The sequence below is a fragment of the Streptomyces sp. JNUCC 63 genome, assembly GCF_054366325.1.
On sequence record NZ_CM135963.1, the window covers coordinates 2,176,614 to 2,234,284 of the forward strand.

Here is a 57,671-nt window from a genome sequence, read left to right on the forward strand (position 1 = left end):
CGACAACCGCCGTTCGCTGCTCGGAGTGACCCCGTCCTCGCACCTGGCGGAGTACATCCCCATGTCGAACCAGATGCAGCATCACATGGACGCGCTGGCCGACCTGATGCAGCGCCGCACGCCGACCTCGGACGTCACGCCCGAGCAACTGCGCGACCGCAGCTGGTGGCGCGGCCCCACGGTGTACGTGATCGTCGACGACTACGACCTGGTCTCCACGTCGAGCGGGAACCCTCTGGCCGGCCTGACGGAGATGCTGCCCTTTGCCCGGGACGTCGGTGTCCGTTTCGTCATCGCCCGCTCCACGGCGGGCGCGAGCCGCGCAGGCTACGAGGCCTTCATGCAGCGCATCAAGGAACTCGGCGCCCAGGGCGTGGTCCTCGCGGGCGACCCTGGTGAGGGAGACCTGCTCGGCGGCGTACGACCGCGTCCGATGCCTGCGGGCCGGGGCGTGTTCGTGTCACGGCGGCAGGGGCGGCCTTTGGTGCAGGTGGGGCTGGTGGACGACTGAGACGTGACCGGCCGGGACTCCGGCGCCTTGCCGGCGGCCGTGCCCGGCTCGCAGGCAAGGCGCCGTCCGTCGTGCATCCGGTGCGTTCGTGTCGCTGTCTCTGTGACGGTGACGTGAAACGACAGCGGGGTGGACGCCTCCCGTGCGCGCCCACCCCGGGGTACCTGCGAGCCGTCGTTCCTAGAGGAAGTAGCTGGCGGCCTGCTTGTCGCCCTCCCTGTAGTCACCGCCGGCCGTGCGCACGACGTTGCTGATGCCGGTCAGAGCGGTGTGGATGTCGTTGGCGTCCTTGTCCCACCTCCGCAGCTTCTCGTCGAAGCCGCTCTGGGCGTCGCCCTCCCAGTACTGCAGGCTCTTCACGACCATCTGCTTGAGCTCGTCCAGATCCTGCCCGAGCGTCTTCGCCTCGTTGCTGATCGTGGTCGCCGCCATCTCGAGCGCGCTGTAAGTAACGCTCATTCCTTCGGCGTTGTTGACCATGTCTGTCTGCCTCGTCTCGCTCGTATGTGTCTGATGGGTGCCGGCTGCCCGGCCGATTCCCTGGAGCCGCCCGTCTCAGTACGAGCTGAAGGGGGAGGTCGCGGGGGCGCCGTCGCGGACGTCGATCTTGTTCACCGACGCGCGCACGGCGTCTTCCTTGGAGTCCTTGATGTTGCGCGTCTTCGTCATCGACTCGATGACCTCGGTGAGAGTCCGGCCGATGCCCACCAGGGACTCGTTGATCTCGCGCTGCTTACTGTCGAACGCGGACCGGCCGATGCCCTGCCACTGCCCCTCGAGGCCGTCGATGACCTGCTGCAGCCCGTGTACACGCTTCCGGATGCCCTCGAACTTCGTGAACATGTCGTTCTGCAGCTTGACTACTGGGTCGTCTACGAGTTTCTGCTTGTCAGCCATGACCTGCAGGCCCTTCCTCTGTCTGTTGTCCGGTCCAACTGTGTCGGCTCACCAGCCGGGTGGCGGTGAGCACGCGTGCGATGCCTTCCGGCACGGTCTCTGTCGAGCCCTGTCCGACGGGCTTGCGAAGCCCGCGGCTCGGGCTGGTCGGCGTCCTCATCCGGCGCGGCGCGCCCGCATGACGGCGAAGCCTCCGCCGCCGATCACGACGGCTGCCGCGGCGGCGCCCAGCGCGATCCAGAGTGTGTTCTTGTCGTTCGGCGACTCCGCGCCTGATCCTGCCGCCGAGGTCTCGCCGCCTGAAGTGTTCTTGGCGGGTTGTGACGAGGCTGATGCAGGGGTGGACGGCTTGCTCTCCTGTGCAGCCTTTTCGCCGTCCTCCGCCACGAGGGGGTTGACGTTCGCGGGACCGGCGTCGTAGTTGGCGTTTTCCAGGACCTTGCGGGGGCGGACAGCCCCGTAGCCTGCGTACTTGCTGGGATTGTCCTTCGGCCACGTACGGCCTGCCGTGTCGATGAGGGACCGCAGGACCTGGTGCGCTGTCCAGTCGGGGTGCGCCGACCAAACCAGTGCCGCCGAGGCGGTCATGAGTGCGGAGGCCGCTGTACTACGGCCTCCATCCTTGCAGTACTGCCGGAACGTCGCATCGCACCACCGCGGCAGGTCGGCTCCGGGAGCAGCCAGGTCGACGTAATTGCCGTACTGAGAGGTCGAAGAGACCTTCCAGGTGTTGTCGCTGGCGGCCACGCCGACCACATGCGGATAAGCGGCGGGGTACTGGGGCTTGTTGCCTTCCTTCGCGTTGTCCCCAGTGCCCGCGATCATCAGGACACCCTTCTTGACCGCGTAGTCGAACGCTGCGTCGCCGACGATCTGGGTGCCGATCACGTACTGATTGCCGATGGTGAAGTCGATGATGTTCGCGCCACTGTCAACGGCGGCCTTCACAGCGGTGGCCAACGGGTAATTGGGGTCCGGGAGTTCGTCATGCCTGATGGCCGGAACACGGATTGGAATGATCTTCGCGCCGGGAGCGAGGCCCTTCAGCCCACCGCCCTTGCCCGTACCCGCGATGAGCTCAGCGGCCGTGGTGCCCTGGCCTGTCGTGTCATTCGTGTCGGTCACGCTGCCCTTGGCGAGTCCGTCCTTGACCAGGGCATCGACTCCTTGGAGGACCTGTCCGCGCAGCGAGGGCGTGTCGGGGTTCACCCCCGTACCGATGACCGCGACCTTGACGCCCTCTCCCGTACTGGCCTTCCACATCTTCTCGGCCTGCATCGGCCCCAAGTACCACTGCTGTGACTGGACGTCGTACGCAGCTGCACTCGGGGCGAATCCCAGACCCGCAGCGGTCAGGGCTCCGACGACCGCGCCGACAGCACACGCGCGCCGCCCGTAACGTGTCCTGAGGAGCGCGGCCCGCTCGACTCGTCGGCTGGTCCCTGACTTCATGGGTTGTGTCCTCGCTCGCGCTCAGTTGACGACCGGCGGCACATCGCGCCGCGGTTTGATGGGCAGATGCGTCTCTTCGTCCTCGACCAGGTAGTCGGGACGCTTCGACCGCTCGGTGCCGCGCCGATCTCCGGGCTTTCCCTGGTTGCCGGGTCCGCGAACCAGGCCGACGCCTCCTCGTGTCATGCCGTTCCGCTCGGCACGGACGGCGGAATTGCGTGCGGCCGGCCTGCCCGTGACGGCCTCGGGCCCTGCCACGCCGCCGCGGGAGTTGGCCGTGCTCGCAGTGGGCCGCCCCGTCGGCTCAGGTACGCCGAAGGCACCACGCTGTCCCGGCCGACCCGCAACAGTCCGCGAGTTGGCCGCTCCCTCGGCCCCGACGACCGTGCCTCGAGGAATCCTCGCTCCGCCTTTCGCCGGCGTCCCGGCAGCAGACGTGGGTCGGCCCCCCACCACGCCGTTCGCGCGTCCTGCACCAGTGGTCGGGCCGATGTCGGCTCGTGGCGCCGCCGGGCCGCCGACCCGCGGGGTCCCACCAGTGACGCCTCCGCCCGGCCAGGACGGTTTTCCCCCGGACGTGGGACCCTTGGCGATCGGCTGGCCGGTCGATACGGCACGGCCCGTCTGGTTCATGGGCCCTCGGCCCTGCGCGGACGCGGGCGTCCTGATTCCCCCGGCTCCGCCTACGCCCTTACCCGGCATGCCGTTGGGAAGGGGGGTCCCGTAGCCGGAGCCGAAGGTACTGACCGGGCCTCCGCCAGAGGTGCCCGTGACGGGCAGGGTGCGGTCGGTCACAGGTGTGGTCGAGGGCGGGGGCAGCGTGCCGACGCTGTCGATGTTCGTCCTCGTATTCGTTCCGACGGGCACATCGGGGTGCGATGTGCTCCCCGGGACATGCGGGGTGGGTGCCGTGGTGTCGACCGGGCCGTGTCCAACGGCGTGGTCGACCGGAGCGCTCGGGGCGTGGTGGCCCGGCACCACATGCGGTCCGGTACCCGTGGCCACGCCCGGTGCCGAGTGCCCGGAAGGGTGGGAGGCCGCCGGCGTGGGCGGAGGAATCCCGACATCGGGCATGTCCTTGAACTCGGGAGCTTTGCTCTGCCAGTCCTTCAGCTGCTCCGTCGACACCGAGTAGTACGACGACAACCTGTTCATCTGGTTGATCGCCTCTTGGCGGTGCTTCTCCGCCTGGACGGCCGCCGTGTAGGCGTCGTTACTGCCGACCTGTTCAGCCTTGGGAAAGTCCCCGGGCGACTGCCGGTCCGTGCGCCGGTCGCGCGGAGGCATGGCTTTGCGTACGGACGCCAGGCCCACGGCAGCGGCCGTGACCTGATCGCCTGCCCCGCCGGCGAAGTCGCTCAGCGCGTGCGTGTTCATGACGAGCGAACGGCCCCACGTGCGGAAGGCGTCGCCGGATTCTCCGACCCAGTGGACGTTCTCGATGTGGCCGCTGAGTTCCGTTGCGGCAGCCTTGATGGCGTCACGCGCTTCCCACAGGGCCTTGCCGGAGGACTCCAGGTCCTCCGGCTTCGTCTGCTCCACCAGGTCGAGCATCTGGTTGAGGTCGTAGTTCTCGAAGCTCGTACGGCCGTGCATGGCCTTCCCGTACGGGGTGGCCTCGACCGCCGAACGCATAGGGCTGACCAAGAGGTCGCTGAAGAGACCACTGCCCCGAGGCCGTTCCTCAAGGCCACGGGCGAAGTCCGTGAACGAGTTCTGCTGAGAAATGCGGTCCAGGTCTGCCTTGTGCTGGTTGTCGGCCATCGTCATGCCTTCAAGTTGGTGCCGTCGCCGTCGCGCTCGCCGCTCTTCGTGGGCTGAAGCGCCCTGATCTCCGCCTGAATCTCCCAGAAACGCCGACGCTGCTCCTCTTCGAGGTTGCCGAAGCCCCGATGCGCGCCCTGAACCGCGATGCCGATCGCCTCGATCTGCAGATGCAGGGTCTTGGAGAGGCTGGTGAGCTTGTCATGGACGGCGTGGTACTGCTCGTACAAGGCGTGCGCCTCGGAGAAGACGCCACCACCGCTGCTCAACGACGCACGGTTGATGATCTGCGCGCTCACCCGCTTCGGGTTGCCGGCCGACGACTCCAGGTCACGCAGAACCGCGTCCACTCGCTTCATGAACGTGGTCAGTGCCTCACCGCCGGCCTCCAGGTTCGCCGCCCTGGCAGCCGACACGCCCCCCACCATGTCCGCCGGTAGCACGGCGCACCTCCCCGTTTCCCCGTATACGCATCGGCCGAGGCCGACCGGTCGCTCTCCGTACGATCGCAAAGCAGGCCGCGCCTCACAACGCGTGCGCCACTCTAGTCAACCGGCACATCGCGACCAACCGTGATTTGCGTCAACTCACTTTCAACGCCCCAAGAGACGCAGTGGTTTGAGTAGTTTTGCCGACGCGCTGTGAAGCGTCCCACACCTCGTCAGATCGCGGGAGTGTGCCACTGCCCATACTCAACGCATGTGCAACAAACGGGTGGAGACACCGCTGCAGTCGTCACCGAGCTTGTGCACGTAAGGATGACGCTCGGGCGGCAACGTGCCTGTCACCTCCCACCGTTGGGTGACCCGGATGCTCGGGAGTGACGACTCCCCCGTCCTTGGAACCTTCACGTCCGACATTGATCGCAGACGGGATTCGGCCCGAGTACGCGGTCCGCCTCGACGCGAGCCACCCCGGCCGCCATCGCCGCCGGGACGAAGCTGATGACGGTGATCGTCGTCATGCCTCGCCGTCCAGCCGCCCGCGTCGCCGCCGCGCGTCCCGCACCGCCACAGCCGTTCCGCTCAGGCCCGCCGCGAGGACCAGGCCGCCGACCGTCACGTATGTGCCCAGGCGCTGGTCGCGTTCGTCGGGGGTCTCGCCGAAGTGCAGGGGGGTTACCGAGGGGGCCTCGGCGCTGATGACGCCTTCCCGGGCCTCGGGGGACTCCACGGGGCGGGCGGGGTCCACGTCCGTCAGGGCCCTGACCGGGTCGACCACGCCCCAGCCGACCAGGCGGTCGTGACCGGCGACCGAGCGTTCCGCGGTCTGTTCGATCTGGGCGACGATCTGCCGGGCCGTCCACTGGGGATACTTGGCCTTCAACAGGGCCGCCACCCCGGCGACGTACGGGGCGGAGAAGCTGGTGCCGTTGCCGGAGCAGTGGCCGCCGCCGGGGACCGTGGAGATCATGTCGACACCGGGGGCCGCGACCCCGACGAACCCGCCCGACTGGGAGAAGGAGGCGCGTTCGTTGTTGCGGTCGGAGGACGCCACCGCGAGGACGCCCTCGAACGACGCCGGGTAGGTGACCTTGACGTTGCCGCCCAGGCCGTCGTTGCCGGCGGAGGCCACCACCACGACCCCCTGGCCGAGGGCGTAGTCGACGGCCTGCTTCAGGCGGAGGTCGGGCTCGACGGCGTTGGCCGTGTCCTGGGAGATGTTGATGACGCCGGCACCCGCGCCCACCGCGTCGCGGATCGCCTGGGCGAGCGTGGCGGCCGTTCCGTCGCCCTCCGCGTTGTTCTGTTTCATCGGGATGATCACGGCGTCCGGTGCCAGGCCCACGAAGCCCGTGTTCCTGGCGGGGCGGGCCGCGATGATCCCGGCCACGCGTGTGCCATGGCCGACGGTGTCGGTGGTTCCCCGGTTGTCGCCGCGGTCGATCTTCTCGCCCTTGGCGTTCTTGGCGGGGAGGTAGTTCCTGCCCTTGGACGCGTCGACGGCGGACTTCAGTTGCGGGTTCTTGACGTCGACTCCCGTGTCGATCACGGCGACTTGGACACCCTTGCCCGTGGACTGCGCCCACAATTCGTCCAGGTTGACCCTCTGCAGCGCCCAAGGGCGGCCCTGGTACGGCTTCGACGGGAACGTGCACTGGCTGTCGTCGGCCCAGGCGACAGCGGTCGGCAGGGCAAGTACGTGGGTCGTCGCCGTGAGCGCGATGGCCGCGGTCAGGGCCGCCGTTCGGGTCGCGGTCCCCGTACGGTTCCGGCGACCGGAGGTGATTGCCTTCAGCATGACGTCTCCTCCGCGGCTACGAGCCCTGCGGCTGCCGCGCCGCGGCCTCCGACAGGCGCGGGCCGGTCGGCAGGAACGTCGACCACTCCGCGGGGACGGGGGTCGGCTTGACCCGTTCGTAGCCGAGCCGGGTCTGGGCGATCTTCGCCTCGTTGAGCGCGGCCTTGCGCTGCTGGGCGGAGGTGCCGATGCCCTTGTCGTCGGTGGCGCTGTCGCTGTTGGACTGCAGGGCGTAGCGCAGGCCCGTGTCGGTCACCAGGAAGACGCCGCCCGCCTGTGTCTCCGTGCCCTGGAACTGGCGGAAGAGCAGGCCCGAGCCGGGGGTGACGTACGCGCTGGAGGAGCCGGTGGGCAGTTGCGCGGGGAAGTCGGTGCTCACCCATGTGGACAGAGTCGTCCTGCCCTGGTCGTCGACGGAGCGCAGGACCGCGCAGACGGTGTTGCGGCCGGAAGTCGTGCGGCCCCCGTCGTTCACTGTTCTCGGTTTGTACGTCGGCCAGTTCTTGTCCCCGGCGAACGCCGTGCTGTCGGTCACCGCGCCGGGGCTGACCTGCTGGGCCTCGCCCGCCTGGCCGACGGCGACCAGGTCACGGCTGTTGAGCAGCAGCGTGGCGGTGAACTCGGAGACGCGGGCCACGCGGCCGGGCAGCACCACGTAGTACTGCATCCGCTGACCGTCGTACGCCTTGATGACCATGCCGACCTTGTCGTACCGGTCGTACTGCTGCAACCCACTGAACGCACCCGCTGTCGCGCCCGGCGGGCCGTCAATCTTCGGGATCGCGATCGGGTCACCCTTGTGAAGGGTCGCGAGCCATTCCTGGGAGACGCGCTGCGGGACACGGCCCTGGGTGTCGAGGGCCTTGAGCAGTTCCTTGTCGGTCGGGTCGGGCAGTTGGTACGCGGAACCGCCCGCGTCGACGACGTACTGGGTCTTCCCGTCGGGCCCGACGACGTACATCAGGTCACCGCCCGAGAGCTTCCCGCTCCCCTCCGTCCTGGACCACTCCTTCTCGGCGAAGACGAACGCCGCCTTCTGGATGGCCCGGCCGCCGTCGCCGGGGCGCTCGCAGACCATCCAGCGCTTGGGTGACTCGGCCTCGCCGGATGTGGGCAGCCGGTCAGGCGCGTAAGGGATGCCGATCGTGGTGCCGTGCGGGGGCTTGCCGCTGTCGAGGACCTTCTCATCGACGGTGATGACGCTGTCCTTGCCCGGATCCAGCAGGAGCTTTGCGGAGGCCATGTTCAGGACCGGGTGCAGCTGGGTCCGTCTGCCCGTCTTCAGCACCACGTAGCGCGTGGTCGACTGGCTGGCGACGATGACGTGTTCCTCGGGCTTGTCCCAGCCCTTGGGCGCCGTCGGGCTGAACAGGCCGATGCCTCCGAACACCGCGAGGACCACCACGCCGACGACGACACCGGGCACTACCGCGCCCAGCGGCTTGGGGGCGCCTTCCTCCGAACCCGACGGCGAGGGCCGGAGGAAGGACGCGAGCATGCGGCGCTTCGCGAAGGTGTAGGCGTTGAGTTCGTCCCGCCGTGATGCCATCTGTTTCCGCTCTCTCCCCGTGCGGAGTCGTGAAGGACTCGTGGGGGCTCGGTGCGCGCACCGGCCCCGGTTCCTCGACTGCCCTCTGGTGCCTCAACTGTCAGCACCGGCACCTACTATGCCTGTTGCGTGGCACTGGCCGCGGCATGGGTAGGGTGCTGAGGCCGTGAGGCGGCCGTGCACGAGTGCTTTCAGGAGAGTTCGGGGGGTTTGGAGTAGTGGCTTCCACAGCACGAACCCGATCGCGATCGCAATCGCGGGCGCGATCCGATGACGTCGGGCAGTCGAGTGCCCGCGATTCCCGCTCCGCCGACCCGTCCGATGCGCCGGCCCGTGGCTCCTTCACCCCTCGACCGAGGTCTCGTTCGGGAGGCGGGGGCTCGTTCGCGCTGCAGCGGCTCGTACTGCTGGAGTTGGCCGTCGCGCTGCTGTTCTGCGGATGGCTGGTGGGGCCGTTCGCGCTCGTGCCCGCGAGCGTCGTCGCCGCCGCCCTCCTGGCACTGGCCTTCGTACGCCGCCGCGGACGCACCTTGACGGAGTGGCTGGGTACCCTGCTCGCGCTGCGGGCTCGCAAGCGGCGGGCCGCGAACACTCCGGTGCCGCCGGGCGTCGAGTCCGGCTTCGCCCCCGCCGTCGAGTGCGAGCCGACCCTGCGTACCTGCTCCTACGGCGGCCGGGACCGACGCCCCGTCGGGATGGTCGGGGACGGGACCTTCCTCAGTGCCGTCGTGCAGGTGGAGGCCGATGTCACGGCGTTGCGGGCCGAGCGGGGGCGGCAGCCGCTGCCGGTCGGGCTGGTTCGGGACGCGCTGGAAGTGGACGGGATACGGCTGGAGTCGGCGCAGATCGTGCTGCACACGCAGCCCGCGCCGGCGCTGCACCTGCCGCAGCACTCGGTGGCCGTGACCAACTACGCGCCGCTGCAGGAGCAGACCGGTGCGCCGGCGGTGCGCATCACGTGGATCGCGCTGAAGCTCGACCCGGAGCTGTGCCGGGAGGCGGTGGAAGCGCGGGGCGGGGGGCTCGTGGGGACGCAGAAGTGCCTTGCGCGGGTTGCCGATCACCTTGCCAGCCGGCTGACGGGGGCCGGGTTCCGTACGACCCTGCTCAACGAGGAGGAGCTGACCGCCGCCATCGCCACGTCCGCGTGTGCCAACCCGCTGGTGACCGCGGAGGCCGGACGGAGCGAGACGCGGGAGCGGCGGACGGAGGAGTCCGGCCGCAGCTGGCGCTGCGACAACCGCCGCCACACCACCTACTGGGTTCGGCGCTGGCCCCAACTGGGCGGCCGCGGCCCGTCCCTGCCGCAGTTCGTGGCGCTGCTCACCAGCGTGCCGGCGCTCGCCACGACGTTCAGTCTCACGCTCTCGCGCGCGGAGCGGCAGGAGACGGCGCTGTGCGGACACGTACGGGTCACCGGGCGCGGTGACGACGAACTGGTGGCCGCACGGCGTGCGTTGGAGGACGTCGCGCGGCAGGCGGGCGCGGGACTCGCTCGTCTGGACCGGGAGCAGGTGCCCGGCATGCTCGCCACACTGCCCCTCGGAGGTGCCCGGTGACCGCCATGACCACGCGGCCGGCCGACCCTTCGGGTGTTGTTCCGCCCTCTGTCGCCGAGCGGATGCGGGGGCGGCTGCGCAGCGGCCTCGGGCTGATCGGTCCGCGGCACGGACGCCACGCGCTCTCCGCGGAGCAGGTGGACGCGCTCGCGCTGCCCATCGGGGACGACGGCGTCGTCATCGGCGTGGACGCCGAGGGGCGGCCCGCCGTCCTGGGGCTCAACCGGCCCACGCCGTACGACGTCGTGCTCATCGGCGGCCTGTGGACGGCGCAGGTCCTGGCCCTGCGCGCGGCGGCCACCGGGGCGCGTGTCGCCGTGGAGACGGGCCGGCCCCAGTCCTGGGTGCAGATGGTGCACGCCATGGGCGGCGGTCAGAACGGCCTGGCCGTGTACGAGGTGGGCCGGGTGCCCCCGCAGGGCTCGTCGGCCGGCACTCCCGTGCTGGTGGTGCGGGACTGCGGCATGCGGCCGCCGCGTGGCCGGGTCGTGTCGGGTCCTTGGCAGTCGGTGCTGACCCTGCTGCCGTACCTGAGTCCGGTGGCCCCTCGGCTGATACGGCAGGCACGGCTCGTCGGCGTCCAGCGGATCTCGCCGGACGAGGCGGCCGACCTCAGTCGCACCATGGTGTTGCCGCGGGCGGACGTGGAGTCCCTGCCGACGCTCGCCGACGGTGTCACGCTGTGGTGCGCCGACCGGGACCGGCAGTACGTGATGACCCAACCCACCGATGCCGAGATCGGGTTGCTGGGCAATCCGCGGCGGATGGACTGAACTTTCCCTTCTCGTCCTTTTCGTTCGGGCCTGGTGTGACGTGGTGGCGGCCGGCCACGTCATGTACCGGGCGGGCGTGACCTGGTGGGCGCGTGTTGGGGGGTGGACGGGCCTGCCGAGGTGTGGCCCGTGGTGATTAGGCTGGGAGCGGGCGCGACGTCAGTACCCGTGGACCAGGCGTCGACGGCCCAGGGGAGGGCCGGTGGATCGGACTGCCTCGCACGACTACGGACGACTCGGAACGACACGACATGGTCGCCCCGGCGGCATGAGGGTGCTCGACCACACCAGGAGGAACTGTGAACAGCGATCGGGACGGGATCCGCGGGGGCTGGGCCACACCCGACGATGACCAGCCCGACGTGGAGTCGGCCACCGAGACGACCGGCGAGTTCACCATCGACTACGCGCCGCCCGCCTGGTACACGCAGAACGCGTCGAGTGGTCCGGGGTCCGGGGTCGGGGAGGCGAAGGCGGAGGAGTCCTCCGGTTCGCCGGCTTCGCCGGGGGCTCCTGCCGCTCCTGTGGGGTCCGCTGTTCCGAGTGGGCCGGTGCCCGGGGTGGCTCCGCCTCCGCCGGCTCCCGCGCCGGGAGCGCCCTTCGCTCCGCCGGCGGCGCCGTACGCACCGCCTCCGGCGTTCCAGCCGGGCGGTGCCTACGCGCCGCCCGCGCCGCCGGAGGGGAACCCGGTGGCCGTGCCGGACCTTCCGGCGGGCAGTGGGTTCGAGCCGCAGGAGCCGGGTGCGGGTTCCGGGGCCGGTGACCTCGAAAGCGGTGCCACCATGCGGATCTCCGCCGGTGCCCTGAAGCGGGAGATCACGGAACGGGCCGGCGCGCGGGGTGACGCACCCGAGCCCGAGGTCCAGGAGGACGAGGCCGTCGCGCCGGCGGAGGGAGAGGACCAGGCCGCGGAGGACGCGGGGTCGGACGAGCCTGGCCCGGAGGGCGAGGCCGAGTCTGCCGACCCCGCCGACGAGGCAGAGGCGGCGGAGACCGTCGCCGAGGTGCCCGGTGACTCCGAGTCCGCCGAGGGCGAGCCGGGTGAGGCCGGGAGCTCCCCGGCTGCGGACACGGATGCGACGGATGCGTCGGAACCCACGGGCGCCGAGGCGGCGGAGACCGGCGACGCGGACGCCGCTTCGGCCGACGCCGAGTCCGCGGGCGGCGGGGCCGAGGAATCCGCTGCCGCGGTCGCTCAGCCTGTCGCGGCCGAGCCCCGGGACGCCGCCGCGCCGCAGGACGCCGTCCCGCAGGGCGCGCCTGCCTCCTGGGCTCCCCCGCCGGTCCCGCAGGGGCCGGTGCCGCCGCTGCCGCCGTCGTACCAGCCCGCCGCGCCCGCTCCGGCGGCCCAGTGGCCCAGCCAGCCGCAGCCCCACCCGGCCGCGCCGACGCAGCCGACGGCTCCGCAGGGGCCGCCCTCCGAACCGGTCCAACAGCCGCCTCTCCAGCCGCAGTCGGCCCCCGCTGCATGGGACCCGACAGCCGCCCCCGCGGCTCCCCAGCCGGGGTACGGCTTCCCGCAGCCCGGCACGCCGGGCGCACCACAGCCGCCCGCCCAGCCACCCATGAGCACCCCTGCGACACCGGCCAACCCCCAGCCGGGGTACGGCTTCCCGCACCCCGGCACGCCGGGCGCACCACAGCCGCCCGCCCAGCCACCCATGAGCACCCCTGCGACACCGGCCAACCCCCAGCCCGGATACGGCTTCCCGCACCCCGGCACGCCGGGCGCACCACAGCCGCCCGCCCAGCCACCCATGAGCACCCCTGCGACACCGGCCAACCCCCAGCCCGGATACGGCTTCCCGCACCCCGGCACGCCGGGCGCACCACAGCCGCCCGCCCAGCCACCCATGAGCACCCCTGCGACACCGGCCAACCCCCAGCCCGGATACGGCTTCCCACAGCCCGGCACGCCGGGCGCACCACAGCCGCCCGCCCAGCCACCCATGAACACCCCTGCGACACCGGCCAACCCCCAGCCCGGATACGGCTTCCCACAGCCCAGCGCCCCGGAAGCGCCGTCCGCGCCGTCGGCTCAGCCGCCGGCGCAACCTCCTGTCCAGGGTCCGCCGGCCGCGGGTCAGCCGAACGGCTACGGCTTCCCCCAGTCCCAAGGCACCCCCAACCCGCCCGCCCCGCCCAGCGGTTACGGCTTCCCGCAGCCGCCCCAGCAGCCCGGCCCGGCTCAGGCTCAGCAGCCCGTCGATCCTCGGCTCGGGGCCAGTTGGCCGCAGCCGGTGCAGCACGATCAGCGGCAGCCGACCAATCCGGGGGCCGCGCCGCTCGGTTACACGGCGGCCGTGGAGCTGTCCTCCGACCGGCTGCTCAACAACAAGAAGCAGAAGGCCCGTAGCGGCCGTCCGACCGGTCCCGGGCCCCGGTTCAGGATCGGTGGAAAGAAGGAGGAGGCCGAGCGGCAGCGGAAGCTGGAGTTGATCCGTACGCCGGTGCTGTCCTGCTACCGGATCGCCGTGATCAGCCTCAAGGGCGGTGTCGGCAAGACGACCACCACCACCGCGCTCGGCTCCACGCTCGCCACCGAGCGGCAGGACAAGATCCTCGCCATCGACGCCAACCCGGACGCCGGTACGCTCGGCCGCCGGGTGCGCCGGGAGACCGGGGCCACCATCCGTGACCTCGTCCAGGCGATCCCGTACCTCAACTCCTACATGGACATCCGGCGGTTCACGTCCCAGGCGTCCTCCGGGCTGGAGATCATCGCCAACGACGTCGACCCGGCCGTGTCCACGACGTTCAACGACGAGGACTACCGCCGCGCGATCGGCGTGCTGGGCAAGCAGTACCCGATCATCCTCACCGACTCCGGCACGGGTCTGCTCTACAGCGCCATGCGCGGTGTGCTCGACCTCGCCGATCAGCTCATCATCATCTCCACGCCGTCCGTGGACGGTGCGAGCAGCGCCAGTACGACGCTGGACTGGCTGTCCGCGCATGGATACGCCGACCTGGTCGCGCGCTCCCTCACCGTGATCTCCGGTGTGCGCGAGACCGGCAAGATGATCAAAGTGGAGGACATAGTCTCCCACTTCGAGACCCGTTGCCGCGGGGTCGTCGTGGTGCCCTTCGACGAGCATCTGGCCGCCGGTGCCGAGGTCGACCTGGACATGATGCGGCCGAAGGTGCGGGAGGCGTACTTCAACCTCGCGGCGATGGTCGCCGAGGACTTCGTACGGCACCAGCAGTCGCACGGGCTGTGGACGTCCGACGGCAACCCGCCGCCGGTCGCGGCCCCACCGCTGCCGGGTCAGCCGCTTCCGGGACAGCCCTATCCGGGACAGCCCTACCAGGCGCAGCCGGGACAGCCGGTTCCGGGACAGCACTACCAGGCGCAGCCGGGACAGCCGGTTCCGGGACAGCCCGTCCCGGGACAGTTCGCTCCCCAGCAGCCCGGGCAGCCTGTCCCTGGTCAGCCGTACCCCGCCCAGCCGGACCAGCCCGGGCAGCCCTACCCTCCGCACCAGTACCCGCAGCACCCGCAGGGCCAGACCCCGCCCCCTCCCCCACCCCAGCAGTAACCCGTCGCATCCCCTCCGGGCCCGCGCCGTTCGCCGACGGCGCGGGCCTTCGCGCGTTCGCAGTCAGAACCGGTCGGATTCCACCGCCACGCTCTCACCTGCAAGGCGTCAGTGGTCTCCACCAATGGGAGCAACAGAGCGACACACTTGTTGTTTCCGCAGGCCACATGGGGTTTGACATACCGTTGACGCGCGCAGACTGCCGCTGATAGACACTCACTTCATTCCGCCGGCGTCACCCGATCAAGCCCGTTCAAGCCCGCCACGCAGGAGGCGCAAACCGCCTCCTGCGTGCGATGACGCGAGGTCACCGAGCCATGAAGACACATGATCAGCACGGCAGAGGACGTACCGGCCCCCGTCTGAAGGGAATCCGGCTCCTCACCGCGGGCGCGGCCGCCCTCGTCCTCACGGCCGGGCTCGCGACCCCGTTCGCCCCGGCCGCGCCGCAGGCCCGTGCCGCGGAGAGCGCGCAGGGCAAGGAGGGCAAGAAGGTCCTCACCGTCGCCGTCGCGCAGAGTGTCGACTCACTCAGCCCGTTCCTGGCGGGACGGCTGCTCAGCACGAGCGTCCACCGCCTGATGTACGAGTACCTGACCAACTACGACCCCAAGGACGCCCACGTCGTCCCCGCCCTGGCCACCAAGTGGGAGTCGTCGCCGGACAAGCTGACCTGGACGTACACGATCCGCTCCGACTCCAAGTGGTCGGACGGACGGCAGGCCACCGCCGAGGACGCGGCGTGGACGCTCAACAAGATGATGACCGACGAGGGCGCGGCCACCGCCAACGGCAACTTCGTCACCAACTTCGCGGAGGTCACCGCACCCGGCCCCACCAAGCTGGTGATCCGGCTGAAGAAGCCGCAGGCCACGATGACCGCGCTCGACGTGCCGATCGTGCCCAAGCACATCTGGGACAAGGTCACGGACTTCTCGAAGTTCAACAACGACAAGAGCTTCCCGATCGTCGGGAACGGGCCGTTCGTCCTCACCGGCTACAAGCCCGACAGCTATGTGCGGCTGGAGGCCAACAAGAGCTTCTGGCGCGGTGCGCCCAAGTTCGACGAGCTGGTCTTCCGCTACTACAAGGACCAGGACGCGGCCGTCGCCGCCCTGCGCAAGGGCGAGGTCTCCTTCGTGGCCGGCTCACCGGCCCTGACGCCTGCTCAGGCCGCCTCGCTCAAGGGCGAGAAGAACATCCACGTCAACGAAGGCCCCGGCCGCCGCTTCTACGCGCTGGCCACCAACCCGGGCGCACAGGCCAGGAACGGCACGAAGTTCGGTGACGGCGATCCGTCGCTCAAGGACGAGCGGGTGCGGCACGCCCTGTTCATGGCGGTGGACCGGCAGACCATCGTCGACAAGGTCTTCCAGGGTCACGCGGTCGAGGGCCAGGGCTACATCCCGCCGCGCTACTCGTCGTACTTCTGGAAGCCGTCGGCGAGCCGGCAACTGGCGCACGACCCGGCGAAGGCCGCCGAGCTCCTCGACCAGGCGGGCTACAAGAAGAACGCCGCCGGCAAGCGCGTCGGCAAGGACGGCAAGCCGCTGAACTACCGCGTGCTGTGCCACGCCACCGACCCCAACGACAAGGCGGTGGGCAAGTACCTGCAGGAGTGGTGGGGCGAGCTCGGCATCGGGATCAGGCTCGACTGCCTGGACAACGTGACCGACCCGTGGCTGGCGGGCAAGTACGACCTGGCCTTCGACGGCTGGTCGGTCAACCCGGACCCCGACTACGTGCTCTCCATCCACACCTGCGCCGCGCTCCCGGCGACTCCCAAGGACACCGGCGCCACCGACAACTTCATCTGCGACAAGACGTACGACGAGCTGTACGCCCAGCAGCTCGCCGAGTACGACCCCGCCAAGCGGACGGACCTGGTCAAGCAGATGCAGTCGCGGCTGTACGACCTCGGGTACATGAACATCATGGCCTATCCGAACGCGGTCGAGGCCTACCGCACGGACCAGATCAAGTCCATCACCACCATGCCGGCCAAGGCGGGGAACATCTACGGGCAGGACGGCTACTGGAGCTGGTGGTCGGCCGTTCCGGCGAACTCCGACGACTCCTCGGGCAGTTCCACGTCCACGGGCGTCGTCATCGGGATCGTGGCGGGTGTCGTCGTCCTCGTCGGCCTCGCGGTGCTCTTCGCGATGCGCCGCCGGGCCACGACGGAAGACCGTGAGTAGACAGTGAGTGGAACAGTCAGTGAGCGAAGCAGGCGGTGAGCGCGCATGACCGCTGAAGCGACACCCGCGCTGGTCGAGGGGGCCGCCGCCGACCCGGGAAAGTCCGGGCCGGCGGCGGGCCGGGGGCCACGGGCGAGAACCGGTGCCGGGTATCTGCGGTACGTGGCGGGCAAGCTGGCCGGCGCGGCCGTCTCGCTGCTCGCCGTCCTCGTCACCAGCTTCTTCCTCTTCCGGCTGATCCCGGGCGACCCGGTGAAGTTCATGACCGGCGGCCGCCCGGTCTCCGCACAGCAGCTCGCCGCCTACCGGCGGGAGTTCGGGCTCGACCTGCCGATGTGGCGGCAGTTCACGGACTACTGCGGCAAGGCGCTGACCGGGGATCTGGGGACCTCGTACCAGTTCCGTGCGCCGGTCGTCGACAAGATCACCGAGGCGCTGCCGAACACCCTTCTGCTGACCGGTACGGCCTTCGTGCTCTACACCGCGCTCGGCATCTTCCTCGGCACCCGCTCCGCCTGGCGGCACGGCAGGCTCGGTGACCGTTTCAACACGGGCCTGGCGCTGACGCTCTACTCCGTCCCGTCCTTCTGGCTGGGGCTGCTGCTCATCATCGTGCTGTCGGTGGGCGTGGGCCCGATTCCGGGTCTGTTCCCGACCGGGGGCATGGAGTCGGGCGGCAAGGAGGGCTTCGTGTACGCCGTCGATGTCGCCCACCATCTCGTCCTGCCGGTGGTGACGCTGGTCGCGGTGGAGTACGGGCAGACGCTGCTGGTCACGCGGTCGGCGCTGCTGGACGAGATGGGCAGCGACTATCTGACGACCGCGCGTGCCAAGGGACTCCGGGACGATCTCGTACGGCGCCGGCACGCCGTGCCGAACGCGCTGCTGCCGACCGTGACGCTGATCTTCGTCAATCTCGGCCGGACCGTGGCGGGTGTGATCCTCGTCGAGACGGTGTTCTCCTGGCCGGGGCTCGGCGGGCTGTTCTACCAGGCGCTGAGCGTGCCCGATCTGCCGCTGGTGCAGGGGCTGTTCTTCATCTTCGCCTCGGCGGTGATCGTGATGAACACACTCGCCGACCTGCTGTATCCGCTGCTCGACCCAAGGGTGGGCCGATGACCGCCGAGACCACTACGACGCCCGGCCCGGGCACACCCGGTCCGCGCACGCTCACCTGGCAGCGCCGCCGGGCCTCCGCCGCCCGTTTCTGGAAGCAGTACCGGACGCACCGCGCGGGCGTCTTCGGGCTCGCCGCGCTCGTGCTGTGCGCGCTGGTCGCGCTGACCGCGCCGCTGACCGTCGGGGCGGACGTGCAGAGCGTGACCGACGCGCCCGGCAGGCCGATGGAGAGTCCGAGCGCGCGATTCCCGCTGGGCACGGACCAGTTCGGGCGCAGTCTGCTCGGCCTGGTGATCTGGGGTTCACGTGTCTCGCTGCTGGTCGGGCTGCTCGCGGCCGTGCTGTCGGTGGCGATCGGGGCGCTCATCGGCATCACCGCGGGGCACTTCCGCGGCTGGTACGCCACGGTGATGATGCGGATCACGGACTGGTTCCTGGTGATGCCGACGCTGGTGCTCGCCATCGCGCTCGCCACCGTGATGTCCCGCTCGCTGGGCACCATCGTCCTGGCGATCGGCGTGACCACCTGGCCGATCACCGCGCGTCTGGTGCGGGCGCAGACGCTGGCGGTGGAGTCACGGCCGTACATCGAACGGGCGAAGGCGCTCGGCGGCGGTCACTGGCATGTGATGTCCCGGCACGTGCTCCCGAACGTCATGCCGCTGGTGCTCGCCCAGACCACCCTGATCATCTCCTCCGCGATCCTGGCGGAGGCGACGCTCGCCTTCCTCGGGCTCGGCGACCCGACGGTCGCGTCCTGGGGCGGGCTGCTGCAGGACGCGCGGGAGGCGGGGGCGGTCAGTTCCGGCGACTGGTGGTACCTGGTGCCGCCGGGTGTCGCCATCGCGGTCGTCGCGCTGGCGTTCACGCTGTGCGGGCGGGCCGTCGAATCCGTCCTCAACCCCAGGCTGGGGGTGTCCCGTTGAGTCTGCTCGACGTGCGGAACCTGGAAGTGACGTATCCGGGTGGTGCGGCCGCCGTGCGCGGGGTCGGCCTGACCCTCGCCCCGGGCGAGAAGCTCGGCATCGCGGGCGAGTCCGGCTGCGGCAAGTCCACGCTGGCGCTGGCGCTGTTGCGGCTGCTGCCGGCCGGGACCCGGATCGGCGGTGAGATCCTGCTGGACGGCGAGGACGTGCTGGCGATGAAGTGGGGCCGGGTGCGGGCGGTGCGCTGGGCGGGGGCGTCGATCGTCTTCCAGGGCGCGATGCACTCGCTGAACGCCGTGCACCGGGTCGGTGACCAGATCGCCGAGCCGATCCTGCTGCACCGCAGGGCGACCGCGGCGGGCGCGCGGAGGAAGACGGGGGAACTGCTGGAGCAGGTGGGGCTGCCGGCGGCGCGGGCGAGCGCGTATCCGCACGAGCTGTCCGGCGGGCAGCGGCAGCGCGTGATGATCGCGATGGCGCTGGCCTGCGATCCGCGTCTGATCATCGCCGACGAGCCCACCACGGCGCTGGACGTGATGATCCAGGCCCAGATCCTGCGGCTGATCGAACGGCTGGTGAGCGAGCAGGACCTCGGGCTGGTCATGATCAGCCACGACCTCGCCGTCCTGGCCGACACCTGCGACCGGCTGGCGGTGATGTACGCGGGCCGGGTGGTCGAGGAGGGCCCGGCCCGGCAGGTCTACGAGGACGCCCGGCATCCCTACGGCAGGGCCCTGTCGGAGGCGTTCCCCCGCATCGGCGACCCGACGTCCCGCTTCGCCCCGCGCGGGCTGCCGGGCGACCCGCCGGACCCGGCGGCGGTACCGTCCGGGTGCGCGTTCCACCCGCGCTGCCCGGTCGCGCTGGACGTCTGCGCCACACAGGACCAGGTGCTGCGCGAGGCGGGAGCGGGGCGACGGGCGGCTTGTGTGCATGTGCCGGAAGGGGCCGCGAGTGGGAGCGCCGCGGCCACCGGGGACGAGACGGAAGTGAGGAGCGGCACCGCATGACGACCGCGTCACAGCTGCTGAGGGTCGAGGGCCTGCGCATCACCTTCCCCGGCCGGAACGGCGCGCCGGCCGCCCGGGCCGTGGACGGGGTGGACCTCGACATCCGTCGTGGGGAGATCGTCGCGCTGGTCGGCGAGTCGGGGTGCGGGAAGACGACGCTGGCCCGCTCGCTGCTCGGTCTGGTGCCGCCGACCGCCGGGCGCGTCACCTTCGACGGCGCCCCGCTCGACCACTCCTCGCGCGCGTTGAAGGCGTACCGCAAACGGGCCCAGCTGGTGCTCCAGGACCCGAGCGGCTCGCTCAACCCACGCCACACCGTGTACGACGCCGTGGCCGAGGGGCTGCGTATCCACGGGCACGGCGGGGACGAGCGGGCAGCGGTCGCCGAGGCCCTGTCCCGGGCCGGGCTGCGGCCGCCCGAGCGCTTCTTCCTGCGCTACCCGCACGAGCTGTCCGGCGGTCAGCGCCAGCGCGTGGTCATCGCGGGCGCGCTGGTCCTGGAGCCCGAACTCCTCGTCGCCGACGAGCCGGTGGCCTCACTGGACGCCTCGGTGCGCGGTGAGATCCTCGCCCTGCTGCTGCGGCTGCGCACCGAACTCGGCCTGTCCGCGCTGGTGGTGACCCACGACCTGGGGCTGGCCTGGAACATCGCCGACCGGGTCGCGGTGATGTACCTGGGGCGGATCGTGGAGACCGGCGAGGTGGAACAGGTCCTGACGGCACCCCGGCATCCGTACACCCAGGCCCTGCTGTCCGTCCTGCCCGAGGCCCCCGGAGATCCGGTCGTCCTCGGCGGCGAGCCCCCGGACCCCTCCCGCATCCCCTCCGGCTGTCGCTTCCACGTCCGCTGCCACGTCCTGGCGAGCGGCGAGGCCGAACGGGCGGGTGTGGCCCAGGCATGCCGCGGTCAGGACCTCGGGATCCTCAGCGGGAGCGGCGAGGCGCACGTCGCGTGCCACTGGGCACGCGCACGGGCGGACGCGGCTCCGACAGCGCCGTAGGGCGGCTACTCCGTCCTCGCGTCCGCCGCGATGATCTCCCGGCACTTCTTGACGTCCTCCGCCATCGTCTCCAGCAGCGCCTGAAGGGAGTCGAACTTCGCCTGGCCGCGAACGAAGGTCAGGAACTCGACGGCGACGTGCAGCCCGTACAGGTCGAGGCCGACGCGGTCGATGGCGTACGCCTCCACCGTGCGCTCGGTGCCGTCGAACTGCGGGTTCGTGCCGACGGAGATCGCGGCCGGCATCGCCTCGCCCTGGGCGTGCAGATAACCGGCGTAGACGCCGTCGGCGGGGATCGCGGTGTGCGGGAGCGTTTCGACGTTGGCCGTGGGGAAGCCCAGCTCGCGGCCCCGCTGGGCGCCCCGGACCACGACGCCCTCCACCCGGTGCGGGCGGCCCAGGATCTCGCGGGCGCCCTCGACGTCGCCCTCGGCGACCAGGCGGCGGGTCAGGGTCGAGGAGAACGGCTCGCCGCCGCCCGCCTCTCCGGTGACGTACAGGTCGACGACCTCGACCTCGAAGTCGTAGGTCTTGCCCTGCTCGGCGAGGAACTCCACGTTGCCGGCGGCCTTGTGGCCGAAGCGAAAGTTCGGGCCCTCGACGACCGCTTTGGCGTGCAGCTTGTCGACCAGCACTTTGACGACGAACTCGGCCGGGGACAGCTTCGAGAACTCCGTGGTGAAGGGCAGGACGAGCACCGCGTCCACCCCCAGCTCGGCCATCAGTTCGGCACGGCGGTGGTGCGGGGCCAGCAGCGGCGGGTGGCTGCCGGGGCGTACGACCTCGCTGGGGTGCGGGTCGAAGGTGACGACGACGACGGGGACGCCGAGCTCGCGGGCACGGTTCACGGCGTGCTCGATGATCAGCTGGTGTCCGCGGTGGACTCCGTCGTAGGAACCGATGGTGACGACGCTGCGCCCCCAGTCGTGGGGGATGTCCTCCAAGCCACGCCAGCGCTGCACTGTGACCGCTCCTCGTCGCACCTGTGTCCCTGTTGCCTTGTTGCCTTGCTTGTCCTGCTGCCTTGTCCGCAGGTCTAAGGGTGCCATGCCCCGCGTTCCCTGCTCGCATTGGCATGGACGCTGTGACGGGGCGCACGTCGTCGGACGGCTGTCGGGCCGGGATCGGGCGGCTGTCAGACAGGGACGCGCACGCCCGCCATGCTCTCGATCGTCCGGCGGGCGCTGGGCCCCACCATCGCGGCCCAGTCCTGGGGCGCGTCGGTCAGCCAGCCGGCCACGCGGGCGGCGAAGCCGGGTACCTGCCGGCCCAGCTCCACCAGGCCCCCGTCGAACACGGCCGCGCCCTGCGGGGTGCGGACCAGGAGCAGGCCGACCCGGTGGACGAGGTCGCGGAGGTCCTCCTCGGCGGTGGAGGCGGCGGCGTGCAGCACCGCGTCCAGGACGGCCGGGTCGTCCTCGTGGGCCAGGAGGAAGTCCAGCAGCTCCCGGCGCAGGGGGCGAGAGGCCGGGGTGCCGGGAGCGGCGAGTACGCCGCCCAGCGCGGCCCGCAGCCGTTCCGTACCGCCGCCTCTCTCCAGAAGGCCCGCGACCAGTGGAAAGAGTGCGGAGCGGGTGGCGGGGCCGTGGTCCAGGCGCCGGTCGACGTACGCCGCCACCGGCCCCGCGCTCTCCGGGTGCCGCGCCACCGCCTCGCGGACCAGGAGGGCCACCCGGCGGGCAAGGGCCGGCGTGACCGCGTCGGCCAGGGTGCGCAGCGCCTCCCCGACGTCCGCGCCCCGGCGCATACGGTCACCGAAGGCGGCGAGGACCGCCTCGGGGTGGGTGGTCAGGGCGGGGGCCAGCACGCTCGACGGCAGGTGCGCGTCGCCCGCCGTGAAGTGCCGCAGCGCCTGCGGCAGATGGCGGGCGCGGGTGTCCGGATCCCGTACGAGCAGGGCGAGCGCGCCGCCGTGCAGGGCCGAGTCGGTGGGGCGGGCGAGGACGGTGAGGGCGGCGTGGCTCAGCAGTTCGCGGTCGGCCTCGGTGCGTACGTGGAGCGCGGTGCGCAGGCCGTGCGTGACGGCCGCGGACCGGCGGGCCGGGCGTTCGTCGCGCGCCCATCGGTCGACGGCCCGGCACAGCGCGGACGGCTCCTCCTCGGCGAGCACGGCCAGCAGTTCGTCGGCGCGGGCGTGCGCGCACCCGGCCAGTGTGTCGGTGAGGCCGTCCAGGTCGCGGTCCCGGTGGGTGTGGAGCAGGGCCTGCGCGGCGGTGGCCACGGTGGCGTGCGGGGCGGCGGGCAGTGGCCGCTCGTCGTCGAACCAGCGGGTGAGGTGCGGCTGCACGGCGGCCGGGTCGGCGGCGAGGAGGTGTGCGACCGCGTCGAGATAGCGGGGTGAGCGGTGGGATCCGCCGGGTGCGGCGGTGGCGGCCGAGGTGTCGTGCGGGGCCACGTCGGCGAGGAGGAGGCGCCTGAGCAGGTCGCAGCGGTCGGCGTCGGAGAGGTGGAGAGCGGTCCAGAAGCCCGGCCCGAAGCCGGTCGGTACGGGCAGGTCGCACTGCCGCCACGCCACGATCCGTTCGGCGAGCAGCCGCAGCACGCGGATGTACGGCGTCGCGTCCGGCAGACGCAGCAGTACGCCGGCGAGCAGACGGGACGCCCACCAGGAGTGCGGGTCGGTGTCCAGGGCGCACAGCAACTCCTCGAGCCGTACGGCCAGCCGGCGCGGGCCGTGCCGGCGGGCGAGGAGGAGCAGGGCCTGGGCGACGGGGCCGATACGGTGGTGCGGGACGGGCAGGGGGCGGTGCGGCGCGCCGGGGATGTGTTGGCGGTGCACCAGGACGCGCAGCGCTTCGTCCAGGTCGAGGTGAGTGCCCTGGATCCAGTCCGCGAGCTCCTCGTCCGCGAAGCGGTAGCCGCTGCCGGCCGGGACGAGGAGGCCCTCGGCGAGGACGGCCGACGCCCAGCCGGTGCCGCCGCCGAGGCGGGCGGGGGCGGGCCCCCAGGGGAACACCGCCTCGAACGCCGCCCGGTCCAGTCCGCCCTGGCCGTGGCCGAGGCTTCGGCGGGCGGCCTCGTGCACCTGGCCGGAGACCTTCGCCGCGAGGCGCCGTACGGCGGTGCCGCGCAGGCCGTTCTCCGCGGCGAGGCGGACGGCGATGCGCAGGCACATCAGGTCCAGGTGGGCCGCGAGGACGTCGTGCCGGTCGAGAGGTGGGTGGTCCGCGGCATCGGGGAGGGCCGCGCGCACCTCCGACAGGAGCCGGATCGTGAGCGGGTGGCGGGCGTCGGCGTTCACCAGCGCGCCGTCCGGGACGCCGTGGCGGGAGCGCGCCTCGCGGGCCTCGGCGGGGGTGAGGTCGCCGATGCGCAGGCAGGGCGGGAGGTGCGCGGCGCCGTCGTCCCCGGCCGTGACAGTGGCCGTGGCGGGGGTGTGGAGCAGGCCTGCCGGGAAGTGCGCCCCTGCTCCTTCCCAGTACGCCTCCCCGCACGCCACCACCAGCCGCGCCCCTGTCCCGCGCAGCCACTGTGCGGTGCCTTCGGTCCACTCGGGGAGCCGGTCGGTCAGGGCGGGTGGCATCTCCTCGGGGCCGTCGAGGAGGAGCAGGAGGGGACGGCCGTGGCCGCGGGCGAGGCGGGCGGCGCGTTCCGGGGTGAGGTCGGTGAGCTCGGTGGGCAGGGGCGCCCGCGCGGCCGCCACGATCCGGGCCGCCCGGTCCAGCGCCCGGCCCACCGCGTCCGCGACCGAGCTGTCGCCGCCCTCCAGATCGGCCCCGCGCAGCCACAGCGTGGGCGCCGGCGCACTGCCCCGAGCACGCCGGCCGGCCAGCGCCGCGAGCTCGGTCGTACGCCCGCTCCCGGGCGCCCCGACCAGCCCGAGCACAACGGCCTCGCTTCCGCGGAAGGCGGCCGACTCCGCGGCTACGGCGGCACGCTCGACCGGGCGGATGGGCAGGCGGGGGTGCGGTACGCCGTCCGGGCGGCCGTACGGGTCCACCGGCTTCCCGTGCCTCGGGGCGGCGGTGTGCGGCTCGTTCGGGGTTGTCGGCCTGCCGGACACCGGGCTGGGGAGCTGCCGCGTGACTGGTGTCCCGGGGGCGCCCGGTTGAAGGGGGTGGGACGGCAGGGCTCCCGTGGGGCCGTCCTGGGCCAGGGAGGTGGCCGTGAGTTCGAGGACGGCGGCCAGGTTGAGGTCGGGGCCGTAGGCGGCGACCGTGGTGGCGTTGCGGGTGAGGAGGTCGGCGAGGGGGCCCTCGGTGGCGTCCAGCGGTACCGCGAAGCCGGCGTCGCGGTCGCCGGACCGCAGTGCCGTGCCGAGGACGGCGACCACCGCGCCGGTCGCCGCGTCGAGGACCGGTCCGCCGGCCGCCCCGCCGCCCGGCCGGAGCGCGTCGCGGCCCGCCGTGCCGATGGCCAGCTCCAACGCGCCGTCGAGGAGATGGACGCGGTCCGGGGCCGGGTACGTCACGGAGGTCGGGCCGAGCACCCGGGCCTCGCGCCATCCGCCGGCCGGGATGCGGACGTAGGCGCCGGTCGCGGCCCCGTCCCGCACGGTGACAGGAAGCGGCTCCACGGGGAGGCCCTCGGTGCGGATGAGGGCCAGGTCGAGGGTGGGCAGCGCGGTCACGGCGTCGGCCGTCACCACGCAGGACCAGTCGCCGGCACCGGGGACGTGCAGCACGAGCCGGGAGAGGCCGTCGACCGCCTCGTGGCTGGTGATCACCGTGCCGTCGTGGTCGGCCGCGAAGCCGGTGCCGCGGGGCCGTCCCGCGAGGTCGCGGACGTGGACCAGGGAGCGGTCCACGGCGCGGTCGCGGGCCTGGGCGGCCGCCCGCTGCCGGGTCGTGGCGGCCGGCTCCTCGCTGTCGTCGGCCGGCCGGAGCGCGTGACGGCCGTGGCCCGCCGCGCGCCGCGCGTGGTCGCCGTGCGCCTCGGTGGCCCGCGCCCCTCCGGTGCCGTCCTGCGTGCCGCGGCCGGTTTCGATCGTCCGCGGGCTCCGTCCCGCCATGGCCGAACCTCCCCGCCGTGCAGCTGTGTCCTGCCCTCGACGGTAGGCGGCAAGTGATCAGCGGGACAGATCGCGCGGTGAACGCGCCCCCTTGCACTCCCTCTGTTCACTCCGAGCGCCCGCACGGTCGGGTGAATGGGCGGGGGCGGCTGGATACAGCTCAGGAATGGGGGAACCGAGGGGGACCGTGGAGCGGCGGCAGTGGAACACCCCGTGCTCGCCGCTCCGCGGGCGGACGGCGGACGTCAGCCGAAGACGGCCAGGCTCTTGGCCTTGCCCCGCTGCTCCTCCACGAGCGCGAGGAAGCGGCCCTCGGGGCCGAAGACGGCCACGGGGCTGGTGCCCGCGTACTCGTCGGGGATGTCCAGCCGTACGCCGTTGGTGAGCAGCCGGGCGCGCCGGGCGTCGACGTCCCAGCGGGGGAACGCGGCCGCGGCGGCCTCGGCGATCGGCATCACGGTCAGCTCCTGCTGGAGCTGGTCCAGCGTCCTGGCGGCGTCCAGTTTGTACGGGCCGACGCGGGTGCGGCGCAGCGCGGTGAGGTGGCCGCCGACGCCGAGGTCCGCGCCCAGGTCGCGGGCGAGGGCGCGGATGTAGGTGCCGGAGGAGCAGACCACCGACACCACCAGGTCGAGCACGGGGGTGCCGTCGTCGGCGACGGCGTCCCGGACGTCGTACACCGTGAAGGAGGAGATCGTCACCGGCCGGGCCGGGATGTCGAACTCCTCGCCCTCCCGGGCGCGCTTGTACGACCGTACGCCGTTGATCTTGATGGCGCTGACCCTGGACGGCACCTGCATGATGTCGCCGGTCAGCTTGGCGATGGCCGTGTCGACGGCGTCCCGGGTGACCTCGGAGGCGTCCGTGGAGGAGGTGATCTCGCCCTCGGCGTCGTCGGTGATCGTGCTCTGGCCGAGTCGTACGGTGCCGAGGTACTCCTTCTCGGTCAGCGCGAGGTGGCCGAGGAGCTTGGTGGCCTTCTCCACGCCGAGTACGAGGACGCCGGTCGCCATGGGGTCGAGGGTGCCGGCGTGGCCGATGCGGCGGGTCTTCGCGATCCCGCGCATCTTGGCCACGACGTCGTGCGAAGTGAAGCCCGACGGCTTGTCGACGATGACGAGGCCGTCGGGCGGGGTGGGCTTGCTGCTCATTCGGTGGTGTCGTCCGTCTCGTCGTCGGACTCCGGCTTCCTGTACGGGTCCGCGTCACCGGCGTAGGAGGCGCCGGCGGAGGCCTCGCGCACCTTCGCGTCGGAGGCGCGGGCCTTGTCGAGGAGGCCCTCGATGGTCCGGGCGGTGTCCGGGAGGGCGTCCGCGACGAAGGTGAGGGTGGGGGTGAACTTGACGCCGGCCGCGCGGCCGACCTCGGAGCGCAGGATGCCCTTGGCGCTCTCCAGGCCGGCGGCCGCGGCCTTGCGCTCCTCGTCGTCCCCGTAGACCGTGTAGAAGACGGTCGCCTCCCGCAGGTCACCCGTGACCCGGGTGTCCGTGATGGTGACGTGCGAGCCGAGCCGCGGGTCCTTGATCCCGCGCTGCAGCTTCTGGGCCACCACCTCTCGGATGAGGTCCGCCAGCCTTTTCGCCCGCGCGTTGTCGGCCACTGGTCCGTCTCCCGTTCTTTCTTCTTCTGCCTTGCGTGGTGTGTGCTGTCTGTCCGGGTGCTGTCCGTCTAGTCGTCCTCGCCGTGGAAGCGGCGTCTGACGGACAACAGCTCCACCTCGGGGCGGGCGGCGACCAGCCGTTCGCACCGGTCCAGTACGTCGGTCAGGTGCGTCGCGTCGCCGGAGACCGCGGCGAGGCCGATGACGGCTCGCCGGTGGAGGTTCGCGTGGTCCACCTCGGCCGCGCTCACCGCGTATTTGCGCTGGAGCTCGGCGACGATCGGGCGGACGACGGAACGCTTCTCCTTCAGCGAGTGGACGTCGCCGAGGAGGAGGTCGAAGGACAGAGTCCCCACGTACATGTGTGTGACCGGGTTGCCCGCCGGTACGGGGTCGGTGGTCCTGCCTTCCAGATGGGCAGGGACATCAAGAACCGTACCGCGAACCCGGGCGGTGGCTCGACGGGGTTTCCGTCGCCCCCGCCCACCCGACTCGCCGGACGGAAGGGGCCCTGCCCCAGGTGTCGGCTTTGTCTGCCCTGCTCGAAGAGCTCGGGGAGTTCGAGGAGGAGGCCGTTCAGGCCGGCGCGGGGGGCCGGGGGCGGGTTCCCCCGGGCATGGCGCGCCGGTCGGCGGGACCGGAGTCCCGCCGACCGGCTGCGACACGCACCGTGGGCCGTTACGCCCGCGGCTTCTCGCGGAGTTCGTACGTCGCGATGACGTCGTCGACCTTGATGTCGTTGAAGTTGCCGAGGTTGATACCGCCCTCGAAGCCTTCGCGGATCTCGGTGACGTCGTCCTTGAAGCGACGCAGTCCGTCGATGTTGAGGTTCTCCGCGACGACCTTGCCGTCTCGGATGAGGCGCGCCTTGGCGTTCCTCTTGACCTCGCCGGAGCGGATGAGAACACCCGCGATGTTGCCCAGCTTGGACGACTTGAAGACCTCGCGGATCTCCGCCGTACCGAGCTCGACCTCCTCGTACTCCGGCTTGAGCATGCCCTTGAGGGCCGCCTCGATCTCCTCGATCGCCTGGTAGATGACCGAGTAGTAGCGGACGTCCACGCCTTCGCGCTCGGCCATCTGCGCGGCACGCCCGGCGGCGCGCACGTTGTAGCCGATCACGATGGCGTCGGAGCCCATCGCCAGGTCGATGTCCGACTCCGTGACCGCACCGACGCCGCGGTGCAGGACGCGGATGTCGACCTCTTCGCCGACGTCGAGCTGGAGAAGCGAGGACTCGAGGGCCTCGACCGCTCCGGACGCGTCGCCCTTGATGATGAGGTTGAGCTGCTGCACCTCGCCGGCCTTGAGCACCTTGTCCAGGTCCTCGAGCGAGACGCGGCGGACACGCTTGGCGAACGCGGCGTTGCGCTCACGGGCGGCGCGCTTCTCCGCGATCTGACGGGCCGTACGGTCCTCGTCCACCACGATGAAGTTGTCGCCCGCGCCCGGGACGTTGGTCAGGCCCAGGACCTGGACCGGCGTCGACGGGCCGGCCTCGGTGACGTGGTTGCCGGTGTCGTCGAGCATCGCCCGGACTCGGCCGTGGGCGTCACCGACGACCATCGTGTCGCCGACGCGGAGCGTGCCTCGCTGGACCAGAACCGTGGCGACGGCGCCGCGGCCGCGGTCCAGGCGGGACTCGATCGCGATGCCCTGTGCGTCCTGGCTGGGGTTCGCACGGAGGTCGAGCGCCGCGTCGGCCGTGAGGACGACCGCCTCCAGGAGGCTGTCGATGTGCAGACCCTGCTTGGCGGAGATGTCGACGAACATGGTGTCGCCGCCGTACTCCTCGGCCACCAGACCGTACTCGGTCAGCTGACCGCGCACCTTGGTCGGGTCTGCGCCCTCGACGTCGATCTTGTTGACCGCGACCACGATCGGCACGTCGGCCGCCTTGGCGTGGTTCAGCGCCTCGACCGTCTGCGGCATGACGCCGTCGTTGGCCGCGACGACCAGGATCGCGATGTCCGTCGACTTCGCACCACGGGCACGCATGGCGGTGAACGCCTCGTGACCCGGGGTGTCGATGAAGGTGATACGGCGCTCTTCGTCGTTGACCTCGGTCGTGACCTGGTAGGCACCGATGTGCTGGGTGATGCCACCGGCCTCGCCCGCGACGACGTTCGTCTTGCGGATCGCGTCGAGCAGGCGGGTCTTTCCGTGGTCGACGTGACCCATGACGGTGACCACCGGCGGACGGACGACCAGGTCCTCCTCGGAGCCCTCGTCCTCGCCGAACTCGATGTCGAAGGACTCGAGGAGCTCGCGGTCCTCCTCCTCCGGGCTGACGATCTGAACGTTGTAGTTCATCTCGCCGGCCAGCAGCTGCAGCGTCTCGTCGGAGACGGACTGCGTCGCCGTGACCATCTCGCCCAGGTTCATCATGACCGCGACGAGGGACGCCGGGTTGGCGTTGATCTTCTCCGCGAAGTCGGTGAGCGACGCGCCACGGGAGAGCCGGATGGTCTCGCCGTTGCCGCGCGGCAGCATCACGCCGCCGACCGACGGGGCCTGCATGGCCTCGTACTCCTGACGGCGCTGCCGCTTCGACTTGCGGCCACGACGGGCCGGACCGCCGGGACGGCCGAAGGCGCCCTGCGTGCCACCACGGCCACCGGGGCCACCGGGACGGCCGGCGAAGCCGGGACGGCCACCGCCGCCGGCGAAGCCGCCGCCGCCACCGGGACGGCCGGCGAAGCCGCCGCCGCCACCCGGGCGACCGGCACCGCCACCAGGACGGCCGGCGAAGCCGCCGCCGCCACCCGGGCGACCGGCACCGCCACCGGGACGGCCGGCACCGGCCGGGCCACGGCCGCCGGGGCCGGGACGCGGGCCGGCAGCGGGACGCTGCGGCATCATGCCGGGGTTCGGACGCGGACCGCCGGGACGCGGACCGCCCTGCGGACGGGGCATCGAACCCGGGGTCGGGCGCGGACCGCCCGGAGCCTGCGGACGCGGACCGCCGCCCTGGGCGCCGGGGCCCTGCGGACGGGGACCGGCGCCGGGAGCACCGGCGCCGCCGGGCCGCGGGCCCTGCGGACGGGGCGCCTGCGGGCGCGCCATGCCGGTGGAGCCACCGGAGGTGAAGGGGTTGTTGCCCGGGCGCGGGCCGGCCGGGCGGGCACCCGAACGCGGACCCTGGCCACCGGGGCGCTGAGCACCCTGGCCCGGACGGGCGGCCTGGCCCTGGCCGGGACGGCCACCGGGCTTGGGGGCGCCGGGACGGGCGCCGGGCTTCGGCGCGGCCGGCGACGGGGCCGACGGCGGAGCGGTGAACTCCGGCGTGGTGGGCGCCGCCGGGGCCGGGCGCGGCGCGGGCTTGGGACCCGGCACCGGACGCGGGCCGGGGGTCGGCGCGGGCGCCGACGGGGCTGCGGGCTGCTGTGCCGCGGCAGGCTTGGGAGAGGCCGGCGGCTTCGGGGCAGCCGGACGCTCCCCCGCTGCCTTGGCGGCACGGGGGGTACCCCCAGCCTGCGCCGGGGAGGGCGCGGCGGGCCTGGGGGCGGCCTTCTTGGGGGCGGCCGGCTTCGCGGCGGACCTGCCGCTGCCGTTGCCCTGCTGGAAGGCGTCAGTCAGTTTGCGTACTACGGGCGCCTCGATCGTCGAGGACGCCGATCGGACGAATTCACCGAGTTCCTGGAGCTTGGCCATGACGACCTTGCTCTCCACACCGAACTCCTTGGCGAGTTCGTAGACCCGGACCTTAGCCACTTCGCTCCTTTGAGGTCCGGGTTGCGGCCGGACCGTCGCTAGTTCATGGGCGTACTCATCGCGTACTCATCGAGTGCTCATCGCAATCTCGACCTGCTTTCGACTCGCGAGGTACCAGGCCGCACGGGGTTCCGTACGGCACGTCTTTCCTTGCCGTGTTGCCTCAGCAACCTTGTGCCTGCTCGACGTACCGGCGCAACGCCATTACGTCGAGCGGTCCCGGGACGCGAAGCGCCCGCGGAAACGCCCGGCGGCGCACCGCCTGGTCGAGACAGACCGGGACGGGGTGTACATAGGCACCCCGGCCGGGCAGCGTACCGCGAGGATCGGGGACGCACTCGCCCTCGACCGCCACGGTCCGCAACAGTTCGATCTTGGCCGCTCGCTCCCGGCACCCCAGACAGGTGCGCTCAGGGCATGCGCGGGCACGCGTCCGGCCAGACACTGCTCAGTCTACCTCCCCGCACCGACCTCACCCCTTTGGGGCAAAGATCGAACGGCTGTTGTCGTGTTACAAGCGATCTGCGGCTCGGGTCTATTCCCCGCTCCCGGGTGAATCCCCGGGAGTGCCGGGAGTGCTTACTCGGACGCCTGCTCGGTGTCCGGGCGGATGTCGATGCGCCAGCCGGTGAGCCGGGCCGCCAGCCGGGCGTTCTGGCCCTCCTTGCCGATCGCCAGCGACAGTTGGTAGTCGGGCACGGTGACCCGGGCCGACCGGGCCGCCATGTCCACGACCTCCACCTTGGAGACGCGGGCCGGCGACAGGGCGTTGGCCACCATCTCGGCCGGGTCGTCCGACCAGTCGACGATGTCGATCTTCTCGCCGTTCAGCTCCCCCATGACGTTGCGCACCCGGCCGCCCATGGGGCCGATGCAGGCGCCCTTGGCGTTCAGGCCCGAACGGGTGGACCGTACGGCGATCTTCGTACGGTGACCGGCCTCGCGGGCGATCGCCGCGATCTCGACCGAGCCGTCGGCGATCTCCGGCACCTCCAGGGCGAAGAGCTTCTTCACCAGGTTCGGGTGCGTACGGGAGAGGGTCACCGAGGGGCCGCGGACGCCCTTGGCTACCCGGACGACGTACGACCGCAGCCGCATGCCGTGCTGGTAGCTCTCGCCCGGGACCTGCTCCTGCACCGGCAGGATGGCCTCCAGCTTGCCGATGTCCACGAGGACGTTCTTCGGGTCGCGGCCCTGCTGGACCACGCCGGTGACGATGTCGCCCTCGCGGCCCACGTACTCGCCGAGCGTCGCGTCGTCCTCGGCGTCGCGCAGCCGCTGCAGGATGACCTGTTTGGCGGTGGTGGCGGCGATACGGCCGAAGCCGGACGGGGTGTCGTCGAACTCTCGGGACTCCTGGCCCTCCTCGATGTCCTCGGGGTCCTCCTTCGCCCACACGGTCACGTGCCCGGTCTCCCGGTTGAGCTCCACGCGCGCGTGGCGGCGGCTTCCCTCGGTGCGGTGGTAGGCGATGAGAAGGGCCGACTCGATCGCCTCGACCAGCACGTCGAAGGAGATCTCCTTCTCCCGTACCAGGTTCCGCAGGGCACTCATGTCGATGTCCACGGCTACGCCCCCTCTTCCTTCTGGTCCTTGCGGCTGAACTCGACCTGCACACGCGCCTTGACGACGTCCGGGAAACCGAGCCTGCGGGTCGTGGCCTTGCGGCCCTTCACTCCGGGCACTTCAAGGTCGAGGCCTTCGTCGTCGACCTCGAGGATCCTGGCCACCAGCTCGCCGCCCTCGGCCAGCTGGAACTTCACCAGCCGGCCCGTGGCGCGCACAAAGTGCCGGTGTTCCCTGAGGAGGCGCTCCGCGCCCGGGGTGCCGACCTCGAGGGTGTACTCGCCCTCGCCCATCGCGTCGCTCTCGTCGAGCCTCGCCGAGAGCGCACGGCTCACATCGGCGATCCTGTCCAGGTCGGCCCCGGTGTCGGAGTCGACGACGACGCGCAGCACACACTTTCGCCCGACGGATTCCACGGCGATCTCTTCGAGATCGAGGCCCTGGGAGGTGACGAGCGGCTCCAGCAGTTCTCGCAGCCTCTCGCTCTGGGTGGTGCTCATCCGGGTGACTCCTCGGCCGCGTCTGCTGTTGTGGAATGGTCGCGTGTCTGGTCAAAGGGTATCGGGTCCCGGGGAGTGTTGCCGTCCACCTGGGCGTGTGTGGTGCCGCTGAGTGGTGCCCGTGGGAGGCGCGGGTACCGTGATCACGGGCGAGTCACCCCGCCATCCTTGTTCCGTACGCACCCGAGGACGTCTGCCGTGCCGTTCCCCCCACCTCCGCGCGCCCTGGCGGGCCCGCGCAGAAGGAGCCTGCTCGCCTCGGTCGCGGGGGCCGCCCTGCTCGTGGGCTGCTCCACCGATTCCTCCGACTCCGGCGGCTCGGTCGGCGGCCCGTCGCGCCCGTCGGCCGCCGAGCGGGTACGCGCGCGTGCGGCACGGGACAGCCAGGAGCTGGCGCGGCGGTACGACGCCGTGATCGCCGCGCATCCGGCACTGGCGGAGCGGCTGCGGCCGCTGCGGGCACAGGTCGCGGCCCATGCGGAGGCCTTCGGCGGCACGGCGAAGCCCTCATCCGGGGCTTCGGCGGCGACCACGGCGCCCGAGGGCTCGAGGGCGCCGGCGGGAGCCGATGCCTCGCGGTCCCCCGCCGCCCCGGCGGACGAGAAGGACGCCCTGGCCTCGCTGGCCGCCGCGGAACGGTCCCTGTCCGACCGGCATACGGCGGCCCTGCTCCGGGCCCCCGGCGAACTGGCGCGCCTGCTGGCCTCGGTGGCGGCGGCCGGGGCGGCCCACGCGTATCTGCTGACGGAGGGTGACAAGTGAGCCAGGCGGACGAGCGGCAGCTCGAGGCCCTGCAGGCGGCGCTCGCCGCGGAGCACGCGACCGTGTACGGGTACGGCGTCGTCGGGGGGCGGGTCGGGGAGAGCCGGCGGAAGGAGGCGCGGGCGGCGTACGACGCGCATCGGGCGCGGCGGGACACGCTGGTGCGCGAGATACGGGACCTGGGCGCGCGGCCGGTGGCCGCGGCGGCGGCCTACACGCTGCCGTTCCCGGTGCCGGACTCCGCGGCGGCGGTACGGTTCGCCGCCGCGCTGGAGGAACGCGTGGCCGGGGTGTACTCCGACCTGGTCCGGGCGAGCACGGGCGAGCGGCGGCGGGAGGCGGCGGGGGCGCTGCGCGAGGCGGCGGTCCGGGCGGTGCGCTGGCGCGGGGAGAGCGTAGCCTTCCCTGGTCTCGCCGAACGGGCCGCCACGGGTGCGGAGGGTACGGCGGGTACGGCGACGCCCACGGCGTGACGCGCATGAGCGGTGGCATCGGACGGCACAGGAAGGAACGGCTCGCGCATGGCTTTCGAACCGCCGCAGCGTCTGGTGCGGGCGCTCGGTGAGACGGCACCGGACGGTGACGCCTGGCTGGCCGAGCTGCCCGAGCTGGCGCGGCAGGCCGTGGCGGTGCGCGAGTTGACCGTCGAGCGGGTGCAGGTGCCCGGCGGGCGCAGCAGCCTGGTCGTGCTGGTGCGGACCGCGGACGGGACTCCGGCCGTGCTCAAGCTGGCCCCGCCGCGGGCCCGCCCGGAGAGCGAGCGGGCCGCGCTCGCGCACTGGGGCGGTCGGGGCGCCGTACAGCTTCTGGACAGCGGTCCGGGCGAGGGTGTGCTGCTGCTGGAACGGCTGCACCCGGACGTGTCGGTGCGGTCGCTGCCGGAGTCGAGGGCGCTGCTGGAGGCGGCGGGCACGCTGCGGCGGCTCTGGGTGGAGCCGCCCGCGGGGCATTCCTTCGAGACGGTGGCCGGGCGGACCGGGCGGCAGGCCGAGGCGATGCGGGCGGGCGCGGAGAGCGACGCGGAGGTGGCGCCGCTGGTCGCGGCGGCGCTCGGGGCTCGCGAGGATCTGCTGGCGGCGCCGCCCGAGCAGCGGCTGCTGCACGGCACGTTCCGGCAGAGCAAGGTGCTCGCCGGCGACCGGATGCCGTGGCTGGCCGTGGGCCCCGACCCGGTCGTCGGCGAGGCCGCCTTCGACCTGGCACGGCTGGTCCGCGACCGCGTCGAGGACCTGATCGCCTCCCCGTCCGGCTCCGCCACCACCCGACGCCGCGTCAAACGTCTGGCGGAGTCCCTGGAGGTCGACCAGGAACGCCTCCGCGGCTGGACCCTCTTCCGCGCCGTCGAATCCGGCGTACGCGCCCGCCGAGTGGGCCGCCCGAAGGACGCGGAACTGCTGCTGGAGTTCGCGACGTGGCTCTGACCCACGCGGCCCCTGCGGGGCGACGCGCGGGTACGTAGGTGAGCCGCGCCGGCCTCGGTGAGATACCGGCTCCGCCCGGGCCACGCGAGCCCGGGCAACGCGGGCACGTGACGATCGGCCGAGGGCCGGCACCGAGGGGCACACCGGTCGGCAGAGCCGTGGTGACCGGCCGGACCCGAAGTGCCCGGGGCACGCCTGGCGGCGGCCGTCTCGCGTGGCCCGCCGCTCATCGTCCCACCCGCCCGGGGAGCCCCGCAGAACACGTCGCCCACCGGGCGCGCCTTCCGTCAGGTGAGCGGGCGTGCCCGGCACCCCGATGTCACGCCCCGCACGGCCACGCCACGCGGGCAGAGCCCGCCCGGCGTGTTGTCGGCCGTGCGTCGGCGACTCCAGTGATCGGCGGGGTGACCGGTCCCCGCCGCGGGCTCAGGCCGTGAGGCGGGTGAGGGCCTCCTCGATGGGGAGTTCCTCGCGTTCGCCGGTCCTGCGGTCCTTCAGTTCGACGACGCCCTCGGCCGCGCGGCGGCCGGCGATCAGGATCTGGGGGATGCCGATCAGCTCGGCGTCGGTGAACTTCACACCCGGGGAGACACCTGCCCGGTCGTCGACCAGGACGCGGATGCCGGCCGCGGCGAGCTTCTGGGAGACCTCGAGGGCCACCTCGGTCTGCAGGGCCTTGCCTGCGGCGACCACGTGGACGTCGGCCGGGGCGACCTCCCTGGGCCAGACCAGACCCTTGTCGTCGGCGTGCTGCTCGGCGAGCGCCGCGACCGCGCGGGAGACGCCGATGCCGTAGGAGCCCATGGTGACGCGGACCGGCTTGCCGTTCTGGCCGAGGACGTCGAGCTTGAGGGCGTCGGCGTACTTGCGGCCGAGCTGGAAGATGTGGCCGATCTCGATGGCACGGTCCAGCTTCAGTCCGGTGCCGCACTTCGGGCAGGGGTCGCCTTCCCGCACGACGACCACGTCCACGTACTGGTCGACCTCGAAGTCACGGCCGGCGACCACGTTCTTCGCGTGCGTGTGCTCCTTGTTGGCGCCGGTGATCCAGGCCGTGCCCGGGGCCACGCGCGGGTCGGCGATGTACTTCACCTTGTCCAGGCCCTGCGGGCCGACGTAGCCGCGGACCAGGTCCGGGCGGCCCACGAAGTCCTCGGCGGTGACCAGCTCGACGGCGGCCGGGGCGAAGTGCGCCTCGACCTTGCCCATGTCGACCTCGCGGTCGCCGGGGACGCCGACGGCGACGATCTCGCCGTCGACCTTGACGAGCAGGTTCTTCAGCGTGGCGGAGGCCGGGACGCCGAGGGAGGCGGCCAGGGTCTCGATGGTGGGGGTGTCCGGGGTCGGGATCTCCTCGGCGGCGGGCACGCCGGAGCCGTCCACCGGCTTCAGCTCGTACGTGATCGCCTCGGTGTTGGCGGCGAAGTCGCAGTTCGGGCAGTCGGCGAAGGTGTCCTCACCGGCCTCGGCCGGGGCGAGGAACTCCTCGGACTTGGAGCCGCCCATCGCGCCCGCGGTCGCCGCGCAGATGCGGTAGTCCAGGCCCAGGCGGTCGAAGATCCGCTGGTAGGCCTGGCGGTGCAGGGCGTAGGACTCGGCGAGGCCCTCGTCGGCGAGGTCGAAGGAGTAGGAGTCCTTCATCAGGAACTCACGGCCGCGCAGGATGCCCGCGCGGGGCCGGGCCTCGTCCCGGAACTTGGTCTGGATCTGGTACAGGATGACCGGCAGGTCCTTGTACGAGGACGCCTGGTCCTTCACCAGCAGGGTGAAGATCTCCTCGTGGGTCGGCCCGAGGAGGTAGTCGCCGCCCTTGCGGTCCTTCAGCCGGAACAGCTCGGCGCCGTACTCGTCCCAGCGGCCGGTCGCCTCGTACGGCTCGCGCGGCAGCAGCGCGGGCAGCAGCACCTCCTGCCCGCCGATCGCGTCCATCTCCTCGCGAACGATCCGCTCCACGTTGGCGAGGACCTTCTTGCCCAGCGGCAGCCAGGTCCAGATGCCGGCGGCGGTGCGGCGCACATAACCCGCGCGGACCAGCAGCTTGTGGCTGAGGACCTCGGCGTCCGCCGGGTCGTCACGCAGCGTCTTGGCCATCAACTGGGACATGCGCTGGACCGGTGCGTTCGCCATGGTTCTCGTACTCCTGCCGGATATAGGTGATGGCTAGGAGGTTAGCCGGGCGGGCTGTTCCGGTGGAAATCGGTTAGGGCGTGCCCTCGGGGCGGCGCAGCGGAAGCGGGGCTCCCATCACGGCGTACGGCATCGGCGCGCTGGGGAAGAGGACCTGCCGGGCCAGGTCCTCGTACCCCAGGGAGTGGTAGAGGCCGCGGGCCGGGCTGTCGGTGTCGATCGCGGAGAGGATCGAGCGGGGCTCGGTGGCGCTGTCGGTGATGGTGGTGATCAGGGCGCGTCCGATGCCGCGGTTCTGGTGGCGCGGATGGACGTGCAGCTCGGTGATCACGAAGGAGTCGTCGAGCCAGTCGTCGTGGCCGCGGGCGCGCAGGTAGGGCTCGACGACGGTGGACCACCAGTGGGTGCGGTCGTTGGGCATGCCGTAGACGAAGCCGACGAGCCGTCCGTCGGACGTGGTGGCGCCGAGCGCGCGGGCGCCGGGGTACGTCATGTGCCGCAGCACGATCTGCCGGCGTACGGCGACCTCGTCGGCGCCGAGCCCGAAGGCGACGGCCTGCACGGCGAGCGCCTCGTCGACACGGGCCGGCAGGTCGAGGGGGCCGATCACGACGTCCTCGGAGCGGCGGTGTCCGTGACCGGGAAAGTGGACCATGCCGGGGAGACTACAGGGCTCGCAGCAGCCTCAGAACAGCGCTGTGAGGTGCGCTCAGAACAGCACGCTCATGAACGCGCCGACCTCCCGGAAGCCCACCCGCAGGTAGGTCCGCCTGGCCGGGGTGTTGAAGTCGTTGACGTACAGGCTGACCACCGGGGCCACGTCGGCCAGCGCGTACCGCAGGACCGCCGCCATGCCGGGTGCCGCAAGGCCGCGCCCCCGGTACTCGGGAGCCACCCACACCCCTTGGATCTGGCAGGCCTCGGCGGTCGCGGCGCCGATCTCCGCCTTGAACATCACCTTGCCGTGCTCGTCGAGGCGGGCGAAGGAGCGGCCGGAGCCGACGAGTTCGGCGACCCGGGCCTGATAGAGCAGGCCGCCGTCCCCGGCGAGCGGGGAGACGCCGACCTCCTCGGTGAACATCGCCACGCAGGCCGGCATGATCGTTTCCACCTCGTCCTTGCGGATGCGGCGGACGTAGGGATCGGGGGGTATGTCTCCCGGCATGCGGTCGGTGACCATGAGCGGCTGGTGGGTGCGGATCTCGCGGGCCGGGCCCCAGCCGGGTTCCAGGAGCCGCCACAGCTGGGCGGTGGGCTCGGCCGGTCCGACGATGGAGGAGCAGCGGCGGCCGGCCCGGCGTGCGCGGTCCGCGAAGGCGCGTACGGCCCTGGGGGTGGCGCAGATCGGGACGAGGTTGGCCCCCGCGTAGCACAGGGACGTGAGCATGCCGTCCTCGTACCAGCCCCACATCTCGCCGCCCAGCCGCCACGGGTCCAGACCGGCGACCTGGACCCGGGAGGTCACGAAGGCGTTCGCGACCGGCTCGCGGTCGAGGACCGCGAGCGCGGCGTCCAGGTCGCTCGGCTGGAGCACCCGTGAGGTGGTCTGGGTCAACACGTGCGGGGCCTCAGGCTGGGGGTTTCGCTGATCTCCGCACTGTACCCGCCGTTTGTGGGCGGTGCCGCCCCCGGGAGGCGGTGCGGGGCGTTCCGGCCGGCGCGCACGGTTCGCGAGGGCTGGGGTACCCGCTGGTCCGACGGCTTCGGGAGAGCGGTGATGGCCGTGGGTACGACGCCGGACGGACGTCCGGGAGGACGAGGGAGCACTGCCATGAGCACGGTCGGTCAGGACCTGGCGCCGGATTTCCCGGAGGCGGTCCTGCGGGACCTGGGCGCGGGCGTCTTCACCGTCGACATGGCGGGGTGCGTCACGTACGTCAATCCGCGGGCCGAGCGGCTGCTCGGCCGGCCCCCGGAGCGGATGCTCGGCCAGGACGCGCACGACCTGCTGCACCGCCGCCCCGACGGCAGCCCGATACCGCGCGAGCGGTGCGCGATGCTGGCCCCGCTGTACCGGAGCCACACCGTGGAGGAGGACAGCGAGGAGTACTTCCGGCGGGCCGACGGCACCATCCTGCCGATCATCTGGGCGACCACCCCCCTGATGCTGTCCGGGCGGCAGGCCGGAATGGTGGTCTACTTCGACGACTTCAGCAAGCACCGCGGCTATGCGGACCGGATGGCCGCGTACACCGCGGCCCTGGAGGCGCTGACCGCCCGGCTGAACCTGCTGGCGGAGGTCTCCTCGGTGCTGATGTCGACCCTGGAGACCTCCGCCAGGATCCGCAAGCTGCTGCGGCTGCTGGTTCCGGCCGTGGGTGACTGGGCGGCGGTCGACCTGGACTCCGAGGGGCCCTCGGGACTGGAGCGGGCCGCCGTACGCAGCCCCGCGCACCCGCGCCGGGCCAGGCGGCTGGAGGGGCCGCTGCCACCGCTGCGGGAGAAGACCCTCGTGGCGGTGGCACGGGTCACCGGCAGCGACGATCCCGTCCGGCTGACCGCCGAGGAGCTGCTACGGAACCCGGACGCCCCGCTCGCCGGCACCCACCGGATGCTGTTCGAACGGCTCGGCGGCCACTCGGCGACCGTGGTGTCGCTGCGCGCCCGGCGCCAGTCCTACGGCATGCTCACCGTGGCCCGCGCCGGGGAGTCCGAGCCGCACACCGACGCCGAGGTCCGGCTGCTCACCGACATCGGCCGGCGCCTGGCGCTGGTGATGGACAACTCCCGGCTCTACGACGAGCAGCGGAACGTGGCCGAGACCATGCAGCGCCAGTTGCTCGCCCCGCTGCCGCAGGTCGGTCGGCTGCGGATGGCCGCCCGCTATCTGCCCGCGCAGACCGCCATGGAGATCGGCGGCGACTGGTACGACGCCTTCCTGCTCCCCGACGGAGTCCTGGCCGTCGTCATCGGGGACGTGGTCGGCCACGATCTGGAGGCGGCCTCGCACATGGCCGAGGTCCGCAACATGCTGCGCGCGCTGGCCTGGGACCACGAGGAGCCGCCCAGTCTGATCGTGCGCCGTGTGGACGAGGCGGTGACCAACACCAGCGACGCCCTCATGGCCACGCTGGTCTTCGCCCGGATCGAGGGCCGTGAGGGCGGGCCCTGGCAGCTGCACTGGGTCAACGCCGGGCACCCCCCGCCGCTGCTGGTCAACCGCCAGGGCGAGGCACATTTCCTGACGGCCGGACACGGGCCGCTGATCGGCATGAGCGCCACCCTGAACCTGGGTCTGAACTGGCCCGACGCGGTGGAGGACCTCCCCCCGGAGTCCCTCCTGCTGCTCTACACCGACGGCCTGGTGGAGAGCCGGACCCGTCCGATCGACCTCGGCATGGCCAAGCTCAGCCACCACGCCTCCGTCCTGGCCCGGCGGATGGCCCGCCGGACCGTGGACGAGTTCTGCGACGAGCTGCTGGACCGCATCGCGCCCAGCGGCGACGACACCGCCCTGCTGGCGCTGCGGCTGCCCGAGGCCGGCGCGGGCGCCCCCGGCGACCACCGGCCGCCACCGCCCCCGCAAGCCCCGTACAGCCCGGCCGCGCCGAACCGGGCCGCGCCCGGCTCCCGCCGACAGGACGCCCCGGTGCAGGACACCACGCGCGGCCCGTGGGAGGAGTGAGGACCACGCGGTACGGACCTCAGCCCGCGACGGAGACCGAGGGCTCCCCGGAGGCCGTCCCGTCGGCCTCCATCTGCTCGGCGAGCTTCATGGCCTCCTCGATGAGGGTCTCCACGATCTTCGACTCGGGGACGGTCTTGATGACCTCGCCCTTGACGAAGATCTGCCCCTTGCCGTTGCCGGAGGCGACACCGAGGTCGGCCTCGCGGGCCTCGCCGGGGCCGTTGACGACGCAGCCCATCACCGCCACGCGCAGCGGGACGTCCATGCCGGTCAGGCCGGCCGTGACCTCCTCGGCCAGCTTGTAGACGTCGACCTGGGCCCGCCCGCAGGACGGGCAGGAGACGATCTCCAGACCCCGCCGGCGCAGGTTCAGCGACTCCAGGATCTGGATGCCGACCTTGACCTCCTCCACCGGCGGCGCGGACAGCGACACGCGGATGGTGTCGCCGATGCCCCGCGAGAGCAGCGCGCCGAAGGCGACGGCCGACTTGATGGTGCCCTGGAAGGCGGGGCCGGCCTCCGTGACGCCGAGGTGCAGGGGGTAGTCGCAGCTCGCGGCGAGCTGCCGGTAGGCCTCGATCATCACCACCGGGTCGTTGTGCTTGACGGAGATCTTGATGTCCCTGAAGTCGTGCTCCTCGAACAGCGACGCCTCCCACAGCGCGGACTCCACCAGCGCCTCCGGGGTGGCCCTGCCGTACTTCTGCAGCAGCCGCCTGTCCAGCGAACCGGCGTTGACCCCGATCCGGATCGGGGTGCCGTGCTCCTTGGCCGCCCTGGCGATCTGTTTGACCTGGTCGTCGAACTTCTTGATGTTGCCCGGGTTGACGCGCACGGCCGCGCAGCCCGCCTCGATCGCGGCGAAGACGTACTTGGGCTGGAAGTGGATGTCCGCGATCACCGGGATCTGCGACTTCCTCGCGATGGTCGCCAGCGCGTCCGCGTCGTCCTGCGTGGGACAGGCCACCCGCACGATCTGGCAGCCGGACGCCGTCAGCTCGGCGATCTGCTGCAGCGTGGCGCCGATGTCCGACGTACGGGTCGTGGTCATCGACTGCACCGACACCGGCGCGTCCCCGCCCACCGCCACCGACCCGACCTGAATCTGCCGCGACACGCGCCGCTCGGCGAGCTTGGTCGGAACGGACGGCATGCCGAGAGAAATCGCAGTCATCTGCTGTGCAACCCCAAGTCGTGGATCAAGATCCGGCCCCGGTCAGCGGCGGGGGCTCCCAGGCTTCGAGATTACGGCACGTCCCCTCACGCCGGCACATCCCACCCGTCAAACCCACTCATTGGAAGGCGGCCGGGCGGAAGATCCGTCCGGCCGCCTCTGAACAGCGGGTGGCTAGGAGATTTTGACCGGGTTGACGACGTCGGCGACGAGGACGAGGAGCGTGAAGCAGATGAACACGCTCGCCACCACATAGGCCACCGGCATCAGCTTCGCCACGTCGAACGGGCCCGGGTCCGGGCGGCGCAGCAGCCTCGCCAGGTTCCGGCGCAGCGACTCCCACAGGGCGCCCGCGATGTGGCCGCCGTCGAGCGGCAGCAGCGGGAGCATGTTGAACAGGAACAGGGAGAGGTTGAAGCCGGCGACCAGCATCAGGGCCATGGCCAGCTGCTGGGTGGGCGGGATGTCCAGGGTGAAGATCTCGCCGCCGACGCGGGCCGCGCCGACCACGCCCATCGGGGAGTCGGGCTCGCGGGGGGCGCCGTCGAAGGCCGCGTTCCACAGGGCGGGCACCTTGGCGGGCAGGCTCGCGATGGAGTGGACGGCCTCGCCGAGGCGGTCGCCCATCCAGGTCACGGACTGGCCGAAGTCCTGGCGGACGATGCCGGTGGCGGCGCTGAAGCCGAGGAAGCCGGCGCTGACGTACTGCCCCTGGACGATCTGGCCGTGGGAGTCCTTCTTGGCGACCTGGTTGGTGGCGATCTTCGCGTGCAGGGTGACGTCCTGGCCGCCCCGGTCGACGACGATCGACACGTCCTTGCCGGGGTTGGCGCGGATGAGGTCGGAGAGCCGGTTCCACTCGTCGGTCCTCACCCCGTTGAAGGAGACGATCTTGTCGCCGGCCTTCAGGCCCGCGGCCGCGGCCGGGGCGGGGGCGTCGGTCTTCTTGCAGGTGTCGCGGTTCTCGCTCTGCGCGATGACGCACTGGGAGACCGAGCTGACGGTGGTCGTCTGCTGCGAGATGCCGAAGCCCATGAGGACGGTCAGGAACAGCGCGACCGCGAGGATCAGGTTCATGAAGGGGCCCGCGAACATCACGATGACCCGCTTCCACGGGGCGCGCGTGTAGAACAGGCGCTTCTCGTCGCCGGGGCCCAGCTCCTCGAAGGCCGCCGAGCGGGCGTCCTCGATCATGCCGCGCCAGGGCGAGGTGGAGCGTGCGGCGATCCGGCCGTCGTCGCCCGGCGGGAACATGCCGATCATGCGGATGTAGCCGCCGAACGGGATGGCCTTGATGCCGTACTCCGTCTCGCCCTTCTTCCGGGACCACAGGGTAGGGCCGAAGCCGACCATGTACTGCGGCACGCGGATGCCGAAGAACTTGGCGGTGGACAGATGCCCCAGCTCGTGCCAGGCGATCGAGACCAGCAGGCCGACCACGAAGACGACTATGCCGAGGATCATCATCAGGGACGTCATGCACGCGCCTCCGCGGTCGCCGTCTGCGCTGTCAGTTCCCGGGCCCGGGCGCGGGCCCAGGTCTCCGCTTCGAGGACGTCCGGCACGGTGAGCGTAGTTCCCGTGCGGTGGGGGTCCCCCCGTTCGAGCGAAGTCGAGAGTGGGGGAGTGCCGTGCTCCTCGACCACTTGTGTCACGGTCTCCATGATTCCGTTGAAGGGCAGTGTGCCGCGCAGGAACGCGTCGACGCACTCCTCGTTCGCCGCGTTGAACACGGCCGGGGCGGTGCCGCCGAGCCGGCCCACGTGCCGGGCCAGGCCGACGGAGGGGAAGGCGTCGTTGTCGAGGGGGAAGAACTCCCAGGTCGACGCGGTGCTCCAGTCGAAGGCGGGCGCGGCGTCGGGGACGCGTTCGGGCCAGCCGAGACCGATGGCGATGGGCCCGCGCATGTCGGGGGGCGTCGCCTGGGCGAGAGTGGATCCGTCGGTGAACTCAACCATCGAGTGGACATACGACTGCGGGTGCACGACCACCTCAATGCGGTCGAAGGGAATGTCGTACAGCAGGTGCGCCTCGATGACCTCCAGTCCCTTGTTGACCAGGGTGGCGGAGTTGATCGTGATCACCGGGCCCATGGCCCAGGTGGGGTGGGCGAGGGCGTCCTCGACGGTGACGTTCGTGAGTTCCTCCTTGCTACGGCCCCGGAAGGGCCCGCCGGAGGCGGTGACGACGAGCTTGCGCACGTCGGTCCTCGTCCCGGCGGCCAGCGCCTGGAAGAGGGCGGCGTGCTCGGAGTCCACGGGGATGATCTGGCCCGGCTTGGCCAGCGCCTTGACCAGCGGGCCGCCGACGATGAGCGATTCCTTGTTGGCGAGCGCGAGAGTGCGGCCCGCCTCCAGGGCGGCGAGGGTCGGAGCGAGGCCGATGGAGCCGGTGATGCCGTTGAGGACGGTGTGACAGTCGGAGGCGGCCAGCCGGGTGGCCGCGTCGGGCCCGGCGAGGATCTCGGGCAGCGGCTCCCCCGTCCCGTACTGCGCGGACAGCGCCTCGCGCAGCGCCGGTACGACGTCCTTGCGGGCCACGGCGACGGTCCGCACCCGGAGCCGGTACGCCTGCTCGGCGAGGAGCCCGACCCGTCCGCCGTTGGCGGAGAGCCCGGTCACCCGGAAGCGGTCCGGGTTGCGCAGCACGAGGTCGATGGCCTGCGTGCCGATGGACCCGGTGGCCCCGAGGACCACCACGTCCTTGGGCCCGTCCCCGGTGACGGGATCGAAGACGAGGTGCGGATCGGCGAGGGGGGCTGGACTGTCACTCATTCCCCCATTGTGGCGGCAGCGGGTGCCGGGGAGGACAGCGCGTCCTCCGGGAGAGGGGCGGGCCGCCCGGTGGCTGATGCCGCCGGGCGGCCTGCGGCCGTCGGCGGCTAACGGATCGGCCGGTGCACGTTCTCCCGACGGGCGGGGCCCGGCTCCGCCTCCGCGATCCACGGACCGTCGTCCGAGGGATCGATGACGCCCTCCTCCAGCCAGGTGTAGGTGCCGCCGAGGACACCCTTGACGACCTTGCGGTCGAGGTCGTCGGTGTTGGTCCACAGGCGGTCGAAGAGTTCGGCGACGCGGATGCGGGACTGGTGGCAGAAGGCGTCGGCGAGCTGGTAGGCCTCGCGGCCGTGGTCGCCCTGGGTGCGCAGGAGCTCGGCGCGGACGCAGGCCGCGCTCATCGCGAACAGTTCGGCGCCGATGTCGACGACCCGGCCGAGGAAGCCCTGCTTGGTCTCCATCCGGCCCTGCCAGCGGGACATGGCGTAGAAGGTGGAGCGGGCGAGCTTGCGGGCGTGGCGTTCGACGTAGCGCAGGTGGGGCGAGAGGTCGCGGTGGCCGGGCGGGTGGAACTCGGCGTACGAGCGCGGGAGCTGGCCAGGACCCGCGACCAGCTTCGGCAGCCACTTGGCGTAGAAGACGCCCGCGTTCGCGCCTGCCCTGGCCTTGTCCGACAGGGACTTGTCGGGGTCGATGAGGTCGCCGGCAACCGAGAGGTGGGCGTCGACGGCCTCGCGTGCGATCAGCAGGTGCATGATCTCGGTGGAGCCCTCGAAGATGCGGTTGATGCGCAGGTCGCGCAGCATCTGCTCGGCGGGGACGGCGCGTTCGCCGCGGGCGGCGAGGGACGCGGCCGTCTCGAAGCCGCGGCCGCCGCGGATCTGGACCAGCTCGTCGGCCATCTTCCAGGCCATCTCCGAGCCGTAGAGCTTGGCGAGGGCGGCCTCGATGCGGATGTCGTTGCGGTTCTCGTCGGCCATCTGGGAGGACAGGTCGAGCACCGCCTCCAGCGCGAAGGTGGTGGCCGCGATGAAGGAGATCTTCGAGCCGACCGCCTCGTGCAGCGCGACCGGCCTGCCCCACTGCTCGCGGGCCGCCGACCACTCGCGGGCGATCTTCAGGCACCACTTGCCCGCGCCCGCGCACATCGCGGGCAGGGAGAGCCGGCCGGTGTTGAGGGTGGTCAGGGCGATCTTCAGGCCCTGACCCTCCTCGCCGATGCGGTGGGCGGCCGGGACACGGACCCGGTGGAAGCGGGTGACGCCGTTCTCGATGCCGCGCAGGCCCATGAAGGCGTTGCGGTTCTCCACCGTGACGCCCTCGGAGGCGGCCTCGACGACGAAGGCGGTGATGCCGCCCCGGTGGCCCTCGGACTTCGGCACGCGCGCCATGACGACGAGCAGGTCGGCGACGACCCCGTTGGTCGTCCAGAGTTTGACGCCGTCGAGGACGTAGTCGTCCCCGTCCGGGACCGCTGTGGTCGCCAGGCGCGCCGGGTCGGAGCCCACGTCCGGCTCGGTCAGCAGGAAGGCGGAGATGTCCGTGCGGGCGCAGCGCGGCAGGAAGGTGTCCTTCTGCTCCTGCGTGCCGAAGATCTTCAGCGGCTGCGGTACGCCGATCGACTGGTGCGCGGAGAGCAGCGCGCCGATCGCGGGACTGGCGGAGCCGGCCAGGGCGAGCGCCTTGTTGTAGTAGATCTGGGTCAGGCCGAGCCCGCCGTACTTGGTGTCGATCTTCATACCGAGGGCGCCGAGCTCCTTGAGCCCGGTGATGACCTCGTCCGGGATCCGCGCGTCCCGCTCGATCCGGGCCGAGTCGATCTTCGTCTCGCAGAAGTCGCGGAGCTTGGCGAGGAACTCCTCGCCGCGTTGGACCTCGTCGTCGGCCGGGAGCGGGTGGGGATGGATGAGGTCCAGCCGGAAGCGGCCGAGGAACAGCTCCTTGGCGAAGCTGGGCTTGCGCCAGTCCTGCTCCCGGGCGGCCTCCGCCACCTGGCGCGCCTCGCGCTCGGTGACGGTGGGCTTGTTGGACGTTGGTGCGGACATGAGGCTCACCTCGCCGCGAATAGGGATTGTGAGGGCGGTACGTTACCGACCGGTGCTACTGGATCGTATGTACCCGATACCGGGCGGACCCACCACCCCTCGCGCACGGACGCTCGCAGTCCACCGTTCTGTTTCGGTGCGGTGCCACCCAGCATCATGTGAGCGCGGCACGACGACCAGTCGTGTGCTCCATTCGGATTGCCCTGCCGCCCCTGCCGCCGCCCCTGCCGTCCGAGGTCGCCGGAAGGAAACAGTCGAAGCGCTTCGACAGCCTACGGACACCCACTCCTGCTGGGGTTACTGTCGAACCACCCTCACCGCCCGATGTCGGCAACGCGCACAGTCGAAGCGCTTCACAAAGCTTGGAGAGCTGGATGGTCACCCTCGCCGAGGTCGCCCAGCACGCCGGAGTCTCGGCGAGCACGGTGAGCTACGTCCTCAGCGGCAAGCGGTCCATCTCCGCGAGCACCCGGCGGCGGGTCGAGGAGAGCATCCGGGTGCTCGGCTACCACCCGAACGCGGGCGCCCGCGCCCTGGCGAGCAGCCGGTCGAACATCATCGCCCTGATGATCCCGCTGCGCACCGACATGTACGTACCGGTGATGATGGAGATCGCCATCGCCGTGGCGACCACCGCCCGCACCCACGGCCACGACGTGCTGCTGCTCACCGGCGAGGAGGGCCCCGACGCCGTGCGCCGGGTCACCGGCAGCGGACTCGCCGACGCCATGATCCTGATGGACGTCGAACTGGACGACGAGCGGCTGCCGCTGCTGCGCACGACCGACCAGCCGTCCGTCCTGATCGGCCTGCCCGCCGACACCACCGGCCTGACCTGCGTCGACCTGGACTGGAGTGCGACGGGCGCGCTCTGCCTGGAGCACCTGGCGATGCTCGGGCACCGTGACATCGCTGTCATCGGCGAGGCGCCCGCCGTCTACGAGCGGCACACCGGCTTCGCCGAACGCACCCTCGACGGTCTGCGCTCCCGGGCCCGCGAGCTGGGCCTGCGGGCGCTGCACCGCCCCTGCGAGGGCGGCTACGACGCGATGGCCGTCACACTCGCCCGGATCCTCGACGAGCGCCCCGGCACCACGGGTTTCATCGTGCAGAACGAGTCCGCCGTCGAACCCCTGCTCGCCCTGCTGCGCCGGCAGGGCCGGGCCGTGCCGGAGGACATGTCGGTGGTCGCGATCTGCCCCGACCAGGTGGCCGTCCAGGCCTCGGTGCGCCTGACCTCCGCAGGCATCCCCGCCCAGGAGATGGGCCGGCGCGCGGTCGAGCACCTGATGGCGAAGCTCGGCGGGCGCGGCACGGACGAAGTGGTGCTCCTCCCGCCCGAGTTGACGGTCCGGACGAGCTCGGGCCCGGCCCCCTCCCGCTCCTGAACACCGCCCCGCCCCACCTGGCGCCCCACCCCGGGTGCCCCGTGCCTTCTCGCGCCTCCCGCAGGACACCCCTGTCCGCACTCCTCCAAGGAGCACCCCGTGAACCAGCACGCCGAGACCCGCCCTCCGCACGGCACGGTCGGCCTCGCCCAGTCCTCCCCCACCGTCGGCACCTTCCGCGACCGGGACGGCGCGCTGGAGTGGAGCGGCCGCCAGGAGACCGTACGCATCGAGCCGTGGGGCCCGGACGCGGTCCGGGTGCGCGCCCGGCTCGGCGGCCCGGTCCTGGACGACCTGCCCGGTGCCCTCCTCCCAAAGGCCCCGCCCACCGGGAGCACCGTCAAGATCGAGGGCGGCCGGGGACGCCTGACCGTCGGCGCGCTCACGGTCGACGTGGACGCCGAGGGCTTGATCCGCTTCCTGCGCACGGACGACCTCTCCGAGCTGCTCGCCGAGGAACGCGCCCACTTCTGGTGGCCCGGACCCCGCCTCTACACCGCCGTCGGCAACGGCTACCACCGCCTGGAACAGCGCTTTTCCGCCTACGACGACGAGAAGCTGTACGGCCTCGGCCAGCACCAGCACGGCCGGCTCGACCAGAAGGGCCTGGTCCTGGACCTGGTCCAGCGCAACGCCGAGGTCACCATCCCCGCGCTCACCTCCAGCCGCGGCTACACCCTGCTGTGGAACAACCCGGCCATCGGCCGCGTGGAGCTGGCCGGCAACGGCACCCGCTGGGTGGCGGACTCCGCCCGCCAGCTCGACTACTGGATCACCGCGGGCGCCCCGGCCGACGCCCAGCGCCGCTACAGCGCGGTGACCGGCCGTACGCCCATGCTGCCCGAGTGGGCGGCGGGCTTCTGGCAGTGCAGACTGCGCTACCGTACCCAGGACGAACTCCTCGCCGTGGCAAGGGAGTACAAGCGCCGGAACCTGCCCGTCGACGCGATCGTCTGCGACTTCTTCCACTGGACGCACCTGGGCGAGTGGAAGTTCGACCCGAAGGAGTGGCCGGACCCGGCGGCGATGGTCCGGGAGCTGGACGAGCTCGGCATCAAGCTGGTGGTGAGCGTCTGGCCCTCGGTCTCCCCGCTGTCGGAGAACCACCCGGTGATGGAGCAGCGCGGCTACCTCATCGGCACCCAGTACGGTCCGATGGCGCACGCGGACTGGCCGGACAAGGAGGTCGCCTCCACCGTCCAGGTGGCCTTCTACGACGCCACCAACCCCGACGCGCGCGCGTTCGTGTGGTCCAGGATCAAGGAGAACTACCTGAACACGCCCACGTCAGGTCCGTACGACTACACCACACTCACCACCGAGCTCACCGCCGACGGCGTACACGACGTGCACCTCAGGCTGCGCGGCCCCCTGCGGCTAGCGCGCGTCGGCTTCTGATCCGCCGGGAACGATCAGTCCGGACTCGTAGGCGATCACCACCAGTTGCGCCCGGTCGCGCGCTCCCAGTTTGCCCATGATGCGGCTCACGTGGGTCTTCGCGGTCAGTGGGGAGAGGACGAGGGCGTCGGCGATCTCCCTGTTGTTCAGGCCGCGGGCGACCAGGACCAGGACCTCACGCTCGCGGGGAGAGAGCTCGCTCAGAGCCCCCGGCCGGCCCGGCGCCGGTGCGGTGCCCGGGTGTGTCCTGACGACCCGTTCGATGAGGCGGGCGGTGGGGCCGGGGGAGAGCAGGGCCTCGCCGGCCGCGACGGTACGGATGGCGTCGAGCAGGTCCTGGGGCTTGGTGTCCTTCACCAGGAAGCCGGAGGCCCCGGCGCGCAGGGCGTCGATGATGTGCTCGTCGGTGTCGTACGTGGTGAGGACGAGGACCTTCACGCCGGCGAGGTCCTCGTCGGCGGCGATCCGCCGGGTCGCCTCGATGCCGTCGAGCTCGGGCATGCGGACGTCCATCACGACCACGTCGGCCCGTGCGGTGCGGGCGAGTTCGACGGCTTCCCCGCCATGGGCGGCCTCGCCCACGACCTCCATGTGCGGGGTGGCGGCGATGAGCATCGCGAAGGCGGAGCGTACGAGGTGCTGGTCATCGGCCAGCACCACCCGGATGGCCTCCGTCATGGGCTTCTTCTCCTGTGGCGGGGTCTGGGTCATTGGACGGCCTGTGTGCAGGGCAGGACCGCGCGGACCGCGAAGCCCGGGCCGTCGGCCCGCGGGCCGGCCGCCACCGTGCCGCCGACGCTGCGGGCCCGCTCCCGCATGCCGACGAGGCCGAAGCCGGGCGGCCGGGCCGTGGCCGCGTCGTCCGCGGGCGAGCCGTCGTCCACGATGTCCACCAGCAGCGCCGACGACTCCTCGTCCAGTGCGACGGAGACCTGGATGCCGACCGCGGGCCCGCCGTGCTGCACCGCGTTGGTGAGCCCCTGCTGGACGATGCGGTACGCCGCCGCGCCGACCGCCGGCGGCACCTCGCCATCGGCCGAGACGGACAGGGACACCGTGGCCCCCGCCGACCCGGCCGCCCTGCCGAGGTCGACCAGTGAGCCGAGGCCCGGCGGTGGTCCGCTGTCCTCCTCCGCCCGGAGCACCTCCAGCGTCCGCTTCAGCTCGCGCCGGGCCTCCCGGCAGGTGTCGGCGATGCCGTCCAGCGCCCGGGACAGGGTGTCGCGGTCGAGCCGCTCCGGGTCGGCGTTCAGCACGTGCGCGGCCACGGAGGTCTGCACGCCGATGAGGGTGATGCTGTGGGCGAGGAGGTCGTGCAGGTCGCGGGCGATGCGCAGCCGTTCCTCCGCGACCCGGCGGGCGGCCGTCTCCTCGCGCGTCCGCTCGGCCCGCTCCGCCCGCTCCACGATGGCGCCCACGTAGTTGCGGTGCACCCGTACCGCCTCGCCGAGCAGGGTGCAGGCCAGGATCCAGCCGGAGGTGCGGACCAGCTCCAGCCCCTCGTGCACGTTCACGGTCAGCATCATCGTCAGCGCGAGCGCCAGCAGGGACGGGACGACGATGAACGTGCGGCGGCGCGGACCGGCCACCGCCAGCGAGTAGAGGATGACCATGGAGGCCACCACCGGTGTCATAGGGGCGTTGCCCAGCAGGTGGTAGGCGAGCTGGAAGGGCACCAGCACCAGCAGCACCCCCAGCGGGTACAGCCGGCGCCACGCCGTGAGCAGCACCATGGCCGCCACCAGCGCCCAGCCCAGGGCGTCGGTCACCTTCCCGTCGCCCTGCGGGAGGAAGGCCACCGGCACCGTCAGCGCGCCGACGGCAGCGGTGGTCAGCCAGTCCCGCCGCGCCGGCCGCTTCAACCGGCGCCGCCCCGGGTGCACTCCGACGGTCGACACGTCCCTCATCCTCCCTGATCGCCGCGGCTGCCGAGCCCGGAAGAGCCCGGAAAGCCACCCCCCGCCGCCCGGCAGCCCCGGTTCGTGCGGTCAGCGCAGCGCCACCGGCTCCTGCGTCGGCGGAGTCGGCCGGTTCTCCTGCTTCTCCCGCGCGGGCGGTTCCTTGGACAGCGGTCCGGGCCACCACACCTTGCGGCCCAGCGCCACACTGGCCGAGGTGACCAGGTAGGTCCGTACGAGGAAGGTGTCCAGCAGCACTCCCACCGCGATCACGAGGCCGAGCTCCACCAGCATCACCAGCGGCATGCCGGCCAGCACCGAGAAGGTCGCCGCCAGTACCAGTCCCGCCGAGGCGATGACGCCGCCGGTGGCGCGCAGCGCCTTGAGCGCCGCCGCCTCGGGCGCCAGCCCGGACAGCGACTCCTCCCGCATCCGGTGCATCAGGAAGATGCCGTAGTCGACGCCGAGCGCCACCAGGAAGACGAAGGACAGCAGCGGCAGGGCCGGATCGTTGCCCTCGATGCCGAGGACCGGCTCGAAGACCAGCCCGCCGATGCCGAGCGCCGCACCCCACACGGCGACGACCGCGCCGACCAGGAGCAGCGGGGCGACGAGGCTGCGCAGCAGGACGATCAGGATGAGCAGGACGGAGCCCAGGACGAGCGGCACGACGACGTCGCGGTCGCCGGCGTTGGCGTCCTTGAGGTCGATCAGCTGGGCGCTGGGTCCGCCGACGTGGCCGCCCAGCTCCCCGACCGGTCCCGAGCGCAGTGCGTGGATGGTGGCGGTCTCGCCGGCGGACTCCGGCGGGGCGTCGGCGGTCACGGCGATCTCGGTCCAGCCCGTGCCGCTGCGGCGGGGCTCGGCGGCGGCCACGCCCTCGGTGCCGCGGATCCGCTCCAGGGCCCGGTCGGCCTTGCCGGCCGGCACGACCACGTCGATGGGCTGGCTGCTGAGCTCCGGGTAGGCGGTGGACAGGGTCCGCGCCGCGGTGATCGACTCCGGGGTGTCGATGAAGGAGTTCTCGTTCTTCAGGCTGCCCTGCAGGTTGAGGGTGCCCAGCGCCAGAGCGCCGAGCACCGCCGCGCCGGCGACCAGCACGGTGACCGGCCTGCGGCCGGCCGAGCTGCCCATGGCGGCGAACACCGACCGCCGCTGTTTCGGCTCGCTGCCGAAGACCGGCACCAGCGGCCAGAACACCCGGCGGCCGAGGAGGACCAGCAGCGCGGGCAGCAGGGTCGTCATGGCCAGCAGCGCGCTGAGCACGCCGACGGTGCCGAACGGGCCCATGCCGCGGGTGCTGTTCAGATCGGCGGCCAGCAGGCAGAGCAGGCCGGCGGCGACGGTGCCGGAGGAGGCGAGGACGGCGGGGCCGCAGCCGCGCAGGGCGGCGCGCATGGCGTCGTACGGCCGCTCGATGCGGCGCAGCTCCTCGCGGTAGCGGGAGACCAGCAGCAGGGCGTAGTCGGTGCCCGCGCCGAAGACCAGGATGGTCATCATGCCGTTGTTCGCGCCGGTGACGGTGATGCCGAACCATTCGTGCAGGCCGTAGGCGGCGGCCATCGCGGTGAAGTTGGCGGCGCCGGCGGTGAGCAGGGGGACGAGCCAGAGCAGGGGGCTGCGGTAGATGAGGATGAGCAGGACGGCGACCACCGCGACGGTGGTGTAGAGAAGCGGGCCGTCCAGTGACTCGAAGACCTTGCCGGAGTCGGCCTGCAGTCCGGCGCGCCCGCCGACCTCGGCCGTCAGCCCGTCCTCCGTGCCCCGGACGGTCTCGCGGACGTCGTCGACCAGGGCGTTCTTGGCCTTCTTGTCCTGACCGGGCTCGGTGGTGGAGACGGGGTACATCAGCGTGGTGCCGTCCTTGGACGGGATGGCCCGCGGCTGTGCGCCGAGCTTGTGCGCGGCGGCGATCTCGTCGATCTGCCCGGCGGCGGTGCGCCGGTCGGCCTCGGTCAGCCCGCCGTCGCGGTGGTACACCACGACCATGTCCGTGGACTCGCCGCCGGGCAGCCTGTCCTGGACCTTGGCGACCTGGGTGGAGTCGGCGCTCGCGGGCAGATAGTCGACGTTCCGGTTCTGCTGGACGCCGGAGAGCTTCCCGGCCAACGGCGAGGCGAGCACCAGCACCACCAGCCACATCGCCAGCAAGGTCCAGGGCACGAGCCGTCCCCGGCGTGCCCTCTGCTTTTCCTGTACGGCCCCCATGGGCCACCCCTCTCCTCGGATGCTCGGATGTCCGGGTCGTCACCAGACTTCCGGCGAGGAGAGCCGGATACGTCGCTCCAGCGACCGAAGTGGCCCGTACTGCCAGGGGTGTCCCGGGCGGGGCGCTACTCCCGGGGGCGTACGACGACGGCCGGGGGCCACCCCCTGGTGATCCCGTGCATCCTGGCCGCTACCGGGGCGGTTCAGCGCGCCGCACCGCGTCGGAGGCCAGGGCGATGGTCACGCCCAGGCCGGCGAAGGCACCGCAGCCGACGAACACCGGGGCGGCGCCCCAGGCTCCGATGGCGGCGCCGACCAGCGGGTAGCCGGGGGGCGCCAGACCGACCATGGTGAGCATGACGACGGAGGTGACCCGGGCCAGCTGGCCGGGGCTGGTGATCCGCGGCGGGAGGGCACCGACCGCGGGGACGAACGTCCAACAGTCCCGGTGGTCGCCCGGCGTCTGGTTGGGGATTGACCACTCGCTGGTGTACGACGACGGCCGGAGCCCCCGCACAGCGGGCTCCGGCCGTTGTCGGCTGTCGGACCGTCGGGCCTACAGGGCGAGCCCGGTCAGGACGAGGACGCGCTCGTAGGTGTAGTCGTCCATCGCGAACCTCACGCCCTCGCGGCCCACGCCGGACTGCTTGGCGCCGCCGTAGGGCATCTGGTCGGCGCGGTAGGAGGGGACGTCGCCGATGACCACGCCGCCGACCTCCAGGGCGCGGTGGGCGCGGAAGGCGGTCTGGAGGTCGTGGGTGAAGATGCCTGCCTGGAGGCCGTACTTGGAGTCGTTGACCGCGGCGAAGGCCTCGGCCTCGCCGTTCACCTTCCGCACGGTCAGGACCGGTCCGAAGACCTCCTCGCAGGCGATCGTCACGTCGGCCGGTACGTCGGTCAGGACGGTCGGCGCGTAGGAGGCGCCGTCGCGCTTGCCGCCGGTGAGGAGGGTGGCGCCGGCCTCGACGGCCTCCTGCACCCAGGACTCCACGCGCTTGGCGGCGTCCTCGCTGACCAGCGGGCCGACGTCGGTCGCGGCGTCGGAGGGGTCGCCGGTGACCTGGGCCTCGACGGCGGCGACGATGCGCGGCAGCAGGCGCTCGTAGACCGAGCCGTCGGCGATCACACGCTGCACGGAGATGCAGGACTGGCCGCCCTGGTAGTTGGAGAAGGTGGCGATGCGGTTCGCGGCCCAGTCCAGGTCCTCGTCGCTCGCCCAGTCGGCGAGGACGACGGCCGCGCCGTTGCCGCCGAGCTCCAGGGTGCAGTGCTTGCGCGGCACCGAGTCCATGATCGCGTAGCCGACCTTCTCGGAACCGGTGAAGGAGATGACCGGCAGCCGCTCGTCCTGGACGAGGGCGGGCATCTTGTCGTTGGTGACCGGGAGGATCGACCAGGAACCGGCCGGCAGGTCGGTCTCGGCCAGCAGCTCGCCGAGGATCAGGCCGGAGAGCGGGGTGGCGGGGGCCGGCTTGAGGATGATCGGGGCGCCGGCGGCGATGGCCGGGGCGACCTTGTGGGCGCACAGGTTCAGCGGGAAGTTGAACGGCGCGATGCCGAGGACGACGCCCTTCGGGAAGCGGCGGGTGAGCGCCAGGCGCCCCTGGCCGCCCGCGTCGGTGTCCAGGCGCTGGGCCTCGCCGCCGTTGAACCGGCGGGCCTCCTCCGCGGCGAAGCGGAACACGGACACGGCACGGCCGACCTCACCGCGCGCCCACTTGATCGGCTTGCCGTTCTCGGCGGAGATCAGCTGCGCGATCTCCTCGGTGCGCTCGACCAGCCGCTTGACGACGTGGTCCAGGGCGGCGGCACGCACGTGGGCCGGGATGGCGGCGAACTCGTCCCGCACGGCGTACGCGGCGGCCACGGCCTCCTCGACCTGCGCGTCGGTCGGCACGCTGACCTTACCGACCAGCCGGCCGTCCCACGGGGAGGTGACGTCGAAGGTGTCCTCGCCGGCGACCTGGCGGCCGGCGAGCCAGAAGGCGTGGGTGGAAGTCATCGTGAGAGTCCCGGCCCTTCCGCGTTGGGGGTGTCTGCTTGCGTCGTCAACGGTAGGGCCGGGGCGGTCCGTCGACGCTTGTCCGAGGTGGAGCAGTGGCGGGTGGCGGTGCGCCGGATTGGCGTAGGACCAGTGGCATCAGGGCCAGTGACCTCGGGACCAGTGACCTCGGGACCAGTACGTCTACTCCGTGGCGGTGGCCTTCAGCGCCAGCCACAGCTCCATCCGTACGTCCGCGTCGTCCAGGGAGCGGCCGAGGATCTCCTCGACCCTGCGCATCCGGTAGCGCAGGGTGTGCCGGTGCACGCCGAGGTCGGCGGCGGCCGCGTCCCACTGGCCGTGCCGCGACAGCCAGGCCCGCAGCGAGGCCACGAGGTCGCCGCGGCCGGTGGCGTCGTGCTCGTACAGCGCGCGCAGCAGCCCGTCGGCGAACGCCCTGACCGCGTCGTCCGCCAGCAGCGGCAGCACCGATCCGGACGCGAGCTGTTCGTGCTCGACGAGCACCCTTCCGCGCCGCCGCGCCACCGACAGCGCCTGTTCGGCCTGCTTGTACGCGGCGGCGGTCGCGATGGGCCCGGCCGGCGCGGACAGGCCCACAACCAGCTCGTCCTCCTCGCCGCCGCCCGGCTGCTCGCCCACGGTCTCGGCCCGCGCCGCCTCCAGTGCCTCCGCGTACTCCCCGCACGCCGCCACGGCCGCACCCCCGTCGGCGACCAGCACCACCAGCCGCTCTCCTTCGGGCACGACCAGCACCGCCTCCCCGGACCGGGCGGCGGCCGCCTCCACGACCTCGGCGAGTCCGGCGAGCGGGTCGCCGCCGGTGTCGGCCGCGGCCAGCACGGCGGCCGAGGACGGCTTGGCGGTCTGCACGCGCGCGTGGGCGTCGGCGTGCGCCCGCGCGGCGGACGCCGAGGCGGATTCGGCGACGATCATCCGGAAGGGGGCGTCCAGCAGGCCGCCGTACAGGTCCCCGGCGACGGCCCTGGCGTGGTCCGGCTGTCCGGCGAGCAGCATGCGCAGGACGGCGGCGCCGATCCGCTGCTCGGCGGCGTGCAGCGAGCGGGAGCGTTCCGTGGTGAGGGTCAGCAGGGCGATGGCGGAGTGGACGGCGTACCGCTCGGCGGTACCGAGGGTGGTGGCCGTGCCGACGGCGAGCGCGGCGCGCGGGCGGCGGCCGGTGCCGATGGAGTGCAGCTCGACGCGGTCCTCGGTCTCCGGACCGCCCACCACGGCCGACGCGGGCGCCGGCCGGTCGCGCAGCCGTTCGACGTCCGCGGTGAGCCGGGCGGCCCTGCGGCCCGCCCACTCCGGTGCGGTGGCGACGACGGCGCCCGAGGCGTCGTAGAGCGCCGCCCAGCCGTCGACCTGGGTGGCGAGCGCGGCGAGCAGCCCATCCGGTCCGGAGTTCAGGGCCTGCTTGGTCAGCTCCCGCTGGGCGGCGAAGCCCGCCGTGACCGCGCGGTACTGGTCGGCCGCGATGGCCGCCGAGACCGCCTTGCTGATGGCGAGGAACGGGGTGCGGCGGGGCACCTCCAGCAGCGGCAGCCCCTCCTCCTCGGCCGCGTCGACGAGCGCCTCGGGGATCTCGTCGTAGTTGACCCCGATGGCGAAGCCGATCCCGACGACGCCGGCCTTGGCCAGCCGCTTCACATAGCGGCGCATGGCCTGGGGGTCCTCCGCGTCCAGCTTGAGCGCGGTGATCAGCAGCAGCTCCCCGCCCTCCATGTACGGCACGGGGTCGGCGAGTTCGCTGACGTGGGCCCAGCGGACGGGCACGTCCAGACGGTCCTCGCCCGCGCGCACGGTCAGCTTGAGCGCGGAGTGGTGGACGAGCGAGGCGAGCGTCGGGGGCATGGGGCCTTCTGGTCTGCGGAGGTCTGATGATCGTTGTGCGGTTTTGGCCGCCACGTATGAACGACCTGTGTCGATTCTGCCTCACCGTACGGTCGACGCGTGACCGTCCGTACAGATGT

42 protein-coding genes and 2 pseudogenes (1 of these 44 only partly in view) are annotated in these 57,671 nt (G+C 72.1%); 15 read left to right on the forward strand and 29 right to left on the reverse strand.

All coding sequences use genetic code 11. The features are described from left to right. Positions 1-511 carry the end of a type VII secretion protein EccCa gene (gene eccCa / locus ACX25U_RS09755; protein WP_454390621.1) on the forward strand. It extends 3,455 nt beyond the left edge of the window, so 511 of the gene's 3,966 nt are visible here — the last part of the coding sequence; its start codon lies off the left edge, out of view; the stop codon is at positions 509-511. Positions 512-691: 180 nt separating this feature from the next. On the opposite strand, the gene ACX25U_RS09760 is transcribed toward eccCa, so the two are convergent. The 7 genes from ACX25U_RS09760 to eccB all read right to left on the reverse strand — a co-directional run bounded on the left by ACX25U_RS09760 (position 692) and on the right by eccB (position 8,414). Next, a complete protein-coding gene (locus ACX25U_RS09760; RefSeq protein WP_454390622.1) occupies positions 692-970 on the reverse strand; it encodes a WXG100 family type VII secretion target in 279 nt (92 codons plus the stop codon). 96 nt (positions 971-1,066) lie between these two features. Continuing rightward, the gene (locus ACX25U_RS09765) at positions 1,067-1,408 is read right to left on the reverse strand and encodes a WXG100 family type VII secretion target (protein ID WP_454390624.1); all 342 of its coding nucleotides are present in this window, start codon (positions 1,406-1,408) and stop codon (positions 1,067-1,069) included. A 156-nt stretch (positions 1,409-1,564) separates the two neighbouring features. Beyond that, complete coding sequence (locus ACX25U_RS09770) at positions 1,565-2,749, reverse strand: S8 family serine peptidase (protein WP_454394188.1); 1,185 nt, start codon at positions 2,747-2,749, stop codon at positions 1,565-1,567. A 132-nt stretch (positions 2,750-2,881) separates the two neighbouring features. Beyond that, a complete protein-coding gene (locus ACX25U_RS09775; RefSeq protein ID WP_454390626.1) occupies positions 2,882-4,630 on the reverse strand; it encodes a hypothetical protein in 1,749 nt (582 codons plus the stop codon). Then, positions 4,627-5,040, reverse strand: a complete 414-nt coding sequence (locus tag ACX25U_RS09780) for a hypothetical protein (RefSeq protein ID WP_454390628.1) — start codon at positions 5,038-5,040, stop codon at positions 4,627-4,629. The genes ACX25U_RS09775 and ACX25U_RS09780 overlap by 4 nt, the downstream gene beginning before the upstream one ends. Positions 5,041-5,584: 544 nt before the next feature. Then, positions 5,585-6,865, reverse strand: coding sequence for a type VII secretion-associated serine protease mycosin (gene mycP / locus ACX25U_RS09785; protein ID WP_454390630.1), 1,281 nt, complete (start codon positions 6,863-6,865; stop codon positions 5,585-5,587). A gap of 16 nt (positions 6,866-6,881) precedes the next feature. Further along, positions 6,882-8,414 carry a type VII secretion protein EccB gene (eccB, locus tag ACX25U_RS09790; RefSeq protein WP_454390632.1) on the reverse strand — a complete coding sequence of 511 codons (1,533 nt, stop codon included), beginning with the start codon at positions 8,412-8,414 and terminating at the stop codon, positions 6,882-6,884. A 218-nt stretch (positions 8,415-8,632) separates the two neighbouring features. Between eccB and eccE the strand changes: the two genes are divergently transcribed. The 8 genes from eccE to ACX25U_RS09830 all read left to right on the forward strand — a co-directional run bounded on the left by eccE (position 8,633) and on the right by ACX25U_RS09830 (position 20,539). Beyond that, positions 8,633-9,973: a type VII secretion protein EccE gene (gene eccE / locus ACX25U_RS09795; RefSeq protein ID WP_454390634.1), complete on the forward strand. Its 1,341-nt coding sequence runs from the start codon at positions 8,633-8,635 to the stop codon at positions 9,971-9,973. A 5-nt stretch (positions 9,974-9,978) separates the two neighbouring features. Beyond that, a complete protein-coding gene (locus ACX25U_RS09800) occupies positions 9,979-10,746 on the forward strand; it encodes a hypothetical protein (RefSeq protein ID WP_454390636.1) in 768 nt (255 codons plus the stop codon). Between the two features lie 299 nt (positions 10,747-11,045). Further along, positions 11,046-14,285: an SCO5717 family growth-regulating ATPase gene (locus tag ACX25U_RS09805; RefSeq protein ID WP_454390638.1), complete on the forward strand. Its 3,240-nt coding sequence runs from the start codon at positions 11,046-11,048 to the stop codon at positions 14,283-14,285. 317 nt (positions 14,286-14,602) lie between these two features. After that, the gene (locus tag ACX25U_RS09810) at positions 14,603-16,483 is read left to right on the forward strand and encodes an ABC transporter substrate-binding protein (protein ID WP_454390640.1); all 1,881 of its coding nucleotides are present in this window, start codon (positions 14,603-14,605) and stop codon (positions 16,481-16,483) included. Between the two features lie 45 nt (positions 16,484-16,528). Continuing rightward, positions 16,529-17,602, forward strand: coding sequence for an ABC transporter permease (locus ACX25U_RS09815; RefSeq protein ID WP_454390642.1), 1,074 nt, complete (start codon positions 16,529-16,531; stop codon positions 17,600-17,602). After that, complete coding sequence (locus ACX25U_RS09820) at positions 17,599-18,528, forward strand: ABC transporter permease (protein WP_454390644.1); 930 nt, start codon at positions 17,599-17,601, stop codon at positions 18,526-18,528. The genes ACX25U_RS09815 and ACX25U_RS09820 overlap by 4 nt, the downstream gene beginning before the upstream one ends. Beyond that, positions 18,525-19,538 carry an ABC transporter ATP-binding protein gene (locus ACX25U_RS09825; protein ID WP_454390646.1) on the forward strand — a complete coding sequence of 338 codons (1,014 nt, stop codon included), beginning with the start codon at positions 18,525-18,527 and terminating at the stop codon, positions 19,536-19,538. The genes ACX25U_RS09820 and ACX25U_RS09825 overlap by 4 nt, the downstream gene beginning before the upstream one ends. Next, on the forward strand, positions 19,535-20,539 hold the full coding sequence (locus ACX25U_RS09830; protein ID WP_454390648.1) for an ABC transporter ATP-binding protein: 1,005 nt from the start codon (positions 19,535-19,537) through the stop codon (positions 20,537-20,539). The genes ACX25U_RS09825 and ACX25U_RS09830 overlap by 4 nt, the downstream gene beginning before the upstream one ends. A gap of 5 nt (positions 20,540-20,544) precedes the next feature. Here ACX25U_RS09830 and ACX25U_RS09835 read toward each other — a convergent pair whose 3' ends face one another. From ACX25U_RS09835 to rimP, 9 genes are all read right to left on the reverse strand, one after another. Continuing rightward, positions 20,545-21,501 carry a bifunctional riboflavin kinase/FAD synthetase gene (locus ACX25U_RS09835; RefSeq protein ID WP_454390650.1) on the reverse strand — a complete coding sequence of 319 codons (957 nt, stop codon included), beginning with the start codon at positions 21,499-21,501 and terminating at the stop codon, positions 20,545-20,547. 173 nt (positions 21,502-21,674) lie between these two features. Continuing rightward, positions 21,675-25,490: a trypsin-like peptidase domain-containing protein gene (locus ACX25U_RS09840; protein ID WP_454390652.1), complete on the reverse strand. Its 3,816-nt coding sequence runs from the start codon at positions 25,488-25,490 to the stop codon at positions 21,675-21,677. Positions 25,491-25,735: 245 nt separating this feature from the next. Further along, positions 25,736-26,641, reverse strand: a complete 906-nt coding sequence (gene truB / locus ACX25U_RS09845; protein WP_454390654.1) for a tRNA pseudouridine(55) synthase TruB — start codon at positions 26,639-26,641, stop codon at positions 25,736-25,738. Continuing rightward, the gene (rbfA, locus tag ACX25U_RS09850) at positions 26,638-27,090 is read right to left on the reverse strand and encodes a 30S ribosome-binding factor RbfA (protein WP_454390656.1); all 453 of its coding nucleotides are present in this window, start codon (positions 27,088-27,090) and stop codon (positions 26,638-26,640) included. Before rbfA ends, truB begins: the two co-directional genes overlap by 4 nt. A gap of 68 nt (positions 27,091-27,158) precedes the next feature. Beyond that, on the reverse strand, positions 27,159-27,452 hold the full coding sequence (locus ACX25U_RS09855; RefSeq protein ID WP_454390658.1) for a DUF503 domain-containing protein: 294 nt from the start codon (positions 27,450-27,452) through the stop codon (positions 27,159-27,161). A gap of 316 nt (positions 27,453-27,768) precedes the next feature. Further along, positions 27,769-30,804, reverse strand: coding sequence for a translation initiation factor IF-2 (gene infB, locus ACX25U_RS09860; RefSeq protein WP_454390660.1), 3,036 nt, complete (start codon positions 30,802-30,804; stop codon positions 27,769-27,771). 163 nt (positions 30,805-30,967) lie between these two features. Beyond that, entirely contained in the window at positions 30,968-31,249 is a 282-nt protein-coding gene (locus tag ACX25U_RS09865; RefSeq protein ID WP_454390662.1) for a YlxR family protein, read from the reverse strand. A gap of 134 nt (positions 31,250-31,383) precedes the next feature. Further along, complete coding sequence (gene nusA / locus ACX25U_RS09870; protein ID WP_454390664.1) at positions 31,384-32,370, reverse strand: transcription termination factor NusA; 987 nt, start codon at positions 32,368-32,370, stop codon at positions 31,384-31,386. Positions 32,371-32,372: 2 nt separating this feature from the next. Beyond that, complete coding sequence (rimP, locus tag ACX25U_RS09875; protein WP_454390666.1) at positions 32,373-32,870, reverse strand: ribosome maturation factor RimP; 498 nt, start codon at positions 32,868-32,870, stop codon at positions 32,373-32,375. A 198-nt stretch (positions 32,871-33,068) separates the two neighbouring features. Here rimP and ACX25U_RS09880 point away from each other — a divergent pair, with 198 nt between their 5' ends. The 3 genes from ACX25U_RS09880 to ACX25U_RS09890 are packed head-to-tail and all read left to right on the forward strand — an operon-like array spanning position 33,069 to position 35,053. Continuing rightward, positions 33,069-33,632 (forward strand): hypothetical protein, encoded by a 564-nt coding sequence (locus ACX25U_RS09880; protein WP_454390668.1) that lies wholly within the window; start codon positions 33,069-33,071, stop codon positions 33,630-33,632. After that, positions 33,629-34,105 carry a ferritin-like domain-containing protein gene (locus ACX25U_RS09885; protein ID WP_454390670.1) on the forward strand — a complete coding sequence of 159 codons (477 nt, stop codon included), beginning with the start codon at positions 33,629-33,631 and terminating at the stop codon, positions 34,103-34,105. The genes ACX25U_RS09880 and ACX25U_RS09885 overlap by 4 nt, the downstream gene beginning before the upstream one ends. A 48-nt stretch (positions 34,106-34,153) precedes the next feature. Continuing rightward, positions 34,154-35,053, forward strand: coding sequence for an aminoglycoside phosphotransferase family protein (locus tag ACX25U_RS09890; protein ID WP_454390672.1), 900 nt, complete (start codon positions 34,154-34,156; stop codon positions 35,051-35,053). A 426-nt stretch (positions 35,054-35,479) separates the two neighbouring features. On the opposite strand, the gene ACX25U_RS09895 is transcribed toward ACX25U_RS09890, so the two are convergent. The 3 genes from ACX25U_RS09895 to ACX25U_RS09905 form a co-directional block, all read right to left on the reverse strand. Continuing rightward, positions 35,480-37,180, reverse strand: a complete 1,701-nt coding sequence (locus ACX25U_RS09895; RefSeq protein WP_454390674.1) for a proline--tRNA ligase — start codon at positions 37,178-37,180, stop codon at positions 35,480-35,482. A gap of 73 nt (positions 37,181-37,253) precedes the next feature. After that, positions 37,254-37,835: a GNAT family N-acetyltransferase gene (locus tag ACX25U_RS09900; RefSeq protein ID WP_454390676.1), complete on the reverse strand. Its 582-nt coding sequence runs from the start codon at positions 37,833-37,835 to the stop codon at positions 37,254-37,256. Between the two features lie 54 nt (positions 37,836-37,889). Beyond that, the gene (locus ACX25U_RS09905; RefSeq protein WP_454390678.1) at positions 37,890-38,738 is read right to left on the reverse strand and encodes a GNAT family N-acetyltransferase; all 849 of its coding nucleotides are present in this window, start codon (positions 38,736-38,738) and stop codon (positions 37,890-37,892) included. A 213-nt stretch (positions 38,739-38,951) separates the two neighbouring features. Between ACX25U_RS09905 and ACX25U_RS09910 the strand changes: the two genes are divergently transcribed. Continuing rightward, positions 38,952-40,805 (forward strand): SpoIIE family protein phosphatase, encoded by a 1,854-nt coding sequence (locus ACX25U_RS09910; protein WP_454390680.1) that lies wholly within the window; start codon positions 38,952-38,954, stop codon positions 40,803-40,805. A 19-nt stretch (positions 40,806-40,824) separates the two neighbouring features. Here the strand turns inward: ACX25U_RS09910 and ispG are convergent, their stop codons facing one another. The 4 genes from ispG to ACX25U_RS09930 form a co-directional block, all read right to left on the reverse strand. Further along, positions 40,825-41,982 (reverse strand): flavodoxin-dependent (E)-4-hydroxy-3-methylbut-2-enyl-diphosphate synthase, encoded by a 1,158-nt coding sequence (gene ispG / locus ACX25U_RS09915; RefSeq protein WP_454390682.1) that lies wholly within the window; start codon positions 41,980-41,982, stop codon positions 40,825-40,827. A gap of 174 nt (positions 41,983-42,156) precedes the next feature. Further along, positions 42,157-43,449, reverse strand: coding sequence for a M50 family metallopeptidase (locus ACX25U_RS09920; RefSeq protein ID WP_454394190.1), 1,293 nt, complete (start codon positions 43,447-43,449; stop codon positions 42,157-42,159). Positions 43,450-43,457: 8 nt separating this feature from the next. Then, positions 43,458-44,756 (reverse strand): 1-deoxy-D-xylulose-5-phosphate reductoisomerase, encoded by a 1,299-nt coding sequence (gene dxr, locus ACX25U_RS09925; protein WP_454390684.1) that lies wholly within the window; start codon positions 44,754-44,756, stop codon positions 43,458-43,460. Positions 44,757-44,863: 107 nt separating this feature from the next. Continuing rightward, positions 44,864-46,804: an acyl-CoA dehydrogenase family protein gene (locus ACX25U_RS09930; protein WP_454390686.1), complete on the reverse strand. Its 1,941-nt coding sequence runs from the start codon at positions 46,802-46,804 to the stop codon at positions 44,864-44,866. A gap of 374 nt (positions 46,805-47,178) precedes the next feature. Here ACX25U_RS09930 and ACX25U_RS09935 point away from each other — a divergent pair, with 374 nt between their 5' ends. Then, complete coding sequence (locus ACX25U_RS09935; RefSeq protein WP_454390688.1) at positions 47,179-48,192, forward strand: LacI family DNA-binding transcriptional regulator; 1,014 nt, start codon at positions 47,179-47,181, stop codon at positions 48,190-48,192. Positions 48,193-48,291: 99 nt separating this feature from the next. Further along, positions 48,292-49,500: pseudogene (locus ACX25U_RS09940) on the forward strand (TIM-barrel domain-containing protein); the annotation flags it as partial. A gap of 69 nt (positions 49,501-49,569) precedes the next feature. On the opposite strand, the gene ACX25U_RS09945 reads toward ACX25U_RS09940, so the two are convergent. The 6 genes and pseudogenes from ACX25U_RS09945 to ACX25U_RS09970 form a co-directional block, all read right to left on the reverse strand. After that, on the reverse strand, positions 49,570-50,268 hold the full coding sequence (locus ACX25U_RS09945) for a response regulator (RefSeq protein WP_454390690.1): 699 nt from the start codon (positions 50,266-50,268) through the stop codon (positions 49,570-49,572). A gap of 29 nt (positions 50,269-50,297) precedes the next feature. Next, positions 50,298-51,497: a sensor histidine kinase gene (locus ACX25U_RS09950; protein ID WP_454390692.1), complete on the reverse strand. Its 1,200-nt coding sequence runs from the start codon at positions 51,495-51,497 to the stop codon at positions 50,298-50,300. Positions 51,498-51,578: 81 nt separating this feature from the next. Then, on the reverse strand, positions 51,579-53,696 hold the full coding sequence (locus tag ACX25U_RS09955; RefSeq protein ID WP_454390694.1) for an MMPL family transporter: 2,118 nt from the start codon (positions 53,694-53,696) through the stop codon (positions 51,579-51,581). 190 nt (positions 53,697-53,886) lie between these two features. Further along, a pseudogene (locus ACX25U_RS09960) lies at positions 53,887-54,087 on the reverse strand (MFS transporter); the annotation flags it as partial. Positions 54,088-54,252: 165 nt separating this feature from the next. After that, positions 54,253-55,698, reverse strand: coding sequence for an aldehyde dehydrogenase family protein (locus tag ACX25U_RS09965; protein WP_454390696.1), 1,446 nt, complete (start codon positions 55,696-55,698; stop codon positions 54,253-54,255). Between the two features lie 183 nt (positions 55,699-55,881). Beyond that, positions 55,882-57,552, reverse strand: a complete 1,671-nt coding sequence (locus tag ACX25U_RS09970) for a PucR family transcriptional regulator (protein WP_454390698.1) — start codon at positions 57,550-57,552, stop codon at positions 55,882-55,884. Between the last annotated feature and the right edge of the window lie 119 nt (positions 57,553-57,671).

Bases quoted from the DNA above. Each gene is read 5' to 3' on its own strand.
- ACX25U_RS09760 (WP_454390622.1), bottom strand. From the start codon at position 970: ATGAGCGTTACTTACAGCGCGCTCGAGATGGCGGCGACCACGATCAGC.
- ACX25U_RS09765 (WP_454390624.1), bottom strand. From the start codon at position 1,408: ATGGCTGACAAGCAGAAACTCGTAGACGACCCAGTAGTCAAGCTGCAG.
- ACX25U_RS09775 (WP_454390626.1), bottom strand. From the start codon at position 4,630: ATGACGATGGCCGACAACCAGCACAAGGCAGACCTGGACCGCATTTCT.
- mycP (WP_454390630.1), bottom strand. From the start codon at position 6,865: ATGCTGAAGGCAATCACCTCCGGTCGCCGGAACCGTACGGGGACCGCG.
- eccB (WP_454390632.1), bottom strand. From the start codon at position 8,414: ATGGCATCACGGCGGGACGAACTCAACGCCTACACCTTCGCGAAGCGC.
- ACX25U_RS09800 (WP_454390636.1), top strand. From the start codon at position 9,979: ATGACCACGCGGCCGGCCGACCCTTCGGGTGTTGTTCCGCCCTCTGTC.
- ACX25U_RS09810 (WP_454390640.1), top strand. From the start codon at position 14,603: ATGAAGACACATGATCAGCACGGCAGAGGACGTACCGGCCCCCGTCTG.
- ACX25U_RS09815 (WP_454390642.1), top strand. From the start codon at position 16,529: ATGACCGCTGAAGCGACACCCGCGCTGGTCGAGGGGGCCGCCGCCGAC.
- ACX25U_RS09820 (WP_454390644.1), top strand. From the start codon at position 17,599: ATGACCGCCGAGACCACTACGACGCCCGGCCCGGGCACACCCGGTCCG.
- ACX25U_RS09830 (WP_454390648.1), top strand. From the start codon at position 19,535: ATGACGACCGCGTCACAGCTGCTGAGGGTCGAGGGCCTGCGCATCACC.
- ACX25U_RS09840 (WP_454390652.1), bottom strand. From the start codon at position 25,490: ATGGCGGGACGGAGCCCGCGGACGATCGAAACCGGCCGCGGCACGCAG.
- truB (WP_454390654.1), bottom strand. From the start codon at position 26,641: ATGAGCAGCAAGCCCACCCCGCCCGACGGCCTCGTCATCGTCGACAAG.
- ACX25U_RS09855 (WP_454390658.1), bottom strand. From the start codon at position 27,452: ATGTACGTGGGGACTCTGTCCTTCGACCTCCTCCTCGGCGACGTCCAC.
- rimP (WP_454390666.1), bottom strand. From the start codon at position 32,870: ATGAGCACCACCCAGAGCGAGAGGCTGCGAGAACTGCTGGAGCCGCTC.
- ACX25U_RS09890 (WP_454390672.1), top strand. From the start codon at position 34,154: ATGGCTTTCGAACCGCCGCAGCGTCTGGTGCGGGCGCTCGGTGAGACG.
- ACX25U_RS09895 (WP_454390674.1), bottom strand. From the start codon at position 37,180: ATGGCGAACGCACCGGTCCAGCGCATGTCCCAGTTGATGGCCAAGACG.
- ACX25U_RS09900 (WP_454390676.1), bottom strand. From the start codon at position 37,835: ATGGTCCACTTTCCCGGTCACGGACACCGCCGCTCCGAGGACGTCGTG.
- ACX25U_RS09910 (WP_454390680.1), top strand. From the start codon at position 38,952: ATGAGCACGGTCGGTCAGGACCTGGCGCCGGATTTCCCGGAGGCGGTC.
- ispG (WP_454390682.1), bottom strand. From the start codon at position 41,982: ATGACTGCGATTTCTCTCGGCATGCCGTCCGTTCCGACCAAGCTCGCC.
- ACX25U_RS09920 (WP_454394190.1), bottom strand. From the start codon at position 43,449: ATGATGATCCTCGGCATAGTCGTCTTCGTGGTCGGCCTGCTGGTCTCG.
- dxr (WP_454390684.1), bottom strand. From the start codon at position 44,756: ATGAGTGACAGTCCAGCCCCCCTCGCCGATCCGCACCTCGTCTTCGAT.
- ACX25U_RS09930 (WP_454390686.1), bottom strand. From the start codon at position 46,804: ATGTCCGCACCAACGTCCAACAAGCCCACCGTCACCGAGCGCGAGGCG.
- ACX25U_RS09935 (WP_454390688.1), top strand. From the start codon at position 47,179: ATGGTCACCCTCGCCGAGGTCGCCCAGCACGCCGGAGTCTCGGCGAGC.
- ACX25U_RS09945 (WP_454390690.1), bottom strand. From the start codon at position 50,268: ATGACGGAGGCCATCCGGGTGGTGCTGGCCGATGACCAGCACCTCGTA.
- ACX25U_RS09950 (WP_454390692.1), bottom strand. From the start codon at position 51,497: ATGAGGGACGTGTCGACCGTCGGAGTGCACCCGGGGCGGCGCCGGTTG.
- ACX25U_RS09955 (WP_454390694.1), bottom strand. From the start codon at position 53,696: ATGGGGGCCGTACAGGAAAAGCAGAGGGCACGCCGGGGACGGCTCGTG.
- ACX25U_RS09965 (WP_454390696.1), bottom strand. From the start codon at position 55,698: ATGACTTCCACCCACGCCTTCTGGCTCGCCGGCCGCCAGGTCGCCGGC.
- ACX25U_RS09970 (WP_454390698.1), bottom strand. From the start codon at position 57,552: ATGCCCCCGACGCTCGCCTCGCTCGTCCACCACTCCGCGCTCAAGCTG.